At 69.6% G+C, this 57,029-nt stretch carries 50 protein-coding genes (2 of these 50 running past the window's edge); 21 read left to right on the top strand and 29 right to left on the bottom strand.

Annotation, left to right across the window (positions count from 1 at the left end; genetic code table 11):
- Positions 1 to 9, top strand: partial view of an MFS transporter gene (locus ACW14X_RS03000; RefSeq protein WP_350720521.1) — the end only. Its footprint begins 1,323 nt before the window's first position; 9 of the gene's 1,332 nt are visible here — the last part of the coding sequence; its start codon lies off the left edge, out of view; the stop codon is at positions 7 to 9.
- Between the two features lie 97 nt (positions 10 to 106).
- On the opposite strand, the gene ACW14X_RS02995 is transcribed toward ACW14X_RS03000, so the two are convergent.
- Complete coding sequence (locus ACW14X_RS02995) at positions 107 to 1,054, bottom strand: RNA polymerase sigma-70 factor (RefSeq protein WP_350836972.1); 948 nt, start codon at positions 1,052 to 1,054, stop codon at positions 107 to 109.
- A 147-nt stretch (positions 1,055 to 1,201) separates the two neighbouring features.
- On the opposite strand from ACW14X_RS02995, the gene ACW14X_RS02990 reads away from it, so the two are divergent.
- Positions 1,202 to 1,798, top strand: coding sequence for a GNAT family N-acetyltransferase (locus ACW14X_RS02990; RefSeq protein ID WP_457164658.1), 597 nt, complete (start codon positions 1,202 to 1,204; stop codon positions 1,796 to 1,798).
- A gap of 9 nt (positions 1,799 to 1,807) precedes the next feature.
- Here ACW14X_RS02990 and ACW14X_RS02985 read toward each other — a convergent pair whose 3' ends face one another.
- From ACW14X_RS02985 to ACW14X_RS02970, 4 genes are all read right to left on the bottom strand, one after another.
- The gene (locus tag ACW14X_RS02985) at positions 1,808 to 2,665 is read right to left on the bottom strand and encodes a phosphatidylinositol-specific phospholipase C/glycerophosphodiester phosphodiesterase family protein (protein ID WP_457164657.1); all 858 of its coding nucleotides are present in this window, start codon (positions 2,663 to 2,665) and stop codon (positions 1,808 to 1,810) included.
- Positions 2,666 to 2,782: 117 nt separating this feature from the next.
- Entirely contained in the window at positions 2,783 to 3,982 is a 1,200-nt protein-coding gene (locus ACW14X_RS02980; RefSeq protein WP_457164656.1) for an NAD(P)/FAD-dependent oxidoreductase, read from the bottom strand.
- Between the two features lie 98 nt (positions 3,983 to 4,080).
- Positions 4,081 to 6,030: a family 20 glycosylhydrolase gene (locus ACW14X_RS02975; protein WP_457164655.1), complete on the bottom strand. Its 1,950-nt coding sequence runs from the start codon at positions 6,028 to 6,030 to the stop codon at positions 4,081 to 4,083.
- A 213-nt stretch (positions 6,031 to 6,243) separates the two neighbouring features.
- Entirely contained in the window at positions 6,244 to 6,816 is a 573-nt protein-coding gene (locus tag ACW14X_RS02970) for a TetR/AcrR family transcriptional regulator (RefSeq protein WP_457164654.1), read from the bottom strand.
- 167 nt (positions 6,817 to 6,983) lie between these two features.
- Between ACW14X_RS02970 and ACW14X_RS02965 the strand changes: the two genes are divergently transcribed.
- From ACW14X_RS02965 to betT, 3 genes are all read left to right on the top strand, one after another.
- A complete protein-coding gene (locus ACW14X_RS02965) occupies positions 6,984 to 8,486 on the top strand; it encodes an aldehyde dehydrogenase family protein (protein WP_457164653.1) in 1,503 nt (500 codons plus the stop codon).
- A gap of 5 nt (positions 8,487 to 8,491) precedes the next feature.
- A complete protein-coding gene (betA, locus tag ACW14X_RS02960) occupies positions 8,492 to 10,228 on the top strand; it encodes a choline dehydrogenase (RefSeq protein WP_457164652.1) in 1,737 nt (578 codons plus the stop codon).
- A 71-nt stretch (positions 10,229 to 10,299) separates the two neighbouring features.
- Entirely contained in the window at positions 10,300 to 12,447 is a 2,148-nt protein-coding gene (gene betT / locus ACW14X_RS02955; RefSeq protein WP_457164651.1) for a choline BCCT transporter BetT, read from the top strand.
- Here betT and ACW14X_RS02950 read toward each other — a convergent pair.
- From ACW14X_RS02950 to ACW14X_RS02940, 3 genes are all read right to left on the bottom strand, one after another.
- Entirely contained in the window at positions 12,428 to 12,997 is a 570-nt protein-coding gene (locus tag ACW14X_RS02950; protein ID WP_160024038.1) for a Uma2 family endonuclease, read from the bottom strand. The genes betT and ACW14X_RS02950 overlap by 20 nt on opposite strands.
- A 673-nt stretch (positions 12,998 to 13,670) precedes the next feature.
- On the bottom strand, positions 13,671 to 14,945 hold the full coding sequence (locus ACW14X_RS02945) for a DUF222 domain-containing protein (protein ID WP_457164650.1): 1,275 nt from the start codon (positions 14,943 to 14,945) through the stop codon (positions 13,671 to 13,673).
- Positions 14,946 to 15,319: 374 nt separating this feature from the next.
- Entirely contained in the window at positions 15,320 to 15,715 is a 396-nt protein-coding gene (locus ACW14X_RS02940) for a hypothetical protein (RefSeq protein ID WP_160024036.1), read from the bottom strand.
- A 106-nt stretch (positions 15,716 to 15,821) separates the two neighbouring features.
- Here ACW14X_RS02940 and ACW14X_RS02935 point away from each other — a divergent pair, with 106 nt between their 5' ends.
- From ACW14X_RS02935 to ACW14X_RS02915, 5 genes are all read left to right on the top strand, one after another.
- Positions 15,822 to 17,021 carry a homogentisate 1,2-dioxygenase gene (locus ACW14X_RS02935; protein WP_160024034.1) on the top strand — a complete coding sequence of 400 codons (1,200 nt, stop codon included), beginning with the start codon at positions 15,822 to 15,824 and terminating at the stop codon, positions 17,019 to 17,021.
- Positions 17,018 to 18,208, top strand: coding sequence for a fumarylacetoacetase (fahA, locus tag ACW14X_RS02930; protein WP_457164649.1), 1,191 nt, complete (start codon positions 17,018 to 17,020; stop codon positions 18,206 to 18,208). The genes ACW14X_RS02935 and fahA overlap by 4 nt, the downstream gene beginning before the upstream one ends.
- Entirely contained in the window at positions 18,205 to 18,594 is a 390-nt protein-coding gene (locus ACW14X_RS02925) for an acyl-CoA thioesterase (RefSeq protein WP_160024031.1), read from the top strand. Before fahA ends, ACW14X_RS02925 begins: the two co-directional genes overlap by 4 nt.
- A gap of 52 nt (positions 18,595 to 18,646) precedes the next feature.
- Positions 18,647 to 19,168 (top strand): pyridoxamine 5'-phosphate oxidase family protein, encoded by a 522-nt coding sequence (locus tag ACW14X_RS02920; protein WP_457164648.1) that lies wholly within the window; start codon positions 18,647 to 18,649, stop codon positions 19,166 to 19,168.
- Between the two features lie 100 nt (positions 19,169 to 19,268).
- Positions 19,269 to 19,523, top strand: a complete 255-nt coding sequence (locus ACW14X_RS02915) for a hypothetical protein (RefSeq protein ID WP_457164647.1) — start codon at positions 19,269 to 19,271, stop codon at positions 19,521 to 19,523.
- Between the two features lie 119 nt (positions 19,524 to 19,642).
- On the opposite strand, the gene ACW14X_RS02910 is transcribed toward ACW14X_RS02915, so the two are convergent.
- The 3 genes from ACW14X_RS02910 to ACW14X_RS02900 are packed head-to-tail and all read right to left on the bottom strand — an operon-like array spanning position 19,643 to position 23,113.
- Complete coding sequence (locus tag ACW14X_RS02910) at positions 19,643 to 21,184, bottom strand: acyl-CoA synthetase (protein ID WP_457164646.1); 1,542 nt, start codon at positions 21,182 to 21,184, stop codon at positions 19,643 to 19,645.
- A gap of 10 nt (positions 21,185 to 21,194) precedes the next feature.
- Complete coding sequence (locus tag ACW14X_RS02905; protein ID WP_457164645.1) at positions 21,195 to 22,328, bottom strand: DUF5938 domain-containing protein; 1,134 nt, start codon at positions 22,326 to 22,328, stop codon at positions 21,195 to 21,197.
- 2 nt (positions 22,329 to 22,330) lie between these two features.
- Positions 22,331 to 23,113: an SDR family NAD(P)-dependent oxidoreductase gene (locus tag ACW14X_RS02900; RefSeq protein WP_457164644.1), complete on the bottom strand. Its 783-nt coding sequence runs from the start codon at positions 23,111 to 23,113 to the stop codon at positions 22,331 to 22,333.
- 139 nt (positions 23,114 to 23,252) lie between these two features.
- Between ACW14X_RS02900 and ACW14X_RS02895 the strand changes: the two genes are divergently transcribed.
- Positions 23,253 to 23,894: a TetR/AcrR family transcriptional regulator gene (locus ACW14X_RS02895; protein WP_457164643.1), complete on the top strand. Its 642-nt coding sequence runs from the start codon at positions 23,253 to 23,255 to the stop codon at positions 23,892 to 23,894.
- On the top strand, positions 23,891 to 24,142 hold the full coding sequence (locus tag ACW14X_RS02890) for a hypothetical protein (RefSeq protein WP_457164642.1): 252 nt from the start codon (positions 23,891 to 23,893) through the stop codon (positions 24,140 to 24,142). Before ACW14X_RS02895 ends, ACW14X_RS02890 begins: the two co-directional genes overlap by 4 nt.
- A 3-nt stretch (positions 24,143 to 24,145) precedes the next feature.
- On the opposite strand, the gene ACW14X_RS02885 is transcribed toward ACW14X_RS02890, so the two are convergent.
- A complete protein-coding gene (locus tag ACW14X_RS02885; RefSeq protein WP_457164641.1) occupies positions 24,146 to 25,012 on the bottom strand; it encodes a hypothetical protein in 867 nt (288 codons plus the stop codon).
- Between the two features lie 88 nt (positions 25,013 to 25,100).
- Here ACW14X_RS02885 and ACW14X_RS02880 point away from each other — a divergent pair, with 88 nt between their 5' ends.
- Entirely contained in the window at positions 25,101 to 25,625 is a 525-nt protein-coding gene (locus ACW14X_RS02880; protein WP_457164640.1) for a DoxX family protein, read from the top strand.
- Between the two features lie 51 nt (positions 25,626 to 25,676).
- Here the strand turns inward: ACW14X_RS02880 and nhaA are convergent, their stop codons facing one another.
- The 4 genes from nhaA to ACW14X_RS02860 form a co-directional block, all read right to left on the bottom strand.
- Positions 25,677 to 27,560 (bottom strand): Na+/H+ antiporter NhaA, encoded by a 1,884-nt coding sequence (nhaA, locus tag ACW14X_RS02875; RefSeq protein ID WP_457164639.1) that lies wholly within the window; start codon positions 27,558 to 27,560, stop codon positions 25,677 to 25,679.
- A 9-nt stretch (positions 27,561 to 27,569) separates the two neighbouring features.
- Positions 27,570 to 28,970, bottom strand: coding sequence for a mechanosensitive ion channel domain-containing protein (locus ACW14X_RS02870; RefSeq protein ID WP_457164638.1), 1,401 nt, complete (start codon positions 28,968 to 28,970; stop codon positions 27,570 to 27,572).
- Positions 28,967 to 31,024, bottom strand: a complete 2,058-nt coding sequence (locus tag ACW14X_RS02865) for an adenylate/guanylate cyclase domain-containing protein (RefSeq protein WP_160024007.1) — start codon at positions 31,022 to 31,024, stop codon at positions 28,967 to 28,969. The genes ACW14X_RS02870 and ACW14X_RS02865 overlap by 4 nt, the downstream gene beginning before the upstream one ends.
- Positions 31,025 to 31,449: 425 nt before the next feature.
- Positions 31,450 to 32,838 carry a PQQ-binding-like beta-propeller repeat protein gene (locus tag ACW14X_RS02860; RefSeq protein WP_160024006.1) on the bottom strand — a complete coding sequence of 463 codons (1,389 nt, stop codon included), beginning with the start codon at positions 32,836 to 32,838 and terminating at the stop codon, positions 31,450 to 31,452.
- A gap of 355 nt (positions 32,839 to 33,193) precedes the next feature.
- Here ACW14X_RS02860 and ACW14X_RS02855 point away from each other — a divergent pair, with 355 nt between their 5' ends.
- Entirely contained in the window at positions 33,194 to 33,907 is a 714-nt protein-coding gene (locus ACW14X_RS02855) for a TetR/AcrR family transcriptional regulator (protein WP_350837035.1), read from the top strand.
- 49 nt (positions 33,908 to 33,956) lie between these two features.
- Positions 33,957 to 34,373 carry a VOC family protein gene (locus tag ACW14X_RS02850; protein ID WP_160024004.1) on the top strand — a complete coding sequence of 139 codons (417 nt, stop codon included), beginning with the start codon at positions 33,957 to 33,959 and terminating at the stop codon, positions 34,371 to 34,373.
- On the opposite strand, the gene ACW14X_RS02845 is transcribed toward ACW14X_RS02850, so the two are convergent.
- The 3 genes from ACW14X_RS02845 to ACW14X_RS02835 form a co-directional block, all read right to left on the bottom strand.
- Positions 34,362 to 35,237: an NAD(P)-dependent oxidoreductase gene (locus ACW14X_RS02845; protein WP_457164637.1), complete on the bottom strand. Its 876-nt coding sequence runs from the start codon at positions 35,235 to 35,237 to the stop codon at positions 34,362 to 34,364. The genes ACW14X_RS02850 and ACW14X_RS02845 overlap by 12 nt on opposite strands.
- Positions 35,238 to 35,317: 80 nt before the next feature.
- A complete protein-coding gene (locus ACW14X_RS02840) occupies positions 35,318 to 36,136 on the bottom strand; it encodes a sulfurtransferase (RefSeq protein ID WP_160024002.1) in 819 nt (272 codons plus the stop codon).
- A gap of 24 nt (positions 36,137 to 36,160) precedes the next feature.
- On the bottom strand, positions 36,161 to 37,054 hold the full coding sequence (locus ACW14X_RS02835; RefSeq protein WP_457164636.1) for a LysR family transcriptional regulator: 894 nt from the start codon (positions 37,052 to 37,054) through the stop codon (positions 36,161 to 36,163).
- 95 nt (positions 37,055 to 37,149) lie between these two features.
- Between ACW14X_RS02835 and ACW14X_RS02830 the strand changes: the two genes are divergently transcribed.
- Entirely contained in the window at positions 37,150 to 37,845 is a 696-nt protein-coding gene (locus tag ACW14X_RS02830) for a type 1 glutamine amidotransferase domain-containing protein (RefSeq protein ID WP_457164635.1), read from the top strand.
- Positions 37,846 to 37,910: 65 nt separating this feature from the next.
- Here the strand turns inward: ACW14X_RS02830 and ACW14X_RS02825 are convergent, their stop codons facing one another.
- From ACW14X_RS02825 to ACW14X_RS02810, 4 genes are all read right to left on the bottom strand, one after another.
- The gene (locus tag ACW14X_RS02825; RefSeq protein WP_457164634.1) at positions 37,911 to 39,452 is read right to left on the bottom strand and encodes an AbgT family transporter; all 1,542 of its coding nucleotides are present in this window, start codon (positions 39,450 to 39,452) and stop codon (positions 37,911 to 37,913) included.
- A gap of 5 nt (positions 39,453 to 39,457) precedes the next feature.
- Complete coding sequence (locus tag ACW14X_RS02820) at positions 39,458 to 40,438, bottom strand: alpha/beta hydrolase family esterase (RefSeq protein ID WP_457164633.1); 981 nt, start codon at positions 40,436 to 40,438, stop codon at positions 39,458 to 39,460.
- A gap of 103 nt (positions 40,439 to 40,541) precedes the next feature.
- Positions 40,542 to 41,303, bottom strand: coding sequence for a creatininase family protein (locus ACW14X_RS02815; protein ID WP_457164632.1), 762 nt, complete (start codon positions 41,301 to 41,303; stop codon positions 40,542 to 40,544).
- Positions 41,300 to 41,989, bottom strand: coding sequence for a FadR/GntR family transcriptional regulator (locus ACW14X_RS02810; RefSeq protein ID WP_457164631.1), 690 nt, complete (start codon positions 41,987 to 41,989; stop codon positions 41,300 to 41,302). Before ACW14X_RS02810 ends, ACW14X_RS02815 begins: the two co-directional genes overlap by 4 nt.
- 89 nt (positions 41,990 to 42,078) lie before the next feature.
- On the opposite strand from ACW14X_RS02810, the gene ACW14X_RS02805 reads away from it, so the two are divergent.
- The 5 genes from ACW14X_RS02805 to ACW14X_RS02785 all read left to right on the top strand — a co-directional run bounded on the left by ACW14X_RS02805 (position 42,079) and on the right by ACW14X_RS02785 (position 48,131).
- On the top strand, positions 42,079 to 43,098 hold the full coding sequence (locus tag ACW14X_RS02805) for a LacI family DNA-binding transcriptional regulator (protein WP_457164630.1): 1,020 nt from the start codon (positions 42,079 to 42,081) through the stop codon (positions 43,096 to 43,098).
- 118 nt (positions 43,099 to 43,216) lie between these two features.
- A complete protein-coding gene (locus ACW14X_RS02800; protein ID WP_457164629.1) occupies positions 43,217 to 44,896 on the top strand; it encodes a glycoside hydrolase family 13 protein in 1,680 nt (559 codons plus the stop codon).
- Positions 44,897 to 44,926: 30 nt separating this feature from the next.
- Positions 44,927 to 46,294: an ABC transporter substrate-binding protein gene (locus ACW14X_RS02795; RefSeq protein ID WP_457164628.1), complete on the top strand. Its 1,368-nt coding sequence runs from the start codon at positions 44,927 to 44,929 to the stop codon at positions 46,292 to 46,294.
- A gap of 41 nt (positions 46,295 to 46,335) precedes the next feature.
- On the top strand, positions 46,336 to 47,262 hold the full coding sequence (locus ACW14X_RS02790; protein ID WP_457164627.1) for a carbohydrate ABC transporter permease: 927 nt from the start codon (positions 46,336 to 46,338) through the stop codon (positions 47,260 to 47,262).
- Positions 47,262 to 48,131, top strand: a complete 870-nt coding sequence (locus tag ACW14X_RS02785; protein WP_457164626.1) for a carbohydrate ABC transporter permease — start codon at positions 47,262 to 47,264, stop codon at positions 48,129 to 48,131. The genes ACW14X_RS02790 and ACW14X_RS02785 overlap by 1 nt, the downstream gene beginning before the upstream one ends.
- Before the next feature lie 25 nt (positions 48,132 to 48,156).
- Here the strand turns inward: ACW14X_RS02785 and ACW14X_RS02780 are convergent, their stop codons facing one another.
- The 6 genes from ACW14X_RS02780 to ACW14X_RS02755 form a co-directional block, all read right to left on the bottom strand.
- Positions 48,157 to 49,362 carry an MFS transporter gene (locus ACW14X_RS02780; RefSeq protein WP_457164625.1) on the bottom strand — a complete coding sequence of 402 codons (1,206 nt, stop codon included), beginning with the start codon at positions 49,360 to 49,362 and terminating at the stop codon, positions 48,157 to 48,159.
- A 9-nt stretch (positions 49,363 to 49,371) separates the two neighbouring features.
- A complete protein-coding gene (narI, locus tag ACW14X_RS02775) occupies positions 49,372 to 50,118 on the bottom strand; it encodes a respiratory nitrate reductase subunit gamma (RefSeq protein WP_457164624.1) in 747 nt (248 codons plus the stop codon).
- Positions 50,118 to 50,774, bottom strand: a complete 657-nt coding sequence (gene narJ, locus ACW14X_RS02770; RefSeq protein WP_350837108.1) for a nitrate reductase molybdenum cofactor assembly chaperone — start codon at positions 50,772 to 50,774, stop codon at positions 50,118 to 50,120. Before narJ ends, narI begins: the two co-directional genes overlap by 1 nt.
- Positions 50,771 to 52,435, bottom strand: coding sequence for a nitrate reductase subunit beta (gene narH / locus ACW14X_RS02765; protein ID WP_457164623.1), 1,665 nt, complete (start codon positions 52,433 to 52,435; stop codon positions 50,771 to 50,773). Before narH ends, narJ begins: the two co-directional genes overlap by 4 nt.
- 22 nt (positions 52,436 to 52,457) lie before the next feature.
- Entirely contained in the window at positions 52,458 to 56,081 is a 3,624-nt protein-coding gene (locus tag ACW14X_RS02760) for a nitrate reductase subunit alpha (protein WP_457164622.1), read from the bottom strand.
- A gap of 285 nt (positions 56,082 to 56,366) precedes the next feature.
- Positions 56,367 to 57,029: the 3' portion of an NAD(P)/FAD-dependent oxidoreductase gene (locus tag ACW14X_RS02755; RefSeq protein WP_457164621.1), read on the bottom strand. Its footprint extends 537 nt past the window's final position; the window shows 663 of its 1,200 coding nt (coding positions 538-1,200); its start codon lies beyond the right edge, outside the window; its stop codon occupies positions 56,367 to 56,369.

Here is a 57,029-nt window from a genome sequence, read left to right as displayed (position 1 = left end):
GCGGCCTGACACTGATCCCCGCCGAGTCGGCGCGTCATGACGCGCCGACTCGGCGGGTTTTCTGGTCAGGACGAGCCGACTCGGCGGGTTTGAGTCGGCGGGCGGGTCATCGCCCGCGGCGGTGGCGGTTGCGGCGGCGTACGACGTCCTTCAGGTCGGCGACCGGGCCCAGGTGACCCAGCTTCTCGGGGTTGGTGACCGACCGGATCCGCTGGATCTGGCCGTCGAGGATGTCGAGGGTCCAGGTGCCGAGGATGGCGCCGTCGGCGTCGTGCAGGATGGCGCCCGGCTCGCCGTTGAGCTCGCGCTGCTCCAGGCGGGCACCGATGGCGAGCAGCGGCGGCACGGCCGCGACCAGGATGCGCGCGGCCTTCTCCGCGCCGAACCGACCGCCGACGCCACCGGCGACACCGCCACCGTCGTTGACCGTCTCCACATCGGCCGCCAGCAGCGCCTGGAGCCGGTCGACGTCACCGTCGCGCAGTGCCTCGAAGAACCGGCTGGAGAGCTCGGCGCGCTTGCGCCGGTCGGCCTCGAACCGTGGCTTGCCCTCGTCCATGTGGCGCCGTGCCCGGGAGGCGAGTTGACGGCAGGCTGCCTCGGAACGGTCGACCGCGGTGGCGATGTCGGCGAAGCCGAAGTGGAAGACCTCGCGCAGCACGAAGACCGCCCGCTCTAGCGGGCTGAGCCGCTCGAGCAGCAGCAGCGCCGCCATCGACACCGAGTCGGCCAGCTCCGTCGCGCGTTCCGGGCTGGCGTAGAGGCCCGCATGCTCGTCGACGTGGGTGTCGGTCGGCAGCGGCTCGGGGAACCACGGCCCGACGTACGTCTCCCGCCGCACGCGCGCGGAGCGCAGCACGTCGAGGGAGATCCGGGTGACCACGGTCGACAGGTAGGCCTTGAGCGAGTCGGGCTCGGTCGAGGTCGCCTCCAGCCGGAGCCAGGTCTCTTGCACCGCGTCCTCCGCCTCGCTCACGCTGCCGAGGATCCGGTAGGCGATCGAGAACAGCAGTGGGCGCAGCTCCTCGAACTCGATCTCGGTCTCAGGTGTCATCAACAGATCCTCCTTGGTCCATCTTTGCCCCTAGGACGAGGCAGCGCCGGGGACTGTGACATGCAGCCCGGGCATGGCGCTGAATCGGGCCGTATGTCTGCCGTAAACGGTTCGACGCTGTGCCTGGAGCGCTGGAACGATGACGCCATGACCATCGGGGAAGTGTCGGGTTCCTGCACCGTGCGCCGGGTGCGCGCCGAGGAGTGGCGGAGCATCCGGGACCTGCGACTCGAAGCGCTGCGCGACCCGATCGCCCACCTCGCCTTCCTCGAGCGACTCGAGGATGCCCTCGCGCGGCCCGACAGCTATTGGCGAGATCAGGCGCAGAGGGCCGCCGCCGGCACCGCGGTGGGGAAGTTCGTCGCGGTCGACGAGCACGGCGAGCTCGCCGGGACGGTGACCGCGCTCATGACGGCGCCGGGCGAGCCCGACTACATCGGCGAGACGAGTCCCCTGCTGTGCGCCGCCATCGTGGGTGTCTACGTGCGACCGGCCCACCGCGGCGGTGGCGTCCTCCTTGCGCTTCTGTCGGAGACGGAGACGTGGCTACGCGACGTCGGCGTCGAGCAGGTGCGTCTCCACGTCAACGAGCACAACGTCCGCGCGCAAGGCGCCTACCGCAAGTGCGGGTACGTCGACACCGGTGTCCGGGTCGAGATGATCGACGGGGTCAATCACGAGATGGTTCGCGACCTTCGAGGCGGGCAGAGCGAACGCGGTCGCGACGTGCAGACCACGGCCTGATCGATTCGCCTAGCCGTTCGCGGTCAGGAAGGCGTCCAGATCCTCGAGGTCGTCGGTGTTGATGTGATCGACGCCGGCTGCGAGCAGCTCGGACCAGACCGCCTCACGCGCGGGGCCGTCGTTGTCCGGCGTCGCCCAGAAGCGCACCCGGTAGCCCTGGGCATGAGCGTGGTCAACGATCTCGTGGAGCTTGCGGCGCTCGGTCTCCGGCATCGGGCCGATGCCCTGCCAGGCGAAGACCTTGGTCCAGTTGTCGCTGACCAGCGGCATCAGCGAGGCCGGCATGCCGGAGTGGAGGTCGTTCATCCGGCCGTCGTAGAAGCTGAACCGCTCGGTCGCCCTCCGCATCGTCTCCAGCGGCCGGTCGCCACTGATGACCGCCTCGACCGGACCGTCCTTGACGATGCCGTTCTCATAGCGGGTGAAGAGCTCCTCGTAGTCTCCGAGCTCCTTCTCGATTGCAGCGTACGTCGCCTCGCCGGTGTTCTTGATGTCGATCAGGAGCTGGAAGGTGCCGTCGTAGCCGGGGTAGACGTCGCGTCCCTTGCCCTTGACGAGCTTCTTGAGCGGGGCGAGGTAGAGGCCTTCCAGCGTGCGCGCCGGGTCGAGATCCTCCGCGTCGTGCGCCACCAGGAGCTCGCCGTCGACCAGCCACACGTCGGCCTCGACGCTCGTGAAGCCGTGCTCCAGCGCGCCGAGCAGCGGACGCGCGTGCTCGTAGTCGTTGTGGGCATGCGCCTGCGCGTGCGGCGTACCGAGGTCGGCGGAGGGTCGCGCGGAGTCGGTCGAGCTCGCCGTGGCGGCGGTGGGGGAGAGGAACGCGGCCGCGGCGAGCACCGCGGTCAGCGACCGGACGAAGGTACGCATCAGGATCTCTTTCGGTGAGGGTGCCCCTCAACCTGGCCGAGCCACGTGATCCCGTGGCGACCGCCGTACGTCCCCTGCCTGAACTCCTTCCGAAGTGAGCCACCCCGACGGCGAGACTCACATGCTGGGCTCCCGGACCAGCGGCGTCACCGCTGCTGCCTGGACGCGTGCGGCGCGCGACCGATCCTTGAAGCCGATCGCGGATCCCGGGTGACGTGCCTCCATCCCCAGGGCCCAGATCGTGCTGCGGCAGACGAGCTCCTTCACCTTCGCCGCGGGCACGCCACGGAGGCGGGCACCCACGGCGGAGTCGTCGCGGCGGGCGAAGTTCACCAGGCCGAGACCGCGGCCGATGCTGATGCACTGACCCACGAAGCCGATGCTCACCGGCTTCGGCCTCGCGCCCGAGAGGCGCGCGAGCACCGTCTCGGCGGCCAGCGGCCCGAGCTGGTTGGCGGCCTGGCAGCTCATCCGGTACGCCATCCCCGACGGCGCCGCCGCGTCCCCGGTCGCGACGATCCGGTCGTCGTCGACGCTGGTCAGCGTCTCGTCGGTGACCAGCCGGCCGGCTTCGTCGGTGGACAGCCCGCTGCGGCGCGCCAGGTCCGGGGTGGTGAACCCGGCGGTCCAGATCGTCACCGAGCTGGTCAGCTCGCGGCCGTTGTCGAGGCGTACCCGGCCGTCCAGCACCTCCGACACCCGGGCGCCCTCGACGATGCCGACGCCGAGCCGCCGCAGAGCGCGCTCGGCATCGGCGCGGCCCTTCTCGTGCAGCCACGGACCGAGCCGGTCTCCGCAGATCAGAGCCACGTTCCGGCCTGCCTCGGCGAGCTCGGAGGAGACCTCGATGCCGGTCGGCCCGCCGCCGACGACGACCACCGGCGCGTCGGCCGGCGTCGCGTCGAGCACGGCCCGCAGTCGGGTCGACTCCTCGAAGGTGGCGATCCCGAAGGCGTGCTCCTCGGCCCCCGGCACCGACGTCGTACCGGTGCTGCCGACGGCGTAGACCAGATAGTCGTACCCCACCTCGCTCCCGTCCTCGAGAGCGACCGTCCGCGCTGCCGGCGAGATCGAGGACACGGTGCCGACGAGCAGCCGCACCCGCGGGCTGAGCACGTCGGCGTAGGCCACCACGGCGTCGTCGGACCCGGTGGCCAGCTGGTGGAGTCGGATCCGCTCCACGAAGTGGTCGCGCGGGTTGACGAGGGTGATCGTGACGTCGTCGCGCTTGGTGAGCCGGTTGGCGGCCATCACGCCGGCGTACCCACCGCCGACGACCACGACGCGTCTCCTGCTGATCGCTTCTTGGTTGCTCATACCCCAAGGACACCGGCCCCGCGAGGTTTGTGACACCGGGGGTGTGAAGCTGAGAGCGAGCCACAGGCCACTCTCAGCTTCACACCCCGTCGGCACGGTCAGGAGACCGTGATGGTGAACCTCGCCGTCGAGCCGTCGGAGGCGGTGATCGTGCCGTGATACGTCCCCGGGGAGTCGTACGCATGAGCAGCCGTCACCGCATAGACCCCGGCAGCGTGGAGCGAATCCCGGGATTGAGACGCGGCGAACCGTGCGGGGACCGGAGCCGATCCGTCCCCGAAGTCGACCGTCGCGGTGAGCGGTGCGGTCAGCGACGAGCCACCGGTGCTGTCCGCGTCGTCGACGTCATCGACGGTGACCGCGGTCCCGTCCGTCTTGGTCCCGGGGGCGACGAGCAGTCCGACCGACACCGATCCGACCGATCCAGCCGACACCGCAGCATCGGTTCCGGCCAGCTCCGTCGACCAGGCGATCTGCGGCCCGTCGTAGAAGTTGGTGCCGGCGGCAGCCAGTCGCGGACCGACCGAGGCGAGCCGCGCCGCGAAGTCAGACGGCGAGCGCAGCGACTCGGCGGTCCAGCCGGTCTCCCCGTGCGCGAGGACGCGTGGGAAGATCATGAACTCGGCCTGGTCGACGCCCCGGATCGTCTCGGACCACAGCGGCGCCTCGGTGCCGAGAATGTGCTCGTCCCCGACGCCCGCGATGACCTCCTGCGGGCTCCAGTCGTAGTAGTGCGCGACGTCGCAGTCGCCCGAGCACGCCCAGGACAGCCCGATCGGCGTCTTCGGGTGATACTTCATGTCGAGGTAGGACATGTTGCCCGGCGAGACGAGCAGCTTGGCGCCGTCCTCGGTGACGGCGCGCTTCGCGTGCTCGGTCGTGCCGGCCCAGTACTGAACACCATCACCGGCGCTGAGCCCGGACTCGGCGTACTCGTTCCACCCGATCGTCTTCTTCCCGAGCCCGTGGACGATCGCGAGCGCACGCTCGACGAACGCCACGTAGCCCTCGTGGCCATATCGCTGCGTCATCGCATGCGACTCGTCGCCGCCGACGTGCAGGAACTCGGACGGCGTGAGCGCAGCGAGCTGTGAGAAGACGTGCTCGATGAACATGTAGGTCGCCTCGGACGTCGGATCGAGGTAGGAGTAGCCGACGTCGATGGTCCCGTTGTGTGGCGCCACCGGTTCGTCCTCGGTCGCCGGGTGGCTCGACCCGGCGGTGTTGAGCTGCGGGATCGCGGCCAGGGCGGCATTCGTGTGGCCGGGGATGTCGATCTCGGGGATGATCTCGATCTCGCGCTCGGCGGCATACCGCACCAGCGATCGATAGTCGTCCTGGGTGTAGAACCCGGTGTGACCGTCGGCGCTCTGATACGGGTTGCCGAGCACCGCGGTCGCGCCCGAGACCCGGGTCAGCGCCGTGTAGTCGATGTCGTCACCGGGCGCTCGTCCGGAGTTGGTGATCTCGATCCGCCACCCCTGGTCGTCGGCCAGGTGCATGTGCAGCACCGAGATCTTGGCCGCTGAGGCGGCGTCGATGACTTGTTTGACCTCGTCGACCTCGAGGAAGGAGCGAGCGACGTCGAGCATGATCCCGCGATAGCCGAACCGTGGCGCGTCCAGGATCGAGACGGCTGGCACCGTCCAGTCGGTGTTCACCCGGACGGTCGACGAGGCAAACGCCGGCAGCAGCTGACGCAGCGTCTGGGTGCCGTTGAACAGCCCGTGGCGACTCGCCCCGGTGACCTTGACCCCGTGGGCCGTCGAGGAGATCTTGTACGCCTCCGGGTTGCCCTCGACCTCGCCGAACCCGGCCTGGGGATCGATCGTCAGGAAGACATCGCGACGAGTCGGCCTGCCGGCGACGACCGGGAGGTCGAAGCCGGTCGCCGGGCGCAGCTCGGCGGCCATGAGGTCACCGACCTCGTCGGCGTCAGCACCACGGACGACGATCCGGGACCGCTCGGTCAGAACGAAACCGGGCCCGCCCTTCGCGCTCACCTGGAGCGGCTTCGGCACCAGACCGGGCAGTGGTGTCTCCGCCATGCTCGGGCGCTCGGTCCGGGATCGAGCCGTGGCGGGTGACGTAGTCGACGCGGCGATGAGCATCGTGGCGAGGCCGACTGCCAACGCCGTTGTCATAATTTGGATGGTGCCTGAACGAATCATGCGCATGCCTCCAGCGATGGCGAACTCGGTCAACCATCGAGGGTAGCGGCGCTGGCGCCGCACGTCGCGGAAATCAGCGATCGCGGTGGATCACGCAAGTCCGGCGACGGCGTCCGCCAGGTCATCGACGGACCGGGCACGCTCCGGGAGGTGGCCGTCAGGACCCTGGCTGAGCTGGAACCCCATGAAGGCGGCGTCGATGACGTGGGCTGCCCGTTCGGCGACGGCGGGATCCACACCGGACTTCTCCAGGTGCGCGATGAGACCGGCCATCCACAGTGCGTTGGCCTCGCGGACCGCCGAGACGTACGGCTCCCTGCCGAAGAGACCGAGAGCGGCCGCCTCCACATAGATCCAGCTGCACCGGTCGCCCTCCATCACCGACCAGAGGTCATAGACAGCCGAACGCAGGTCCTTGGAAGCCTCGAGAGCGGCGACCCCGGCGACCGACCGCTCGTTGGATGTGCGGAGGACGTCGGCGACCAGCTGGTCCTTGGTGCCGAAGTGGTAGAGCAGGACCCGGTTGCTGGTGCCCAGCTCGGCCGCCAGTGGGCGCAGGCTCAGGCCGATCAGGCCGTGCTCGTGGACGTAGTCGGTCGCCAGCTCGGTCCAGGCAGCGCGGCGTTGTGGATCTTTCGCAGGCGCGGTCCCAGCGGTCGTCATGCGGCGACTGTAACAACTGCTGCAGGCATTTGTATCAGCTGCAACAAATTTGTACCACCTGCAACAATTTTGTCCTTCCAGCCCTTGACCTGGCCCTTCGCGTCGGCGCAGGATCATTTGCAATTCACCTGCGGTTGCCTGTTCGGCAACCCGACGCTGGAGGTTGCATGAGCCAGATCTACATCGACGGGCGCTGGTTGCCTGCGCAGTCGGGCGAGCAGCGGGAGATCCGCTGTCCGGCAGACGGTGCGGTCGTCGGAACCGTTGCGGAGGCTGGAGCGGACGACACCCGGGCCGCGATCGCCGCGGCGCGGAACGCCTTCGACAGCGGCGGGTGGCCGGCGACGCCTGCGCGGGAACGGGGTGACCTGCTGCTGAAGGTCGCCGACCTGCTCGAGCGCGACACCGCGATCATCGCCCGGGCGGAGTCGCTCGACACCGGGAAGCGGTTGGTGGAGAGCGAGTACGACGTCGCCGACGTGGTCTCGGTGTTCCGTCACTTCGGGCATGTCGCCGCCGAGGACGCCGGTCGCGTCATCGACACCGGGAACGCCGCCGTGAAGAGCCGGATCGTGCACGAGCCGGTCGGAGTCTGCGGCCTGATCACCCCGTGGAACTACCCGCTGCTTCAGGTGGCGTGGAAGGTCGCGCCGTGCCTGGCCGCGGGCAACACGTTCGTGCTGAAGCCCAGCGAGATCACGCCGCACAGTGCGATCCACCTGATGAAGGTGCTCGAGGAGGCCGGTCTCCCGGCGGGTGTCGGCAACCTGGTGCTCGGTGAGGGTCCGACCGCGGGCGCACCGCTGTCCGAGGACCCCCGCATCGACCTGGTCTCCTTCACCGGTGGCCTCGCCACCGGCAAGCGGCTGATGGCCAACGCCGCCGCGACGGTCAAGAAGGTCGCCCTCGAGCTCGGCGGCAAGAACCCCAACATCGTCTTCGCCGACTCCGACCGCGAAACCGCGCTCGACTTCGCGCTGACCGCCGTCTTCCTGCACTCCGGCCAGGTCTGCTCCGCCGGCGCGCGGCTGATCATCGAGGAGTCGATCAAGGACAGCTTCGTCGACGAGCTCGTCGCCCGGGCCGAGCAGATCCGTCTCGGCGGCCCCTTCGACGAGGGGGCCGAGACCGGCCCGCTGACCAGCAGCGCACACCGCGACAAGGTGGAGGCGTACGTCGCGAAGGGTCTCGCCGAGGGGGCCACCCTCCGCACCGGTGGCAAGCGCCCCGATGACCCCGCGCTCGCCGACGGCTTCTACTACCTGCCGACGATCCTCGACGACTGCACCACCGACATGTCCGTCACCCAGGACGAGTCCTTCGGGCCGGTCCTGACCGTGGAGACCTTCACCGACGAGGACGACGCCGTCCGCATCGCCAACGACTCCATCTACGGCCTCGCCGGCGCGGTGTGGACCTCCGACGCCGGACGTGCCGAGCGGGTCGCCGCGAAGCTCCGGATGGGCACGGTCTGGATCAACGACTACCACCCCTACGTCGCTCAGGCCGAGTGGGGCGGCTACAAGCAGTCCGGGATCGGGCGCGAGCTCGGCCAGGCCGGGCTGGAGGAGTACCGCGAGACCAAGCACATCTGGCACAACATCGATCCCAGCCCGCAGCACTGGTTCGCCCCGACCTCCCCGAACACCGGCACCGCCGAGGAGAAGTGAAGACGATGACCCAGACCTACGACTACGTGATCGTCGGTGGCGGCTCGGCCGGCTCCGCTCTCGCCAACCGGCTCAGCGCCGACCCGTCCACGAAGGTGCTGGTCCTCGAGGCCGGTCACAGCGACTTCAAGATCGACCCGTTCATCCACATGCCGGCCGCGCTGCCGTTCCCGATCGGCTCGAAGCTCTACGACTGGGGCTACGAGACCGACCCCGAGCCTCACCTGGGCGGCCGCAAGGTCTACCACGCTCGCGGCAAGGTGCTCGGCGGGTCGAGCTCGATCAACGGGATGATCTTCCAGCGCGGCAACCCGATGGACTACGAGCGCTGGGCGGCCGACCCCGGCATGGAGTCCTGGGACTACCGCCACTGCCTGCCCTACTTCAAGCGCATGGAGAGCCGCTTCCTCGAGGACGGCACCTCCGGCGCCGATCAGTGGCGCGGTGGCTCCGGGCCGCTCCACCTCGAGCGCGGTCCCGCCTCCAACCCGCTCTTCTCGGCCTTCTTCGAGGCCGCCCAGGAGGCCGGCTACCCGCTCACCGACGACGTCAACGGCTACCGCCAGGAGGGGTTCGCCCCCTTCGACCGCAACGTGAAGGACGGCCGCCGCTGGTCGGCCGCCCGCGCCTACCTGCACCCGGTGATGAGCCGCCCCAACCTCGACGTCGAGACCTTCGCGTACGCCACCAAGATCCGTTTCGACACCTCCGGTGACGTCCCGCGGGCGACCGGCGTGGACTACGTACGCGGCGTCGGCCGGGCGCGCCGGGAGCACACCGCCAACGCCGGCGAGGTGATCTGCTGCGGCGGCGCGATCAACACGCCCCAGCTGCTCCAGCTCTCCGGCGTGGGGGAGGAGTCGCTGCTGCGGCAGCACGGGATCGACGTCGTGCACAATCTTCCCGGCGTGGGGGAGAACCTCCAGGACCACCTCGAGGTCTACATCCAGTACGCCTCCAAGCAGCCCGTCTCGATCGCGCCCGGTCTGGTGTGGCACCAGCGGCCCAAGATCGCCTGGCAGTGGCTCTTCCAGAAGAAGGGCCTGGGCGCGACCAACCACTTCGAGGGCGGCGGGTTCGCGCGGTCCAACGAGGACGTGGACTGGCCCAACCTGATGTTCCACTTCCTGCCGATCGCGATCCGCTACGACGGCTCGATGGCGCCGGGCCAGGAGAAGGGCCAGCACGGTTACCAGGTGCACATCGGCCCGATGTACGCCGACACCCGTGGCCATGTGCGGATCAAGAGCGCCGACCCGATGCAGAAGCCGTCGATGCTCTTCAACTACCTCTCCACCCCGACGGACCGCAAGGAGTGGGTGGAGGCGGTCCGGGTGGCGCGCAACATCCTCAACCAGCCCGCCTTCGCGCCGTTCAACGCCGGCGAGATGTCCCCGGGGCCGAGCGTGGAGACCGACGAGGAGATCCTCGAGTGGGTCCGCAAGGACGCCGAGACCGCGCTGCACCCGTCCTGCACGGCCGCGATGGGGACCGGCGAGATGTCGGTGACCGACCCGACCTCGATGAAGGTGCACGGCACCGAGGGGCTGCGGGTCGTGGACGCGAGCGTCTTCCCGTACGTCACCAACGGCAACATCTACGCGCCCGTGATGATGGTCGCGGAGAAGGCGGCCGACCTGATCGCCGGCAACACCCCGCTGGCGCCCTCCGATGTGCCCTACTACCGCCACCGCGACGACTCGCCGCTGTGGCCGGCCGGGGACCCGCGCAACAAGTCCTGAAACCCGATCGTGACCCAAGCCGGCGCCGGGCGGACTAGCCTGCCGGGCACCCCAACCGGAGGAGACAGCTCATGCCGGAGACAATCGACCCGTCGCGTACGCCCTTAGGCGAACCCGCCGCAGACCCAGACGAGATCCCGACGACGAAGCCGGAGCTGAACAAGACCGTCTTCTTCGGCTCCGCCGGAGTGGTGGTCGCGTTCACGCTCTTCACACTGCTCGCGCCGGACACCGCGGGCGCCGCGATCGGACACGTCGTGGGGTGGATCTCGACGTACTTCGGCTGGTGGTACTTCGCGCTCGCCGCTGCGCTGATCGCGTTCGTGCTGTTCATCTGTCTGTCCCGCTACGGGCGGGTCCGGCTCGGCCCGGAGGAGTCCCGGCCGGAGTACTCGATGTTCACCTGGACGGCGATGCTCTTCGCGGCCGGGATCGGCGCCGACCTGATGTTCTACTCGGTCGCCGAGCCCGTCTCGCAGTACCTCACCCCGCCGACCGGCGAGGGCGGCACCATCGCCGCCGCCGAGCAGGCGGTGGGCTGGACGCTGTTCCACTACGGCCTGTCCGGCTGGGCGATGTACGCCGTCATGGGCATGGCGCTGGGCTACTTCTCCTTCCGCCACGGGCTGCCGCTCTCGATCCGTTCCGCGCTCTACCCGATCTTCGGCAAGCGGGTCCACGGGCGGCTCGGCGACGGCATCGACATGGCCGCGGTGCTCGGCACCATCTTCGGCATCGCCACCTCGCTCGGCATCTCGATCGCCCTGCTCAACGCGGGTCTCAACGTCCTCTTCGACATCCCCGAGGGCCGAGCCGCCCAGGTCGGACTGGTCGTGGTCGCGGTGCTGCTCGGCACCATCTCGGCGGTCTCCGGCGTCGACAAGGGCATCCGCCGGCTCTCCGAGCTCAACGTGCTGCTCTCCCTGGCGCTGATGCTCTACGTGCTCTTCTCCGACAACACCGCGTTCCTGCTCAACTCGCTGGTGATGAACCTCGGCGACTATCTCGTGCACCTGCCCGGGATGAGCTTCGACACGATGCCGTACGACACCGTCGAGAACCCGGACGTCGGCGTCTGGAAGAACCTGTGGACGCTCTTCTTCTGGGCCTGGTGGGTGGCCTGGTCGCCGTTCGTCGGACTGTTCCTGGCGCGGATCTCGCGCGGGCGGACGATCCGGCAGTTCCTGGTCGGCGTGATGATGATCCCGTTCGGCTTCATCCTGCTGTGGGTCTCGATCTTCGGCAACAGCGCGCTCGGCCGTATCCGCGGCGGCGACGCCGAGTTCGGTGAGCTGACCAGCGCCAACTACGCGCAGGGCTTCTACGCCTTCCTCGACAACTACCCGGGGGCGATCGCGCTGGTCGCGCTCGCCACCATGACCGGGTTCCTCTACTACGTCACCTCGGCCGACTCGGGCGCGCTGGTGATGGGCAACTTCACCTCGCGGCTGCCGCACCCGATGGCCGACTGCTCGATCCCGGTGCGGATCTTCTGGTCGGTGGCGATCGGCGCGCTGACCCTGGCGCTGATGTTCGCCGGCGGTGACGCGTGGCTGACGACCTTGACCAACGCGACGATCATCATGGGCCTGCCGTTCTCGGTCGTGCTCGCCCTGGTCGCCGTGGGACTCCACCGCTCGCTACGGCTGGAGTCGTTCAAGTCCGCGAGCGCCCGCTACTCGTTCCCGGGCGCGATCTCCTCGGCCCGCCTGGCCGGGGGAGGCGAGGGCGGCGTACGTCCTTCGCTCGCGCAGCGGTTGCGCCGCTCGGTCACCTATCCCACCGCCAGGGACACCGAGCGCTTCATCGGCACGGTCGCGAAGCCGGTCCTCGACGAGGTCGCCGCCGAGCTCTGCTCGCATGGCCTGACCTCGGTGGTGACCGAGACCAAGGCCGTACGCGGCGTCGCCGGCGTCCAGATCCACACCGATCTGGAGGACGCGCCTGCGTTCGTCTACAAGGTCACCCCGCTGCCGTGCCCCGCTCCGACCTTCGCTGTCGGCCGGGTCACCGGCGACGTCTACTTCCGCGCCGAGGTCCACCTCGCCGAGGGCACCCAGGGCTACGACGTCAACGGCTACTCACACGAGCAGCTGATGGGTGACGTCCTCGACCAGTACGAGCGCCACCTCTCCTACCTCCACCTCGTCCAGCAGGAGCAGCTGCCCGCCGAGGTGCCCGAGGTGCCGACGACTGACGTCAGCGGAGCAGGTCGGTGAGGTCGATCTTGATCGGGAACGGCACCGGGACGTCGAGCCGGTCACGGAAGATCCCGATCGGGACGTAGGCGTTGGTGAGGTCGTCGCGCTCGTAGACGTGGATCGCGGGCGCGCCGTCCTCGTTCTCGATGCGCCAGTAGTGGGTGATCCCCGCCTCGGCGTACTTCTGCGGCTTCACCGCCCGGTCGCGGTGCTCGGACTCCGGCGAGACCACCTCGACCACCAGGACGACAGAATCGGCATCGTAGAACGAGGCCTGGTCGGAGATCCGTGCCGTGCTCACCAGCACGTCCGGCTCCGGCCGGTTGCGCCTGTCGAGCACCACCGTCAGCTCCCGATCCACCTCGAACCCGTCGGGCGCCTGCGCCGTCAGCGCGTTGGTCAGGGCCGTGACGAGCCGACTGTGCCAGCGGCGCTGCGGTGACATATTGAAGACCAGGGCTCCGTCGATGAGTTCGGTATGACGCGGCGCCTCGACGAGCATGTCGAGGTCTTCGGAATACCAACCCTCCTCACGGGGAGGGTGCATCCAGTCGGGCAACGCGGTCATGCTTCGAGGATACCGCCTGTTTCTGGTGTCGGGGGTGGGGCTTTGCCGGTCGTGGTTTGGTCTCGGTTCGCCGCCGCCTAGGTGGCCGTGGTTTCGTTTCGGGGTTCGCCGCCGACCCTTGGTTCGATTGTTTCTCGATCGCGCACCGCGTCAAGGACGGGCTTCGCCCGCCGGCTTCGCCGGTCGCCTGCGGCGATCCTTGACCCGGTACGCGATCGAGAAAGACTTGGCCTGTATCGGGTCGGCGGCGAGGGTGTGGCGCAGCGGATTCAGTTGGGTGCGGGCTTGGGATCTTGGGCTGGTCGTGCGGGGGAGTCCTGGTGCCTCGGGGGTGCCTATGACAGGGGGCGTGACCTTGTGAGTGGTTCACAAGCGGGCCGTTGTTCTTGACAGGTCGGGTTCGGTGCCGGCGCGATCGCGAGCTCCCCACTGATCGGGAGAGTTCCCCATGGTCGTGGAGGTTTCCCATGCTCCGGAGTGTGGGGAATCTTCGCTGCAGTGGGGAAGTGTCCCCGCCGGTGGGGAGCGACGGGCGTGGAGTCGAGAAAGCTGACCGGAACGCTCATGCAGGCACCAGGACGGGCCGCTTCAGTGAGAGCTGAGACCGGTCGACGGTCGGGGTCGTCAGGCCCGACGGGCAGGACCCGGTGAACTGGATTCCGCACCCAGCTGATTAGGGGCGACGGGTGAACCTGATGGTGCCGTCGGGTAGTCGCTCATGGGTATAGCCGGGTGCGTGGGCAAGGCGGTGATGGTGGGGACACAACAAGGCCCCGTCCTTGAGATTGGTCTTGCCGCCGGCGGCCCAGGGTTCTAGATGGTGGGCATCGCACCACTCCGGTGGCATGTCACAGCCCTCGGCTTGGCAGCACTTGTGCTGGATCCGCATCGCTTTGCGCTGAATCGGCTGGAAGAACCTGCTGCCACGACCGGCATCGAGGACCTCGCTGTCACCGCCCAGCACCCAGGGGATGATGGTCGCGTTGCACGCCATCCGACGGGCCTCCGCCGCGCTGATGGTGGTGCCGTTGGTCTCGTCGTAGCCCAGGGTGGCGATGCCGAGGTCCTTGCGGAGCTCCTCGAGGGAGATGACCACGTTGACCACGGTGGCGTCGCCGCCGTGGCGGGGCAGCGCGGCCGGGTCGACGGTCTCGAGGAGCCTGGCGAAGCCTTGGCCCATGAGTCGTTCCCACGGCGGCAGCGGGGCGCCTTTGGCGACGAGTTGTTGTTTGCGGGGTTGGGCCCAGGCCTCGACCAGCCGCTTGAACCGCATCCCGATCGAGGTCGGGAGGACGCCGTCGAAGCCGATGGTGCCGTCGTGGTTGTCCCAGACCCGTAGCGCGGTCTTCTGCTGAGCGCGTTCTTCCTCGGCGAACAGGGCTTGGGCTTCGGCGTCCTCGAACCGGGCCGGGTCGATCTCGGCCAGGATCCGTCGTCCGACGATCCGGAGTTCGTTGGCGGTCAGACGGGTGGCGTAGTCAACGAGCAGCTTCTCGGCCAGGACCAGGTCCTCGGCACTGGCGACGGGGTCGGTCTCGATCTTGTCGAGGGCCTGGGTGATCACCCGGGCCTTGTCCTGGGACACCACACCCTCGGCCAGGCCGGCGGCCACGAGGTCGTACTTCGCGACCGCCGCCGCGAGTTTGATCTGGGAGCGCGCCACGGCTTTGTCGACGAGGAGGTCGGCGCGCATCCAGGCGGAGGCGTCTTTGGCGCCGGTCTCTTCGGCGATGTCGCCGGCCGTGGCGAGCACTCGGAGTTTGAGGGCGGCTTGTTGGGCTTGGAGTTTCTCCAGCCGTTCGAGCAGGTCTTTCTTCTGCCCGGTGCGCCAATAGGCCGGATCCCGGGTCAGCAGTCGATCGAGGGAGGATTCGATGGCGCTCAGTTCTGCGTCGATCGCGTCACCGGGGTTGGTGTCCCAGTGGTTGGTGTCGCGTTCAAGACTCATCGCCATCCCTCCCTTCAAAGAGGTGTTGTGATGGGTCTGATTCTACGCCTTCAACGCCTGGCTGACTATCTATTGTCCCTGGTCAACCACTGTTTTCGCGGTGAGCGAACGACCTCGATCTTGTGGATGGTAAGTGGCCCGAAGGGCCACCCTCCCGCCCCATCAACCTCACCCGTCCCAAGCAAGATTCCGCTGCGCCACACCCGGGCCGCCGCCCCGATAGCCAGCCAAGTTTTTCTCGACGGGCGCCGGTGTCAAGGACCGCGAAGCGGCCGGCGAAGCCGGCGGCCGCAGGCCGTCCTTGACTCCGGGGTTCGTCGAGAAGACCCTCAAAGCAAGGGTCGGCGGCCCACGCCAACCACGAAAAGACGGGCTCACCCGAAGTCGATGAGCCGCCCATCCTCATGCATGACACAACCCCGCCCAATCCAGGCGACCGCATGTTCCTTGTCCCCGACAGCGATGTGCGAATAGCTAGGCGGAACCCAGACGAGCTCATAGTCGACGTCACCCAGCGCCGCCTCGGTAGCCCGAACGGCATCGTCGGACGGGTCGAGAGTGCGTACGGCCTGTTCGACGGAGTCGAAGTATTTTCGGCCGGCCTCGGAGAGCTCCTTGGCGCACCAAGCGCACGTGCCCAGTGTCTCGATCTGCGCGGCGGTGGCCCTGATCGGGGCGTCGAGGCCGAGGAGCTGGGGGCAGGCCCGGACATGCAGGAGACGACCCGTCGCGTGTGCGACGAAGAGGGTCTCGGGGGTGTCGGAGGGCATCTCCGGATCCTAGGGGAGGGAGGTATGCCCCGGGAGGTACCTGGGACGAATTCAGGACGTTCGGCCCCCGTGATCGCTGTGGTCCAGGTCACGTACGATCCGGGGTATGGCGCATTACCAACAGCGCGGGCACATCCCGCCCAAGCGGCACACCCAACACCGCGACGGAGAAGGGAATCTCTACTACGAAGAGCTCATGGGCGAGGAAGGGTTCTCCTCGGACTCCTCCCTGCTCTACCACCGCCACATCCCCTCGGCGGTGAAGGACGTACGCATCTGGGAGCTGCCCGACCACGGCACCACCCCCAACCATCCGCTGCGCCCGATGCACCTCGGGCTGCACGACCTCTTCCCGGGGGAGGAGTGGAAGAGCGCCGATGCGATCACGGGCCGCCGGTTGGTGCTGGGCAACGGCGACGTCCGGCTCCACTACGCGGTGGCGGGGGAGACCTCGCCGCTCTACCGCAACGCGATCGGCGACGAGTGTGTCTACGTCGAGTCCGGGACAGGTGTCGTCGAGACGGTCTTCGGCGACCTGATGGTGGGAGAGGGCGACTACGTGGTGATCCCACGCGCCACCACCCACCGCTGGGTGCCCGTCGGCGACGCTCCGCTGCGGGTCTACGCGATCGAGGCGAACTCCCACATCGCCCCGCCGAAGCGCTACCTCTCCCGGTTCGGCCAGTTCCTCGAGCACGCCCCGTACTGCGAGCGGGACCTCCGGCTCCCGACCGACCCGCAGACGGTCGACGCGAGTGAGGCCGAGGTCTACATCAAGCACCGCGGCCCGGGCGCCGGCGGCATCGCCGGCTCGGTCCACGTCCTGCCGCACCACCCGTTCGACGTGGTCGGCTGGGACGGCTGTCTCTACCCGTACGTCTTCAACATCGCCGACTACATGCCGATCACCGGCAAGGTCCACCAGCCGCCGCCGGCCCACCAGGTCTTCGAGGGCAACAACTTCGTGATCTGCAACTTCGTGCCGCGCAAGGTGGACTACCACGAGCTCGCGGTGCCGGTGCCCTACTACCACTCCAACGTCGACTCCGACGAGGTCATGTTCTACGTCGGTGGCGACTACGAGGCCCGCAAGGGCTCCGGGATCGGCATCGGCTCGATCACACTCCACCCCGGCGGCCACGCCCACGGCCCGCAGCCCGGTGCGATGGAGCGCAGCCTGGGCGCGGAGTTCTTCGACGAGCTCGCCGTCATGGTCGACACCTTCCGACCCCTGGAGGTCGGCGAGGCCGGCGCCACGGTCGACGACGGCAAGTACGCCTGGACCTGGGCGGGAGGCCGCCAGTGACATCGTGGCTGGACATCAAGGACAGTCAGTTCGGCCTCGAGGCGCTTCCGTACGCCACCTTCCGCACCGCCGCGGACCCGGCGCCGCGGCTCGGGGCGCGGATCGGTGACCTGGTGCTCGACGTCGCCGCCGTCACGGGCGTCGGCGCAGGAGGCCTCGACGCGCTGCTCGCCGCGGGTCCGGCCGTCTGGAAGGACGTACGCGCCGAGCTGACCCGGCTGCTCAGCGACCCGGCGAGCGAGGACGGGGTGCGACCGCACCTGATCGCGATCGAGGACGCCGACCTGCTGCTGCCGTTCACGGTGGCCGACTACGTCGACTTCTACGCCTCCGAGCACCACGCGTCCAACGTTGGGAAGATGTTCCGCCCCGACTCCGAGCCGCTGACGCCCAACTGGAAGCACCTGCCGATCGGCTACCACGGCCGCTCCGGCACGGTGGTCGTCTCCGGCACCGACGTCGTCCGGCCGACCGGGCTGCGGAAGACCCCCGACGGGATCATCGACGGCCCCTCGATCCGGCTCGACATCGAGGCCGAGATGGGGTTCGTCGTCGGTGTCGGATCGGAGCAAGGCACTCCGGTGCCGCTGGCCGAAGCCGCCGACCACATCTTCGGGATCACGCTCCTCAACGACTGGTCCGCGCGCGACATCCAGGCCTGGGAGTACGTCCCGCTGGGTCCGTTCCTCGGCAAGTCGTTCGCCACCTCGATCTCGCCGTGGGTCCTTCCGCTCGCGGCACTCGAGGCGGCCCGGGTCCGGCCCCCGGAGCGAGACATTCCGCTGACCGGCTACCTGGACGACTCGGCGCTGGAGCCCTGGGCCCTCGACCTCGCCCTCGAGGTCCGGCTCAACGGTTCGCTGGTCGCCGAGCCGCCGTACGCCACCATGTACTGGACCGCCCCGCAGATGCTCGCGCACATGACCGCCAACGGCGCCTCGCTGCGCGTCGGCGACCTGTTCGCCAGCGGCACGATCAGCGGCCCGGAGCCGGGCCAGCGCGGCTCGTTCCTCGAGCTCAGCTGGTCGGGAGCTGAGCCGTTCAAGCTGGACGATGGGTCGGTGCGTACGTTCCTGGAGGACGGTGACGAGGTCACCATCACCGCCACCGCGCCAGCGCCGGGCGGCGGCCGGGTCGCGCTCGGCGAGGTCAGCGGGCGGATCCTGCCCGCGAAGGAGCGGCCGTGACGACGGTCTACGAGTTCACGCCCCGCTATTCCGAGGTGGACATGCAGGGGGTGATGTTCAACGGCTGGTACCTCGGCTACGTCGATGAGGCGATGACCCACTTCATCGACACCCGCGGGGTGCCGTACAGCCGCTGGCAGGAGCTGGGCGTCGACGTCCAGCTCGCCCACGCCGACCTGGACTGGAAGGCCGGCATCGGCTTCGGCGACCGAGTCCAGGTGCCGGTGCGCACCACTCGGATCGGCACCAAGAGCTTCACGCTCGAGTTCGAGTTCCGCCGGGGCGAGGACGTCACCTGCGCCGTGTCGGTCGTCTACGTGGTCGTCGCTGCCGACGGCTCGGGGTCGACCGCCATCCCGCCGGAGATCGTCACCGCGATCAGCTAGCCGCGCAAGAACGGTCAAGCGACCTCGGGGCCGTCGGTGTGAGACTCGTCGTGTGCACGAGACAGACGAAGAGATCGCCGACCTGCAACGCCTCCTGGACGCCTCGATCGGTCGCGCGAGCGGCCATCTGACCGGCATCGTCAACGACGAACAGCGCCTGAATGCCCGTCAGCTCGTCACCGAGCTGACGGGCATGAAGGTGCTCGTGCTGGCCACCGTGACCGCCCGCGGTGAGCCGCGGACGAGCTGCGTCGACGGCCACTTCGTACACGGTCGTTGGCTGTTCGGGACCTCTCCCACCGCCATCAAGGCCAAGCACATGCTCGCTCGCCCCGCCGTCAGCGCGACCCACGTCGACGGGGAGCGCATCGGCGTCTTCACTCACGGCACCGCGCACGTGGTCTCCGAGGGGCCGGAGTTCGACGAGCACAACGCCTACTTCACCGAGTTCTACGGCTCGGACCCGCAGACCTGGGAGGGTCCGGGTGTCGTCTACGCCACCATCGAGCCGAGCTGGATGGTGGCGTACGCCGCCGATCCGGCCGCCTTTCCGGAGCAAACGAACGCAGACTGACGGTACTGACAGAAAAGGGTGAGCGACGGGGGACATTTCTGACAGCGACGAGGCGGAGCGTGGTGGGTGTCCGACAGGAACACCTACCAAGGAGACCATCATGAAGCTCGTCCGAATCGCTGCCGCCGCCCCGCTCGCCGCTGCCCTGATCGCCGGCGGTGCGCTGGCGACCTCGGCATCGGCCTCGACCGCCGAGGGCGGCTGGGAGTACACCGGCCGCGACTTCTACTGGCAGGACGACTGTGCCGCCGCCGGTGCGGAGATGCTGGAGGACGGCGACATCACCGCATGGCGCTGCGACGGCTCCGAGTCGCCGTTCGACGACTACTCGCTGTTCGTGATCTGGGCGGGCTGAGGGCTTTACTGCCGAGTCGGCGCATCCGCCCCCTCTCGCTCGCTTCGCTTCGCGAGACACGGGGGCAGATGCGCCGACTCGGCACCACTAGACGGGGCAGGTGCGCCGACTCGGCGCCACTAGTTGCTCGTCAACTGCTTCTTGATCTCGGTCTTGAGCACCTTGCCGACCTTCGAGCGCGGCAGGTCCGGCCAGACCTCGATCTGCTTGGGGGTCTTGACCGCGCCGATCCGCTCCTTGACGTACGCCTTCAGGTCGCTGACATCGACCGAGGTGCCCGGCCTGGGCAGGATGACGGCGGTGACGCGCTCGCCCCACTTCTCGTCGGGCAGCCCGACCACCGCGCAGTCGGCGACGGCGGGGTGGGTCATCAGCGCCTGCTCGACCTCGGTGGAGTAGACGTTGAAACCGCCGGTGATCACCATGTCCTTGGCGCGGTCGACGATGTGCAGGAAGCCGTCCTCGTCGAGGAACCCGATGTCGCCGGTGTGGTGCCAGCCGTGCGCGCTCGCTTCGGCGGTCGCCTCGGGGTTGTCGAGGTAGCCACGCATGACCAGCGAGCTGCGTACGACGATCTCGCCACGCTCGCCGGAACCGAGCAGCGCGCCGCGCTCGCCCATGATCGAGACCGTCACCAGAGGCGAAGGCCGACCGGCCGAGGAGAGCCGCTCGGTCGCGATCGTCCCGTCCGAGTGGAAGTGGTCGGCGGGCGCCATGGTCGCGATCATCATCGGCGCCTCGGTCTGCCCGAACAGCTGCGCCATCACCGGGCCGATCCGGGTGAGCGCCTCCTCCAGACGCGTCGCCGACATCGGCGCCGCGCCGTACCAGAAGCAGCGCAGCGAGTCGAGGTCGGTCGACTTCAGCGCCGGGTGGTCCAGCACCAGGTAGATCAGTGTCGGTGGCAGGAACGTGTGGGTGACGTGGTGGTGCTCGATGTGCTCGAGGAACGCACCCACGTCCGGCGTACGCATCACCACGATCTTGCCGCCCAGGCACATCACCGGGAAGCAGAGCACCCCGGCGGCATGGGTGAGCGGGGCGAGCGCGAGATAGGTGGGACGTTCGGGCGCACCCGGCCACGGGTAGGCCATCAGCGTGATCGCCGACATCGTCTCCAGGTTGGTGCCGGTGAGCATGACGCCCTTGGGCCGTCCGGTCGTCCCGCCGGTGCCGACGACCATGGCCAGGTCGTCCTCGACCCCGACGGGCTCGAACACCTCGTCGGCAGAGCCGAGGAACTCGTCCCAGCCGATCGCCCAGTCATAGCTCGCGTCGAGGCAGACCAGGGTGGTCAGCTCCGGCAGATCTCCACGGATCTGGTCGACCAGGCCGGCGAAGGCCGACTGGAAGATCAGCACCGAGCAGCCGAAGAGGTCGAGGAGCTCCCGGTTCTCCGCCGCCTCGTTGCGCGGGTTGATCGGGCACCAGACGCCCCCCGCGCGACTGATCCCGAAGACGGAGGCGAAGGCGACCGGGTCGTTTGCCGAGAGGATCGCGACCTTCGCGCCCGGGGCGACGCCGCGGGCCCGGAGGCCCGCGGCGACGCGCACCGAGAGATCGACGACCTCGGCATACGACCAGGTGTCCTCGCCGCAGACGAGACAGGGTGCGTCGCCTCCCAGCGAGGCACCCTTGTCCAGATAGTCGACGAGCCGCATCGGGCCGCCCTCAGCCGCGCTGCCGGGTCACGACCGGCTCCGAGACCAGCCCGAAGGCCTGCAGCTGGCCGAGGAGCTCGCGGTGACCGAACGCCTGGCAGCCCGAGGCGAAGCCCACCCGGCGAGGCGGCTGCTGCAGCAGCGAGTAGGCGACGTACGCCTGCAGCAGCCCGGTCTGCTTGTAGTTCTGGTTGCCGTGGATGACGCAGTGCGCGCGCCCGAGCGGGCCGGAGGCGTGCACCGAGTCGAGCGACTTGTTCAGCCGGGGGTTCTCGCGCGGCGGCATCTGGTTCATCACCTGGGCCGCCGTGGCGGTCAGCGCCTCGTCGCGCTGCTCGGCGTCCATGTCCTTGGTCGCCTCCAGCGCAGCCGCCACGATCTGCGGGACCCCGTTCATCAGCGCGGCGTTGAAGACGCCGCCCTGGGCCTTGCAGCTGGCCACCTTCGGGTCGCGGCGGTACCAGACCGGGTGCGAGGTGCCGCCCCAAGGCAGCGAGAGCGCCAGCTCGTGCTGGCCCGGAACCACCAGCGGGACCAGCCCGGCGGTGGGATCGAACTCGACGTACGCGTTCTGCTCGAGGTAGTGAGCCTTCGAGGTCGCCGCGTTCACCAGGATCGTGCGGGTCGAGGCGATCGTGGGGGAGCCACCCCAGAAGACCGCGATGTCGAGGGTGTCGAGGCCGGGCTGCTCGAGGCAGATCTCGGCCGCGATCTCCCCGGTCGTGTACATCTGCGCGATGCCCGGCGCGAGCAGCAGGCCCTTCTCGGCGAAGCCCTCGCTGTAGGTCTCGTCGCAGGTGATCAGCCAGTCCTGCTCGCCGGTGGTGTCGGTGTAGTGGACGCCGGCGGCCAGCGCGGCCTCCACGACCTGGGGGCCGTACGACGAGAACGGGCCGACGGTGTTGAGCACGACCCGCGCCCCGGTGAGCAGCTCGGTGAGCGCCTCGACGGAGTGCTCGACCTCGGCGATCTCGTAGTCGGCGGTCTCGATGCCGGGCACGTTGGCGGCCATCGAGGCGACCAGCTTGTCCTTGGAGCGGCCGGCGGCCACGAACGGCACACCGAGCTCGCGCAGGTATTCGCACACCAGCCGGCCGGTGTAGCCGGAGGCGCCGTAGACGACGACAGGCTTGTTCTCGCTCATGGTCACATCCCCATTCCGCCGTCGACCGCGAGGCCGACTCCGTTGACGAAGGCCGCCTGGTCGGAGGCCAGGAAGACGACCGCGTTGGCCATGTCCTCGACGGTGCCGAGGCGTCCCGACGGGGTCAGCTCGACGACGCCGCCGACGGCCGCCTCCGGAGACTCGAAGAGACCGAGCTGGGCGACGTCGTTGGCCAGCCCGGCACCCATCTCGGTCGGGACCAGTCCGGGGTAGATGCAGTTGACGCGTACGCCGTAGCCGAGCTTGCCGCTCTCCATCGCCGCCACGCGGGTCAGCCGGTCGACGGCGCTCTTGGTGGCCGAGTAGACCGAGATGCCGGGGAAGGCGATGGTGGCCGCGACCGAGGCGACGTTGACGATCACGCCGCCCTTGCCTGCGGCGCCGTCGGGCCGCATCGTGCGCAGGCCGTGCTTGAGGCCGAGGGCGGTGCCGAGCACGTTGACCTCGAGCATCTTCTTCACGTCGTTCGGGTCGAGCTCGGTGACCAGGCTGGTGATCTCGACACCGGCGTTGTTGACCAGGATGTCGAGCCCGCCGAGCGCGTCGACCGCGGCGGCCGCGCCCGCCTCCCACGAGGCGTCGTCGGTGACGTCGAGGTGCACGAAGGTGCCGCCGATGGACTCGGCCACCTTGGCGCCCTGGTCGTCCTTCAGGTCAGCGACGGCCACCGTGGCGCCGGCCGCCGCGAGCGCTCGGGCCATTCCCTCGCCCAAGCCTTGGGCACCGCCGGTGACGAGTGCTGTGCGTCCACTCAGATCGGTCATCTGTGACTCCTTCGTCGCTGTGATCGGGCTCACAGACAATCGCGAATCTTGACGACTGTCAAGATTTCTCTTGACGATTGACCAGAAAATGGTCCGGACGGCATCGAACGACGCACGGGAGGGGGTATCGTTTCCGCCCATGACCCAGGTCGCCGCACCCAAGTCGCCTCGCCGCACGCCTGCCGACAAGCACGACGAACGCCGCAAGGCGCTCGCCGAGTCGGCGCTGCGTACGTTGGGGGAGCTGGGCTACGCCCGCGCCAGCCTGCGGGAGATCGCCAACAACTCCGAGTTCAGCCACGGCGTCGTGCATTACTACTTCAACGACAAGCTCGAGCTGATCGTCTACTGCGTGCGCTACTACAAGCAGACCTGCGTCCACCGCTACGACGGTGTCGTCGCCGAGGCGACCTCTCCCGATGACCTCGTCGTGCGGTTCGGCGACAAGCTGGTCGAGACGATCGTCGAGGAAGCGCCGATGCACCGGCTCTGGTACGACCTGCGCTCGCAGTCCATGTTCGAGGAGAGCCTGCGTGAGGCGGTCACCCAGATCGACCAGAGCCTGGAGGACATGATCGCGCGTGTCGTGAACCGCTACGCCGAGCTCGCCGGCACCGAGCCCGCGATCGCGGCGCCGGTCGCCTACGGGATGTTCGACGGCATCTTCCAGCAGGCGCTGCTGGGCTACCTCAACGGCCGCGACGGCGCCCTGGAGGACCTGCGGGCCCAGGTCGTCGGGCTGATGCCGATGCTGCTCAGCCAACCAGGAGCGATGCGATGACACCGATGATCGGCATGCCGGTCGGAGCCGAATGGTTGGTCTTGATCGGTGGTGTCGTCCTGCCGCTGATCGGTCTCGCGATCACCGTGTGGTGGCTGCTGATGCTGATCCAGGCCCTTCGGACTCCCGACAGTGTCTGGTCCGCGGCCGGCCAGAGCAAGATCCTCTACGTCCTGCTGATGATCTTCCTGGGCTGGCTGGGCGCGCTCCTCTACGTCTTCATCGCCCGGCCGGCGCTGCGCACCTGAGCCTCACACCACCATCGCGACGACCGCCGCCGCGGCGAGGATCGTCGCGGCCACGCGTACGTTCCCGATCGGCTCGCGCAGGATCAGCGCCGCCGAGAGCGCGACCCAGATCAGGCTCGAGCTGCGCACGGCGGCCACCAGCGAGACCGGGGCGTGCAGGGTGGCGTAGAGGCTGAGGACGTACGAGGTGGGGATCAGCACCGCGAGCACGGCCACGGTCCGCGCGTGGGCCCTGGCCTGGCGCAGCCCCTCGGCGTACTTCCCGTGGACGATCACGCTCCACAGCACCACCTGGATCACCGTGCCGACGGCGTAGTAGGCGATCGGGTCGAGGCCGCGCTCGACGACCACCCAGCCGTCGTAGGTCGTGTAGCCAGCGATCGAGACGGCGATGCAGGCCGACCACAGCAGCGGCTTCGCCTGCAGCGATCCTCGCGTGCGGACGGTCTCGAACAGCAGCGCCCCGACCGCCGCCGCCATCAGGAGTACGCCACCCCACTGCGCCCAGCTCAGCCACTGTCCGAGCACCACCATGCCGGTGAGGGCCACCACGACCGGGGCCAGTCCGCGGGAGAGCGGGTAGATCTGGCTGACGTCGAAGTCCTGGTAGGCGACCTGGACCAGGCCCATGGTCAGCGCATGCATCGCGGTGCTGCCGAGCGAGAGCAGGAGGAGCTCCCACGTCACCGCGATGCCGTGCCCGCGCACGATCATCACCACCGCGGTGACAGTGACGACCAGACAACTCTCCACGATCGCCACCGCCCACAGCGCCGGCCTCCCCGCCGGCGCGATGGTCTTCGAAGCCGTGTTCCAGGCAGCGTGGGCGATCGCCGAGCCCAGGGCGAGAACGACTCCGAGCAGCAGCATTCGGGTGAGCCTACGGCGTCGCTGCACGCATCATGACCGGACTCCTCCTAGGGTGGGCCACTCCAACCCCACGACACCGAGGACTGTGATGGACCCCGTCGACCTGGCTCTGATGCTTCTCCGGCTCGCGGTGGGCGGCACGATGATCGCCCACGGCGTCAACCACTGGCGCGGAGGCGGCAAGATCGCCGGCACCGCGGGCTGGTTCGAGAGCCTCGGCCTGCGCCACGGCACCCTGCAGGCGTGGGCCAGCGTGGTGACCGAGATCGGTGCCGGCGTGCTGCTGATCCTGGGTCTGATCACCCCGTTGGCCGCTGCCGGCGTCGTGGGCGTGATGCTCGTCGCCGCGTTGCTCGCCCACCGGCCCAACGGGTTCTTCGTCTTCAAGGAGGGCTGGGAGTACGTCATGATCCTGGCCGTCGTCGCGGTCGTCCTCGGCGTCACCGGTCCCGGCACGATCTCGCTCGACTCGGCCCTCGACATCGTCTACGACGGCTGGGTCGGCGGCGCGGTCGCGCTCGGTGTGGGCGTGCTCGGCACCGCCCTCCTCCTCGCCGCGTTCTGGCGCCCACAGCGTCAGGAACCGGCCGCTGAAGCCACCGACGAGGCGTGACCCTCCCGCCGAGTCGGCGCGTCATGACGCGCCGACTCGGCGAAGGAATGGTCAGCGGCGCGAGCGGACCCCGAGCCGTGCGGTCTCTCCGGTCGCGGAGCGCTCCAGTTCGGCGATGAGGGTGCGTGCGTCGTAGCGGCCCTCGTGGCGGTGTGACCCGACGAAGAACGTCGGGGTGCCGCGGGCGCCGCTGGCGTTGGCCGAGGCCATGTCCTCGCGAACATGCTCGGCCAGCGCCGGATCCTCCAGGTCGCGAAGGAACTGCTCGACATCCAGCCCGAGGACACCGGCGTAGCCGGCCAGGTCATGGTGCTCGAGCTCGTTCTGGTGCTCGAAGAGGTGCTTGTGCATCTCCCAGAACTTGCCCTGCCGGGCGGCGGCCTCGGCGGCGACCGCGGCCAGCTCGGCATGCGGGTGCTGGGTGAGGGGCAGGTGGCGTACGACATAGCGGATCCGGGGCCCGAAGTAGTCCCGGACCTCGTTGGCGGTGCCGGTGGCACGGGCGCAGAAGGGGCACTCGTAGTCGAGGTACTCGACGAGGGTGACCTCGGCGTCCTCGGCGCCGTAGATGTGGTCGCGCTCCGGGTCGACCGGGGGAGAGAGCAGCTTCGGCAGGGCCGCGTCGCGCTGCCCGAGGAAACGCGCGGCGAGCTGGAAGATCACCCAGCCGAGCGCGGAGGCGATCACGACGGCGAGCAGCACGCCGACGACCGCGTCGCGCTGGAGCGTCTCGGAGTCGAAGGCGAGGGTGGTGATCAGCAGCGCGACGGTGAAGCCGATCCCGGACAGTGCCGCGCCGCCGAGAACATGGCCGCCACCGACGCCCTGAGGCAGTCGGCCGAGCCGCAGCCGCGTGGCCACGAGCGCGCCGCCGCCGATCCCGAGCGTCTTGCCCAGGACCAGACCGGCCACGATTCCCCAGGTCACCGGCGAGCTCAGCGCCTCGCCGAGCACCCCGTTGCGCAGGTCGACGCCCGCGTTGGCGAGCGCGAAGACCGGCACGATGAGATAGCTCGTCGGTACGTGCAGCGTCTCCTGGAGCCGCTCGTTCACCGAGATCGTGCGGGTCAGCTCGTCGCGGGTCTCGCGCTGCAGCGTGGGCAGCGGCGACTGCCGGAAAGCACGGAACCGCGAGGTCGCGACCTCCATCTGGGCCCGGGTCGGCTCCGCCGCCGGCACCAGGAGGCCGGCCAGCATCCCCGCGATCGAGGCGTGCAGCCCGGCACCGAGCGTGGCCACCCAGGCGATCAGGACGAGAAGTACGTAGGGCCCGGCCCGCCACACCTTGACCCGGTCGAGCACGAAGATCCCGACCAGGGCCAGCCCGGCGACGACCAGCGGACCGACCTCGAGATTCTCGGTGTAGGCGACCCCGATCACGCTGACCGCGACGATGTCGTCGATGACGGTCAGCGTGAGCAGGAAGATGCGCAGCTGGGTCGAGACCGCCGGCCCGACCAGCGCCAGCATGCCGAGCAGGAACGCGGTGTCGGTGCCGATCACGATGCCCCACCCGCGTGCCGCCTCACCGGAGGGGTTCAGCAGCAGGTAGATCAGTGCCGGCAGCAGGAGACCGCCGGCGCCGGCGATCAGTGGCACCACCATGCGGCGGCGGTCGGTGAGCTCGCCGACGGCGAGCTCGCGGCGAACCTCCAGGCCGACGACGAAGAAGAAGACCACCATCAGGCCGTCGTTGACCCAGTGGTGCAGGTCCATCGACAGGCCGACGTCGCCGAACCGGACCGAGAACACCGTCTCCCACAGGTGCTCGTAGCCGTGCGACCACGGCGAGTTGGCCCAGGCCAGCGCCAGCAGCGAGGCGATCACCAGCAGTGCGGCGCTCGTCGACTCCAGATGCATGAAATGCCGCAGCCTGGTGCCGAGCTGCCCGGTCAGGTCCTCGTCACGCCGGCACCGCGTCTGCTGTTTCCCCACGGGAAGATCCTAGGCGCGCTGACCCTCCGGTGCGCGCCGTGTCTCGGCGACGGCGCTGAGCCGCCGGGCGACACCGTGCTTGGCGAGGACGAGCTGGTCGATCACCGCGAGCGGCAGCTCGAGGACCTCTGTCAGGGTGACCGCGGTCGCGGTCAAGGTGCCGGCCTCCCGCTGCAGCGCCTCAGCGGTGACGACCTGGCCCCGGTCGAGACGCGCCACGACCACGGCGCCGTCGCCGGACGAGTCGGCGGGGGCGGTCACCTCGACCACACCACTGGCCACGAACCCGTACGTGGTGGGCACCCGTCCCGGGCGGACGATGGGCTCGCCCGCGCCGAAGGTGTTCACGCGGCACTGCGGAGCCAGCGCCTCGATCTCCTCGTCGGTGAGCTCGAGCGTGGTCGAGACAGACCGGAGCGCCTCCTCCACGTCGGCCGTGGGGCGCGGCTCCGCCGCGACGCCGTCGAGGGTGAGGCCGGCGCGACGGGCCGCGTACCAGAGCCGGGTGCGCAGGGTGGAGCTCGCGGCATCGGCTTCGGAGGCGGTGGCCAGCGGAAGGGTCACGTCGTAGGTGCCGCCACCGGTGGCGCGCACCGTCGCTACGGTGCCCGGCCGCAGCGACGGCAGTGCGGCGGCGGTCGCGGTCACGGTCTCGACGACCTCGTGCGGCGGGTCGGTCGGCCCGAAGGCCAGGGTGAGCGTGTGGTCGTGTGCGCGGGTGGGGCGGCTGTCGTTGGTGAAGGAGGCGGCGGCCAGGGAGGCGTTGGGGATGACCTGCACCCCGCTGCCGGTGTCGAGGTGCGTGGAGCGCCAGTTCATCTCCACGACCCGGCCCCTGACGCCGGCGACGTCGAGGGTGTCGCCGAGGCGGAAGGGCTGCTCGAAGAGAAGCAGCAGTCCGGAGACGACGCTGCCGATCGCGTTCTGCAGCGCCAGGCCGATGACGATCGATCCGACGCCGAGCGTGGCCCACAGCCCGCCGACGTCGAAGCCCCACACCATCGAGGCGACGATCGCGGCCCCGGCCACCACCAGGATGAGCCGGGCCAGGTCCACGAAGATCCCCGGCAGCCGCTCCCGCCAGCTGCCGCGGTCGGCGTTGCCGAAGAGCAGAGCGTTGAGGGCACCGAGCGCGATGCTCACCGCCAGGACGCCGACGATCGTCGCCACGATGCGCACGCCGTTGTTGTCGGCCGGCAGGTTGCTGACCTGGGTGAGCAGCACCAGCAGACCGGCCCCGGGCAGCAACCACAGCCGCAGTCCGTTGACGGGCGCGGCGAGAGCGCTGTCGCGGCGCACCAGCCGTAGATGGACCTCGGAGAGGACGAGGAGGACGATCGGGAGCCCGACGATGAGCGCCATTGCCCACCCGAACCACGAGGTCCCCCCGGTCTCGACGATGTGCGTCACGACAGCACCACCCGCCACACCGGCTTGTCGTCGATCGTCCCGACCTGCTCGAAGTCGTACGCCGAGGCGAGCTGCTCCTTGACCTCGTCGGTCACGTAGATACCGGCCTCGCCGACGACGGTCCGTACCCGGTAGGCGAGGTCGACGGCCTCGCCCCACAGGTTGTAGACCATGTCGCCCTGGCCGACGAGACCACCGCGTACGTCACCGGTGTGGACGCCGGCCCGCAGCACCAGGTCGGCGTCGTAGGTGATGTTGAACCGCTCGACCATCCGGGCCACGTCGACGGCGAAGTCGGCGACCCGACGGACGTGGTCGACGCGCTGGACGATGAGGCCGCTGCTGCCGATGTAGCCGGTGCCGACGCTGCGTACCTTCTCGATGCCGGCTCGATGCGCGGCCCCGTCGAAACCGTCGGAGAGCTCCTTCAACATCGCCAGCGACTCGTCGGACGGCCGCTTGCCGGCGAACGCGTCGAAGCCCTCGATCTCGGTGTAGACCACCGAGGCGTTCTGGTGCTCGGCCGCGATGGTGGTCTCCCCGAGCTGGTAGCGGTCGGCCACAGCCGCCGGCATCAGGGAGCGCAGGATGTGGGAGTTCTCGGCCTGCTGGGCGTCGACGATCTGCTGCTTGGCGGCCAGGCTCGAGCTCAGGTCGTTGAACGCGGTGGCCAGATCGCCGAACTCGTCTCGGGACCCGGCATCGACCTGGGCGCCGAGATCACCCCCTGCCACCCTGCGTACGCCGCTCATCAGCCGTCCGACCGGCCGGGTGAAGACCCGCGCCAGCAGGATGGAGAGCGCGCAGACCAGCAGGATGACGGCCGCCGTCGCGATGAGTACGTTGCGGGCGAAGTCCTGCACGGGCTCGAGCGCCTCATCGGTGTCCATGGTCGCGACCAGTGACCAGTCCAATTGCTCGACGTCGAGTGGCTCGTACGCCGCCAGCACCTCGTGTCCGCCGTAGTCGGTCATCTCGCTGACGCCCTTGCTGCCGTCCTTGGCGACCGCGGCGATGTCCGGGCCTGCGGAGAGAAGGCCGACGGCGAGTTCCATCCGGAGCATCTTGTCGAGGCTCTCCTCGCTCTGGCCGTTGTCGCGCATCTCCGCGGCGAAGGCCTTCGGGTCCGCGAGCAGGTCGCGGGAGTTGCTGCGCAGGAGGCCGTCGGTGCCGACGAGGTAGGTCTCGCCGGTCCGGCCGAGGCCGTTGACCTCCTCCGCCCCGCCCTCACCCGTGGTGAGCATGGTGATGGCGTTGGACGAGACCTCATAGACCAGCACGCCGGACAGCTCAGCGCCGGTGCCGATCGGTGAGGCCAGGAACATCCGCGGTCGGCCGAACGCCGGCTGATAGCTCTCGTAGTCGGAGATCGCCACGTAGTCACGGTTGTTGGACCGCAGCGCCTCGCGCCACACCGACTCGAGGGCGCCGTCGCGGAGCTCTCCGGTGTCGACATCGCTGCCGAGATCGGTGCTCTTGTCGGCGGAGTAGACGATGCGGCCGTCGGGGTCGATCATCATCACGTCATCGAGCCCGAGCGAGTCGCGTGCCGCTCGCCAGTAGGGGTTCCACTTCTTGTTCGCCGCGGTCCATGCCGAGCCGTCACCGGCGTCGTCGACATCGGAGATGGGCCGCCTCGTGCCGGTCTCTGTCGTCGCGTCGACCGTGTAGCGCGCCTGCAGGTAGACGCGTGCGGGCGAGGTCGGGATGAATGCCTCGGCATCGATCTCGCCGCCGACGTTCTCCTGCAGATTGGGTGCGTAGTAGTCGTTGTAGTAGGTGGTCAGCGCCGCGGTGTCGGCGGGGTTCACCTTGCCCTGCGCGAGCTGGTTGTAGCCCGCGCTGAAGTCGGCCATCGACTCGGGTCCGACCCCCTGGCTGTCGAGGACCACGGCGCCGGAGACGTTGTTGATCATCGCCGCAACCCGGGAGGCACGCTCGTCGAGCACGTCCTGGAGCCTGCTGCGGGCGGCGTCCGCGAGGGCCTGCGTACCGCTGCGGTAGCCGAAGTAGCCGACCACGATCGAGGAGAGCACACTGGTCAGGACCAGCATCAGCAACAGCTTCGACTGGATGCTTCCGAAGCCTCCGCGCCGGCCCCGGGCCCGTGTCGCCAGGGTTTCTTTCGGTCCGCCGGTCCCGCCATCTCCGCCGAGTGCGGATCCGGCTGGGTCTGTTGCTGCCGTCGTTTGGGTCGTGGCCTCTTTCGCGTGGCCGACCCGCCGGACGATCGCTTCACTCTGCCCCATGCGCTCTTCCCCCTGCTGCTGGTGCGCACCCGTGGCAGGAAGTTCCCGAGACGGGTGCTCCAGGCACCGTGAGATTTCACTTGTCTGTGTGGGGGAGGTGACATCACGACGACACGACAGGCTGTGTCATCCGTGCGAGCGTACATGCGACCGGAGTCAAGGCGCAGCGATCCGAATCAGACAGTGGCATCAGGGCCTGCTGCGAAGCGTCCGGCCGGGACCTGCGGTTCTCAGCGTCGAACGGCGACCAGGCCGGCGAGCGTTCCCTGGAGCAGGGTGCCGTCGGGGAGGATCGTGCCGACCATCTGCAGGGTGTTGGCCAGCGGCCCGAGGCCGAGGAAGGTCTCGGTGAGGATCTCGCCGTCGGCCGGGTCGATCCGGGCCAAGCGCCAGGTCAGCCCGCTGCCACGGCGGGTGACGGTGTAGAGGACGTCCTCACCGCGGGAGAGCCGGGGCACCGCGGCCGAGGGCACCTCGTTGCGCCAGACCGACGTGCAGGTGCCGGAGCGCTCGTCGACGTCGATGCGCTCCATGCCTCCGGCGAAGTCGGCCGTCGCCGGGACGGACTCGCCGGCGTCCTCGGTCGCCTGTGCGGGGTAGGGATAGCCGTAGGTGCTGGCGATGTAGACCGAGTTGCCCCAGGCCACCGGGGAGTTCTCGGTGCCGCTGCTCTCGTCGGTGAGGATCGGGAGCCGGCAGACCTCCCGCCCGTCGCGCGCCCGGTAGACGAGGAGGTTCTCGCGCGGGGCGGCGTTGTCGGTGATCACCACGAACTCTGCGCCCGTGCGCTTGCCGAAGAACGTCGGCGTCGACCCGCTGCCGTGGCTGAGCTGTCCGGGCTTGCGGGCCTCTCCTCGGTCATAGGGCTGCCGCCAGACGGTCCGCACGCCGTCGCCGTCGGCGCGCAGGAGGTACGTCGCGTGGTCGCTGGTCACCGCGACTCCACCGGGGGTGCTGGAGATGGAGTTGGCGACCTTCTCGTCGCCGGCACCGAGGCTCGTGGTGACGACGTCGCCGTCGGGCGTGACGTACCCGGCGCGGCCCTGGGCGGTCGCGAACCAGACGTTGGCGTCGTAGCCCGGTCCGACGGTGGTGACCGCGTCGCCCGCCGGCAGGGTCAGCGGCACCTCGCGCTCCACGTCGATCGACCAGCGGAGGCCGGAGCGGGAGTGCGCGAGCCAGAGCAGGGAACCGGATCCGTCGACGGTGACGAGTCGCGACTCGTCGTCGACGTAGGCGTAGACGCCGCCGAGGAGCGAGCCGGCCGAGAGATGGCGTCGGGCGACCGGGAGCAGCGTGGTGGGGTCGAGCAGATAGAGGCTGGGTGCCCGGTCGACGTACTCGGTGCACAGCGCCTGCACCATGCCGTCGGCTCCGCTGAGGATCGTCGGGCACACCGCGGGCAGTGGCACCGGTTTTGCGGGGGAGGGATCGGCTCCGGGTCCCTCGAACGGCGTCGTGTCGGACGCTCCGGCGTCGCCGTGCATGTTCCAGGTGCCGTCCGGGCCGGCGTACGGGTTCGGCGGCATGGCCGCGCCGGCCGCTGGGCCGACTGCCGGGCCGGCGATGAGGACGACGAGGGCCACCAGGACGGTGACGGGCGCGGTCCGGCGGATCATGGGGAGGATCTAAGCACGAGTAAGTCGAGCGGGTCGGTCGGAGATCATGTGGCGGTCGCCACAGGCGTTACACGAATGTCCAACAGATGCGTGACCTGTCACCCACATCGTCGTTAGCCCATCTGACGGCGGGTAACAGCCGGATGACAGCGCCGAACCAAGTGGCGCGACCCGGTGCTCAGCCGTACATGGGGGCTTCCGGTGTATGCGTCCGGGTACCGACCGGCGCAAACACACACATCGTGGACATAGCCCGATCGAACTATGTTCAATAGGTCTTAAGGCTCATATTTTGTAGAGGATAAAGTCCTTTCAAGTCTTCCTTGAAAGTCTGGATGGGAGTTAGATGGGCAACATGACAACTAGGCGTTCTCGGCCCGGCCGCCCTAGGCATGTTCCCGACTCAGGTACGACCTCACCGCGCGACCAGATCCTGGATGCCGCATCGCGGCTGTTCGTCTCCCAGGGTTTCGCGGCGACGTCTACCCGCGAGATCGCCGACATGGTCGGCATCCGCCAGGCGTCCCTCTACTACCACTTCGCGGGGAAGGACGAGATCCTCGGCGAGCTGCTCCGCCGGTCGGTGCGACCGACCACGGACAAGGTAGAGAAGATCCTCGACCAGGTGCCGCCGCTCGACTACGAGACCGCGCTCTACCTGCTGGTCCTCGTCGACGTACGCACCCTCGCCGACGTGCCGCACAACGTCGGCATGCTCTACCAGCTCCCCGACGTGGCCAAGTGCGAGGTCTACGACGAGTTCCGCAACGAGCACGCGGAGCTGGCCGGCCACTACGCACACCTGGCCGGCGAGATCGCCTCGAAGACGGTGCGCTCGACGGTCAGCCGCAAGCAGCTGGGCGACCTGCTCATCCAGCAGGTCGAGGGCGTGATCAACATGCGCACCGAGGACCCGAACCGTCGGATCCCGTGCCGCGAGGCTTGGGCGATCGCCGCCACCTGCCTGCGGATCTGCGACGTGCCGCAGGAGAAGATCGACGCCGCGGCGCCCATCGCCATCGAGCTGCTCCCGCAGTTCATCGACGAGAAGGTCGTCGAGCCGGCCTGAGGCGCATAACCCGGTGGACTCGGGTGCGTGCGTAGGTTTCGATGTGGGCATGACCCTCTTCGTCTCGCACACCACCATCGACTGCCACGACGCGTACGCGCTCTCGGAGTGGTGGAAGGCTCTGCTCGGCTACGTCGACGTGGAGGGTGACCCGAACCTCCCCGGTCACGAGGAGTGCATGATCCTCGATCCGGAGACCGGCCACCGGCTGCTCTTCATCGAGGTGCCGGACGAGGAGCTGCCCGCCAAGCGGATCCATCTCGATCTGCGCCCGCGCACCGGCACCCGCGACGAGGAGGTCGAGCGGCTCCTCGAGCTCGGCGCGACCCAGATCGCCGACCACCGCGGGAAGTACGGCCCTGGGACCGGCTGGGTCATCTTCGCCGATCCCGAGGGCAACCAGCTCTGCGTGCTGCGCTCCGAGGCGGAGGTCGCCGCGCAGGAGGCGCAGGCCTCAGGGGCGTAGCAGCTCATACATGCTGGAGAACCCCTGATCGCCGTGACCCTGGGCGATCCGGCGGTCCATCAGCGACTTCACCTCGCGCATCCGGACCGCCTCGACGCCGGTCGACTCCCGGTGCCCGATCAGGTCGTCCATCAGGGCCGCCTGGACGTCGAGCGACCCGAGGTCGGGGCCGTACGTCTTGCTCTTGATCGCTCCGGCCATCATCCTCAGCAGGCCGGCGTAGCCGTTCAACGACCCGGCGAGCCGCTCGGTGAACGCCTCCAGGTCCATGCCCTCCCTCTCCACCAGGTCGAGGGTGTGCAGGAAGCCGATCAGGAACTCGTAGCCCATCGCAACCTGGGCGTTGAACTCCACGGCCGCGAACCCGGCGTCGGGTCCGTGGTAGAGGACCGTGCCGAGCTCCCGCAGGGCCGGCTCGGCGGTCTCGTAAGCGCCGCGGTCACCGCTGAAGGCCAGCGACACCCTGGGCGTGCCGACATCAGGCGGGTCTCCCATGACCTTGCCGTCCACATAGACCGCCCCGTGCTCGATGGCCCAGGTCTCGTTGGCCCGGGCCTGGGCGGGGGAGCCACTGGTCAGGCTGACCAGGGTGTGGCCGGCGGCCGCGTCGCCGACGGACTCCAGGACGTCGTCGACCGCGGTGTTGTCCAGCAGGCTGAGGATCGTCAGCGGGCTGGCCGCCACCGCCTTCGCCGCCGTGGAGGCGACGGCGGCTCCCGCGTCGGCGAGCGCCTCGGCCTTGTCGGCGGTCCTGTTCCAGACCGTGGTCCGGTAGCCGCGTTCGAGGTAGGCGCGGGCGACTGCCGATCCCATGTTGCCCATCCCGATCACGGTCACCGCGGGTCGGTCGTTGCGTTCCGTCATGGTCCAGCTCCATCTCTCTCGTGGTGGATCACCATCGTCAAAGATGAAGTTGACTTGAGGTCAAGGAGATTGCTGTCGGGCTAGCCGGTCTCCACCGGGAGGTCGTGGTTGCTCCACTGGCTCCACGAGCCGGGGTAGAGCGCGGCGTCGTAACCGGCGATCGCCAGCGCGGCGACCTCGTGGGCGGCGGTGACACCGGAGCCGCAGTAGGCGGTCACCGGGGAGCCGGCCTCGACCCCGAGCTCGGCGAAGCGGGCCCGGAGCTCCTCGACCGGCAGGAACCGGCCGTCAGCTCCGAGGTTCTCGGCGGTCGGCGCAGAGACCGCGCCGGGGATGTGGCCGGACTTGGGGTCGACGGGCTCGACCTCGCCGCGGTAGCGCTCGGCCGCGCGGGCGTCGAGCAGAAGACCCTCGTACGCCTCGACCTGCTCGAACGGCAGCACCGGCAGGTGGCCTGGGGTGAGTGTCACCGTGCCGGGCTCGGGCACGACGTCGTCGGTGGCCAGCGGATGTCCGGCGGAGGTCCAGGCGCCGAGGGCGCCGTCCAGGAGGCGTACGTCGGCGACGCCCGCCCAGCGCAGCAGCCACCAGGCGCGAGCGGCGGAGGTGTTGCCGACGGCGTCGTAGGCGACCACGGTGTCACCCTCGGAGATGCCCCACCGGCGGGCGGCGGCCTGCAGGTCCGCGAGCTCGGGGAGAGGGTGGCGGCCGTCGGTGGGCTCGCCGTGGCGGGCCAGCTCGGTGTCGAGGTCGACGTAGACGGCGCCGGGGATGTGGCCCTCGAGGTAGGACTGGTGTCCGGGCGGGCCGCCGAGCTGCCAGCGTACGTCGAGGAGGACCGGGGGCTGGTCCGAGGCGAGCGCGGTCGCGAGCTCGTCGGCGTCGATGAGTACGTTCACGGGTGAAGTCTTTCAGGAAAGCGGTCAGGTGCTCGCCCAACCGGCGGCTTCGGCGCTCAGGTGTCGGCAGACGTGGCCGACGGCCGGTGGTGCGCTGGCGCCGGTGACGAGCCAGAGGGTGTTGAGCGGCCCGAGCCTGGGTTCGTGGAGGCGTACGACCGTGCCGTCGGCGAGTGCTCCGTCGACCAGGTAGCGGGGCAGCACGGAGGCGCCGATGCCGGCGACGACGGCGCGGAGGATGCCGCGCAGGTCGGGCAGGACGAGCGCGGTGCGGTTGGCGGGGCGCTCGTCGAACTCGGTGAGCCAGTAGCGCCGGATGATCGGCAGGTCGGGGGAGTAGGCCGCCAGCGGTACGGCCGCGAGCGCGCGCACCGGGTCCTGTGCCAGCTCGGCGGGATCGACCTGTCTTGCGATCGCCGGCGCCGCGACCAGGAGGAACTCCTCGTCGACCAGTGCCGCCGACCGCAGCCGCTCGTCGCCGGGGCGTACGGAGGAGACGACGAGGTCCAGGCGCTCCTCGGCCAGATCGTCGAGGAGTTCTTGCGCGAGTCCGGTGTTCACCGAGACGTCGAGGCCGTCGCGGACGAGCGGGGCGAGGGCCGGCACGATCCGGGTGGCCATCACGTCCGCGGCGCCGCCGATCCGGATGCTCCCCGGGCCGATCGCAGGCTCGGTGCCGACGGCACCGCGCAGCTGGTCGACCAGTGGCGTGATCCGGGCGGCGAGCGCGTCGGCGCGTCCGGTAGGCACCAGCCCGCTGCGGGAGCGCTCGAACAGGACCGCGCCGAGATCCTGCTCGAGCTTGCGGATCCGGGCGGTCACCGCGGGCTGGGAGAGATCGAGGCGACGGGCCGCGGCGCTGATCGAGCGCTCCCGGTAGGCGTGCGCGAACGCTTCCCAGAGATCGAGCGAGGTCATAGAAATCATTATGACCTTACGACGGTGTTCGGGACTGAAGCGGGCGAGGGTCGTCGTTACGTCATCACCGAACCGAACAAGAAGGAAGAAACCTCATGACTCGCGTACTGATGGTCGTCTCCGCGGCCGACACCCTCGTCCTCGCCGACGGCACCGAGCACCCGACCGGCTTCTGGGCCGAGGAGGTCGCCGCCTCCCACGAGACGCTCGCCGCAGCCGGCGTCGAGATCGACATCGCCACCCCCGGCGGCAGGGCGCCGACGGTCGACGCGCTCTCGCTCAGCGAGCAGGGCAGCGTCCAGCCCGAGGACGCCGAGCGGTTCCGCGCCTACCTCGACACTCTCGAGAAGCAGCTCGCGCACCCGCTCGATCTCGCCGACGTCGACCCGGCGGCGTACGACGCCGTCTACATCCCCGGCGGCCACGCCCCGATGACGGACCTGGTCGAGGACCCCTCGCTTGCCGCGCTCCTGACCGCCACCGACTCCGCCGGCCGACCGGTCGTCGCGCTCTGCCACGGCGTCGCCGGTCTCCTCGCCGCGACCGGCGAGGGAGGCTGGCTCTTCCGCGGCCGCCGGATGACCGGCTTCACCGACACCGAGGAGCAGCAGGGCGGCTACGGCGACAGCATCCCGTTCTCGGTCGAGCAGCGGATGCGTACGGCCGGCGGCATCGTCGAGACCGGCGAGCCGTGGAGCGACACCGTGATCGTCGACGGCACCCTGATCACCGGGCAGAACCCGCAGTCCAGCGTCTCGACCGCGAAGGCGCTGCTGGAGCGGCTCGCCTGATCCACTCCCGAAGGCGTGACCGGGGCCGGCGACCTCGACAGGTCGCCGGGCCCCGTCGCAGCGGATCAGCGGACCGGAGCGCCCGGGCCGAGCGGGATGCCGAGGGCCCACCAGAGGAAGAACAGGGCGGTCCAGGCGAGGCTCATCGCGATGGCGAGTGGGAGCGTGTACGAGGCGAGGGTGCCGATGCCGGCGTCCTTGCGGTAGCGCTGCAGGAAGCCCAGGGCCATCACGAAGTACGGGCTCATCGGGGTGATCGCGGTGGAGCCGGAGTCGGCGATCCGGAAGAGCGCCTGGGTGGTCTCCGGCGGCACCGAGAGCAGCATCAGCATCGGCACCAGGACGGGCGCGGCGATGGACCACATCGCCGAGCCGCTGGTGACCATGATGTTGACGATGCTGAGCAGCGCCAGGACGAGGAGGAAGACCACCCACACCGGGATGTTGCTGGTCTCCAGGGCCTCGGCGGAGTTGACCGCGAGCACGTCGCCGAGGTTGGACCACTCGAAGTACGCCAGGAACTGGGCGATCGCGAAGAACAGCACCAGCACCGGGGCCATCTGCTTGATCCCCTGGCCCATCAGCGCCGGCACGTCGCCGGCCTTGGTGATCGAACCGGACAGCGTGCCGTACACGGTGCCGGCGAGGCCGAAGAGCACCGCGACGATCGCGGCGATGCCGGTGAGGAACGGCGACTCGGTCAGCGACCCGTCCTCGCCGCGCAGGGGAGAGCCCGGCGGGATCACGACGGCGGCGACGACCACGATCGCGACCAGCAGGCTCAGCAGGGACCAGCGCAGCGCCCGGCGCTCACGGCCGTCGAGCTCGAGCGTGCCGAAGTCGCCGTCGTCGGCGTCCTCGTCGGCGTCGAGGTCGGGTCGCTTGGAGAGGACGAGCTTGGTCATCAGGGTGATCACCGCGGCCAGCAGCACCGAGGACGCGATGTTGAAGAACCAGTTGCTGACGGGGGAGACGTACGCGCTCTCGTCGACGATCTGGGCCGCGGCGGTGGTGATGCCGGCGAAGATCGCGTCGTTGGGAGTGGGGATCGGGCTGGCGTCGTACCCGCTGGCGATCGCGGTGTAGGCGACCACGATCCCGAGGATCGGAGAGCGCCCCACTGCCCGGAAGGCGAGGCCGCCGAGCGGCACCAGGATGATGTACGCGGCGGCCGAGGCCACGTGGGCGACGGTTCCGGTGAACGCGACGGCGAAGACCACCCAGCCGACGGGCACCCGGGAGATGCCGGTCTTCATCGCGGCGGTGAGGAATCCGGTGCGCTCGGCGACGGCGACACCCATGATGACCACGACGATGGTCGCCATCGGCGGGAACTCGGCGAAGTTGGAGACCATCGTGGAGACCGCCATCGCCAGGCCCTCTCCGCTGAGCAGGCTCTGTACGACGACCTCCTCCCCGTCGCCGGGGGAGATGACCGAGACGCCGGCGGCCGCGCAGATCGCACTGATCACGGCGAGGATTGCGGCGAGGATCCAGAAGAGCCAGAACGGGTGCGGCAGGGCGTTGCCGACGCGCTCGATCACGCCCATGGCGCGGATGATCCACGGCAGCCTGTCGCTGCCGGTGGGTGTGGTGGTGTTGGTCATGGGGGTCACCCTTCGCTGGTGAGGCGGTGGCGGGAGAAGAAGTCCCAGATCACCGTCGCGGACTCGATGGTGTGGGTGACGTGGCCGCCACCTGAGTAGATGTCGCCGCCGGGCCAGACGTGGCCGCCGCCTGCGACGGCGACGTGCTGGACCTCGGCGCCCTGGTCGCACCCGGTCCACCGAGTGGTCTCGACGTCGCGGTTGGTGCGCGTGGCGGAGGCGGTGCAGCCGTTGTGGTCGGCCCAGCCCTGGACCCACTCCGGGATCGCGGGCAGGTCACGGTCGGCGTCGCCCGCGTAGGGGATGGTCGCGTCGGCGACGCCGTGGATCTCCAGGATCGGCGTCGGCGGTGCCTCGGCGCAGTCGGTCCGGGTGCCCGGGTAGAGGGCGGGCGCGACCGGGGCGACGGCGGCGAACGTGTCCGGCAGCCGGCAGGCGAGCAGGGCGGCCAGACCGGCGCCGTTGGACTTCCCGGTGGCGTAGACGCGGGTCGTGTCGATGCAGTGGTCGGCCTCGATCGCGGCGAGCAGGTCGGAGGTGAAGGTGACGTCGTCGACGCCGGGAGCCTCGTACGGTGCGCCCTGCCAGGCCTTGCGATAGCCCGACCCGGAGCCGATGGCGCCGTCGGGGTAGGCGACGACGGCGGGGAGGTCGGAGAGCTCGGAATAGCCCTCGACCTCGACGCCGGTGCTTCCGCGGCCGTGATAGGCGACGATCAGCGGCCAGTCCGCGCGCCGCTCGTAGCCCTCGGGCAGGCGGAGCACGTAGCTGCGCTCGAGGTCGCCGCTGGTCAGCTCGTACTTCTGGCTGCTGTCGGACTCCTGGTCCGTGGGCTTGGCACAGGGCGCCGGAGTGCTCTCGCCGGCTGCTCGGCCTTGACCGGAGACGTGGGTGAGGGCGGAGGTGGCGGTCGGTACCAGGGACAGCGCGGCCACGGCCGCGACCGCGACGGCCGGGGCCAGGAGGCGGGATCGTCGTGGGGACATGGGTGCTCCTTCGGGGCTGATCGATGCGTTTTCGGGTGTGCTGGATCGCCCGGCGACGCGGTGTGCGTCCCGGTCGGGTCCCGAGCTGGAGGGGGCGGGTGGCCTAGGTGTCGAGCCACTCCTTGATGAAGGCGACGATGCGATCGGTGGCCTCGGCGAGGATGGCGCGGCCGTCCTCGGCGGTGGCGCGACGGGGGTCGCCGAGCACGCCGCTGGGGGAGAGGCGGTCGTAGGGGAGGGCCACGGCCGGGTGGTTCACCGAGCGGGCCAGGCGGGCGAAGGGGTCGAGCTGGTCGGGCGAGGTGGTGCCCGGGACGAGCTGGTCGCGGCGTACGAGGTGGGGGGCGATGTGCAGCATCTGGGCGGTCTCGGCCTCGCCGCTGTGACCGGACACCGCAGTGAGGTCCATGCCGGACATGGTGTCCTTCGCCAGCGCGGTCACCGGCGCCCAGGCGAGCTCCAGGTCTGGCCGGTCGCGCAGCAGCTCCTGGGCCAGGGTGCCGAGGGTGGCGTTGTTGCCGCCGTGCCCGGTCACCACGAGGAACCGGCGCCAGCCGTGGCCGGCCAGCGACTCGACGTACTCGCGTACGACGGCGGCGAACAGCGCCGGACGCAGGCTCACCGTGCCGGCGAAGGCCTGATGGTGGGGCGAGACGCCGACAGGTACGCCCGGGCCGATGACGACCTTGCCGGGCAGGGCCTCGGCGACCGCGTCGGCGACGGCCTCGGCGCGGATCTGGTCGGTTGCCAGAGGCAGTCCGGCGCCGTGCTGCTCGAACGCGCCCACGGGGATCACCACGACCGTCCTGCTCGCGGCGGCGGTCGCGGCCTCGAGGGTGGTCATCTCGGCGAGCTTCGCGGTCATCGGGTCTGCTCCGGGCCGAGGGTGGACGCGATCGCCTCGCGGATGGCGAGCAGGTGCTCGCGGGTGAGGGCGGCCGCGGCGTCGGGGTCGCCGTCGCGTACGGCCTCGACGATCCGGAGGTGGTCGGCGTGGTCACGGTCGCGGTCGGTGTAGCGGTGCCGGATCTCGATCTGGTCGCGGGCCCTCACCTGCAGCAGCGCCTCGATCGTCTCGCGCAGCAGCAGGTTGCCCGAGGCGCCGGCGAGCGCGACGTGGAAGTGCAGCTCGGGCCGCTCGTCGGCGTACTGCGGCTTGAGCGAGTTGTCGGCCGAGAGCGTCAGTGCAGCCAGGTCGTCGTCGGTGCGCGCCGCGGCCGCGGCCGCCGCGACCGGCGGCTCGAGCACGATCCTGGCGTCGAGCAGCTCGAGGACCGACTCGCTGCGCGACTCCGAGACATGCGGGTTGACCAGCAGGCGCCGGTTCACCCCGCCGCTCACGTAGGTGCCCGACCCGTGCCGGAAGCGGATCACGTCGGTTGCCTCGAGACGGCGCAGCGCCTCCCGGATCGTCGGTGTGGTCACCTCGAACCGTTTGGCCAGCTCGCGCGAGGAGGCCAGGGCGTCGCCCGGCTCCAGGCCCGCGGCCTCGATCATGGCGACGATGCCGTCGGCGATGCGTTCAGAGAGCGATGGTGTGTTGCTGGTCACAGAAAGTGACTAAATCACTTATTGAATTGCGCGTCAAGGATGCCATCGCTTGCAGACAGCTTGCGTAAAGCAGTTATATTCTTGCGTTCATGAGTAGACGTCTTGCTGACGCAGCCGCCCGCGCCAAGGTCTCCGAGGCGACCGTGAGCCGGGTGCTCAACGGCAAGCCGGGGGTCTCGGAGGCGACCCGCGAGCGGGTGCTGACCGCGCTCGACGTGCTCGGCTACGAGCGGCCGGTGAAGCTTCGCGGCGAGCGCGCCAGGCTGGTGGGGCTGGTCCTGCCCGAGCTGCAGAACCCGATCTTCCCGGCGCTCGCGGAGGTCCTCGGCGCACACCTCGCCCAGCAGGGGCTGACCCCGGTGCTGTGCACGCAGACAGCCGGTGGCGTGACCGAGTCGGAGTACGTCGACCTGCTCCTCGAGCAGCAGGTGGCCGGCGTCGTCTTCGCCGGCGGCGCCTACGCACAGCGGGACGCGGACCATGCCCACTACGACCGTCTCGCCGGCCGCAACCTTCCTGTCGTGCTCATCAACGCGGCCATCGACGATCTGCCTTTTCCGCGGGTGGTCTGCGACGACGCCGATGCGATGGAGCAGGCGGCCGAGCACCTGATCTCGCTCGGGCACGAGCGGATCGGCCTGGTCCTGGGCCCGCGCGACCACGTTCCCTCCGAGCGCAAGCTGGCCGCCTTCCGCACCGTCTGCGACCGGACCGGTGTGCCGTTCGACGAGGATCTGGTCGTACGCAGCCTCTACTCGCTCCAGAGCGGGCAGGCCTCCGCGGCGCGGCTGGTCGAGCAGGGTGCGACCGGCATCGTGTGCGCCAGCGACCCGCTCGCTCTGGGGGCGGTGAGGGCGGTCCGCCGGGCCCGGCTCTCGACACCCGCTGACGTGTCGGTGATCGGTTTCGACGACTCGGCGTTCATGGCGTTCGCCGACCCGCCGCTCACCACGATCCGGCAGCCGATCGAGGCGATGGGCAGGGCGGCCGTCGACTTCCTGGTGAGCCAGATCGACGGCACGCTCGGGCCGGTCGACGAGCTGCTCTTCGAGGGCGAGCTGGTCGTCCGGCGCTCGACCGGACCCGCAAGCCAGCGCGCAAAGTCCTGAAATTAATTACGCTCTGTCAAGTTCTTGCGCACTTTCATCGGCTGGCTTTACGGTCGCTGCACGCCGTCAAGGTGACGGCGGTCACATGAACATGTGAGTTGCTGAGAACGGAGTGCCCGTGACCGCCACGGAACCTCGACGGAGCGAGCCGGCACCGGTGGCGCCCCCGGTCTTCACCGAGCGCCCCGCCGACTGGTGGCGCTCCGCGGCGATCTACCAGATCTACCCGCGCAGCTTCGCCGACGCCAACGGCGACGGCACCGGTGACCTGGCCGGCGTACGGGCGCGTCTGACGTATCTGCGCGACCTCGGGGTGGACGCGATCTGGTTCACGCCGTGGTTTCCGTCGCCGATGGCCGACGGGGGCTACGACGTCGCCGACTACCGCGCGATCGACCCGATCTTCGGCGACCTCGCCGAGGCGGAGGCGCTGATCCAGGACGCCGTCGAGCTCGGCATCCGCACGATCATCGACATCGTCCCCAACCACGTCTCCGACCAGCACCGATGGTTCCGGGCCGCGGTCGCCGCCGGGCCCGGTGCACCCGAACGGGAGCGGTTCTGGTTCCGAGACGGCCGCGGAACCGATGGCGAGCTGCCGCCCAACGACTGGACCTCGGAGTTCGGCGGCACGCCATGGACGCGGCTGACTACGCCCGACGGCGTCCCCGAGCAGTGGTACCTGCACCTCTTCTCCGCCGAGCAGCCCGACCTCAACTGGCAGCACGAGGACGTACGCCGCGAGCACGAGGAGATCCTGCGGTTCTGGTTCGACCGAGCGGTCGCCGGGATCCGGATCGACTCCGCGGCCCTGCTCGCCAAGGACCCGGCCCTCCCCGACGTCCCCGCCGACCCGCGACCGGGCGAGCACCCGTACATCGACCGCGAGGAGCTCCAGGAGATCTACCGCGGCTGGCGCCGGATCGCGCAGGAGTACGGCACCGACCGGGCTCTGATCGGCGAGGTCTGGCTCCCCGACACCGCCAGGTTCATCCGCTACCTGCGCCCCGACGTCCTGCACGCGGCGTTCAACTTCGACTTCATGACCGCGCCGTGGGACGCCGAGGCGCTGCGTACCTCCATCGAGACGACGCTGCGCGTGCACGGCGAGGCCGATGCGCCCGCCACCTGGGTGCTCTCCAACCACGACGTGACCCGGCCGGTGACCCGCTACGGCCGTGCGGACACCGCGTTCTCGTTCGAGACCAAGCGCTTCAGCACCCCGACCGACCGGGCCCTCGGCGAACGGCGGGCCCGGGCGGCGGCGATGCTGGCGATGGGGCTGCCCGGGGCGTACTACCTCTACCAGGGCGAGGAGCTGGGCCTGGACGAGGCCGACATCCCGCCGGACCGGATCCAGGACCCGATGCACTTCCGCAGCGGCGGTGTCGACCCCGGTCGGGACGGCTGCCGGGTGCCCCTGCCGTGGAGCGGGGACCGGCCGCCGTACGGCTTCAGCCCACCGGGCGTGAAGACCTGGCTGCCACAGCCCGAGGGCTGGGCGCGGCTGACGGCGCAGGCCCAGTCGGCCGACCCCCGGTCGATGCTGTCGCTGCACCGGATGGCGCTGCTGATCAGGCGTACGCACCCCGACCTGGTCACCGGCGACTTCAGCTGGATCGACACCGACCCCGGGATCCTCGCCTTCCGCCGCGGCACGCACTTCGCGTGCGTGGTCAACCTGACCGACACGCCCGTGGAGCTGCCGAGCAGCGACCACGTCTGGCTGGCCAGCTCGCCGCTCGAGGCGGGCCGGCTCGTTCCCGATGCCGCGGTCTGGCTGCGGCCCACGACCTGAGACCCCACCACAACATCCAGGAGACAGACCATGAGAACCACTCGGTTGCGCAGCGTCGCGCTCGCCGCGGTCGCGGCTGTCGTGCTCGGCTCGCTCACCGCTTGCGGTGAGACGTCGGACGACGGCGACGGCGTCACGATCACCGTCGAGGGCTGGCGCCCCGGCGACAAGCAGGCCACGATCGACGCCGTCAAGGCGCAGGCGGCGGCCTTCAACAAGGAGCATCCCGACATCACCGTGAAGCCGGTGGAGTGGCAGTGGAACGCGCAGACGTTCCCCGCCCAGCTCGCCGGCGGGACGCTGCCGATCTCGTTCCGGGTGCCGTTCACCGACACCAAGGGCCTCGTCGAGCGCAAGCAGGTCGCCGACGTCGACGCCGAGGTCCGCGAGCTGCCCTACTTCGACAAGCTCAACCCGACGGTGCTGGCCGCGGCGCAGGGCACCGACGGGAAGGTCTACGGGCTTCCCTCCGACGTCTACGCCAATGCGCTCCACTACAACCGCGACCTGTTCACGAAGGCCGGCCTCGACCCCGACAAGCCGCCGACCACGTGGGAGGAGCTGCGCGCGGCCGCCAAGCAGATCCACGACAAGACCGGTGCCACCGGGTACGCCGAGATGACCAGCTCCAACACCGGTGGCTGGATCCTCACGACCCTGACCTACGCCCTCGGCGGCCGGATGGAGACGCAGGACGGTGACACGTTCACCGCGACCGTCGACAACCCGCAGACCGAGGAGGCGCTGCAGCTGCTGCACGACATGCGCTGGACCGACAAGTCGTTCTCCGGCAACACCTCCTACGACTGGAACAGCATCAACCAGGCGTTCGCGGCGGGGAAGGTCGCGATGTACATCAGCGGATCCGACGTCTACAACTCGCTTGTCACGACCTCGGCGATCGACCCGGAGACGTACGGGCTCACCGCGGTCCCGATGGGCGACTCGGCCGACGCCGGTGCGCTCGGCGGAGGCTCGGTCAACGTGGTCAGCGCCAAGGCGACCGAGGCGGAGGCCGAGGCGGCCGTCGCATGGGCGGACTTCTTCCGGGTCCGAAAGTACACCGACGAGTCCGCGGCCGTCGCCGACGCGAAGACCCAGACCGCGGCCGAGCAGCCCGTGGGGACGCCGACCTTCCCGATCTTCGACGAGGCGTCGTACACCACCTACCAGGGCTGGGTGAAGGAGTACGTCAACGTGCCGTTGGAGCAGATGACCGGCTACACCTCGAGGATGTTCGACCTCACGCTGGTCGCCGAGCCGCCCGCGCAGACGCAGGCCGTGTACGGCGCGCTCGACCCGGTCGTGCAGAAGGTGCTCAGCGACGAGAACGCCGACATCCCCGCGCTGCTGAAGGATGCCGACGCCTCCGTGCAGCAGATCCTGGACAAGGGCTGAGCGTGGTCGCTGACATGTCCCGGGTGGGTGGGCCGGCCCTCGTGAGAGGGCCGGCTCGCCGGCGTACGTCCTTCGTCTCCGTGGTCGCGAGCTGGTGGCGCGGCAGCGCGGCGACCCTGGTCTTCCTGCTGCCGATGCTGCTCGTCTTCGGGCTGTTCTCGTGGTGGCCGATCGCCCGGACCGTGGTGATGAGCCTGCAGGAGACCAACCTCGTCGGGCCCGCGGAGTGGGTGGGCCTGGACAACTTCCGCACGGTGCTCGCCGACCCGCTGCTGCCGGTGGCGCTGCGCAACACGGCGGTCTTCGCGGCGATCGCGTTCGTCTTCGGCTATCCGATCCCGCTGGTCATGGCGGTGGTGTTCAGCTCGCTGCGGAAGCTGCGTGGCCTCTACGCCTGCCTGGCGTACCTGCCGGTCGTGGTGCCGCCCGCGGTGGCGGTGCTGCTGTGGAAGACCTTCTACGACGCCGGGTCCGGGGGAGTGTTCAACACGACCCTGGGCTGGATCGGGCTCGGGCCGGTGCCGTGGCTGGAGTCGGCCGACTGGGTGCTGCCCTCGCTGGTGATGGAGGCGACCTGGGCTGCGGCCGGCGGCATGGTGATCATCTACCTCGCGGCGCTGACCACGGTGCCGCAGGAGCTCTACGACGCCGCCTCGGCCGACGGAGCGGGAGTGCTCGGCAAGGTCTGGCACGTCACCCTCCCGCACCTGCGCCCGGTGCTGCTGATCACCTTGATCCTGCAGATCATCGGCACCGCCCAGGTCTTCCTGGAGCCCTACCTCTTCACCGGCGGCGGGCCTTCGCACGCCTCGTTGACACTGCTGCTCCTGATCTACGAGTACGCCTTCGGCAGCACCACCGGCGGCGGCGACTACGGCCCGGCGACCGCGCTGAGCCTGATGATGGCGGTCGGGCTGGCGCTGCTGTCGTGGGCCTACTTCCGGCTGACTCGCGGATGGAGCGACTGATGAGCTTCGTCTCCTCCCTCGACCAGCGGCGTAGGTCGGTGCGCTGGGGTCTTCGCGGCGTACAGCTGGCGACGCTCGCGGCGTTGGTGGTGGTCTGCCTCGGGCCGCTGCTGTGGCTGGCGAAGTCGGCGGTCACGCCCACCCAGGACACGCTGCGCTCGCCGATCTCGCTGTGGCCGAACGGACCGGACCTCTCGATCCTGTCGCAGGCCTGGACCGAGCTCGGCCTGTCGGCCTACCTGGTCAACACGGTGGTCATCGCCGCCGGTTCCTGGGCCGTCCAGGTGGTGGTCGCCACGACCGCGGGCTACGCGCTCTCGGTGCTGCGGCCGCGGCTCGGGCGGATCCTCTACGGAGCCGTGCTCGCCACCATGTTCGTGCCGGTCGTGCTGCTGCTCGTGCCGCTCTACCTCACCGTGCTGAGCCTGCCGGTCGTGCACTGGTCGCTGGTCGGGACGTACGCCGGAGCCTTCCTGCCGGCCGGCGCCTCGGCGTTCAACGTGGTGATCATGAAGCGGTTCTTCGACAGTCTGCCCCGCGAGATCCTGGACGCCGCGCGGATCGACGGCGCCGGGGCGTACCGGCTCTTCTGGTCGGTGGTCCTGCCGATGTCGCGACCGGTGCTCGGGGTGGTGTCGGTCTTCGCCGTGCTCGTCGCGTGGAAGGACTTCATCTGGCCACTGATCGTGCTGCCCGACCCGGTCAAGCAGCCGATCGCGGTCAGGCTGCCGTCCATCGCGCCGACCACCGACCTCTCGGTCCTGCTGGCCGCGATGGCGATCTCCGCTGCGCTGCCGATCCTCTTCTTTCTCGCCTTCCAGCGGCTCTTCCTGCGCAGCGAGGGGTTGGAAGGAGCGGTGAAGGGATAGCGGCGGCGCGGACCAGGTCGCGAGGTCACCTGGCGCCCGGAACCCGTCGGTCCGGCGAGTCCTCGGCGGCGTCCCGGTTTCGGATGCCGAGGACGGCGTAGGTCCCCGCCACCGCGGCGACGACGACCAGGAGCAGCAGGCCGATGGTGTACGAGTGGGAGGCCTCGTCGTAGGTGGCGCCGAGAACGAGCGGGGGGAAGAAGCCGCCCAGGCCACCGGCAGCGCCGACGATGCCGGTGACGGAGCCGACGCGAGCAGGTGGAGCGAGCTGGGCGACCCAGGTGAAGACGGCGCCGGCGCCGAGACCGAGGCACGCGGCCATCAGCACGAAGACGATGCCGGCCGGGATCTCGAGCGGAGGCTGGAGCGCCATCGCGACCGCGAGGACGGCAGCGCCGCCCAAGGCGACGGCGGTGACGAGCTTGGGTCCGAGGCGGTCGGAGAGGATGCCACCCAGCGGGCGGCAGACGACCGCGGCGACCGCGAAGCCGGCGGTGCGGGTGCCGGCGGCGGTCAGGTCGAAGGCGTACACGTCCTTGAGGAAGGTGGGCAGGTAGGTCGAGAACGCGACGAAGCCACCGAAGGCGACCGCGTACAGGAACGACATCTGCCAGGTGACCGGCAGCTTCGCCGCGGCGACCAGCTTGGGGACGACCGGGTCGTGGTTGGGACGCCCCGAGGGTGCGTCACGCAGGGTGAACCAGACCAGCACAGCCGATGCGACCAGGGCAGCGGTGACGATCACGTGCGTGCCGACGTACCCGAACCAGGAGACGAACCGTGGGGTGAAGAAGGCCGACAGGGCCGTGCCGCCCATCCCGGCACCGAAGACACCCGTGGCGAAGCCGCGCCGCGACTTCTCGTACCAGGCGTTCGCGAAGGGAATGCCCACCGCGAAGGTCGTGCCGGCGATGCCGAGGAAGAACCCGAAGACCAGAAGCAGCACGTACGAGTCCAACGACCCCGCCAGCGCGACCAGCATCACGAACGGCGCCGCGGCCAGCATCAGCACCGGGAACATCACGCGGGCGCCGTATCGGTCTGCGAGGGCACCGGCGAGGATCCGGCCCACCGAGCCGACCAGCACCGGCGTGGCCACGAGCACCGACTTCTGGGTGGCCGAGAGCCCCAGCGACTCGGTGTAGGTCACCCCGAGCGGGGCGATCATGTTCCAGGCCCAGAACGAGATGGTGAAGGCCCAGGTGGCCAGGAGCAGGTTCTTCAGCTGCATCGGGACTCCTCAACGGTGCCGGTCGGAGGTGCCGACCGGTGACCAGCCGGGCCGGTCGGGACGGCTGCGTGGGGTGGGCGCCTCATCGCGGCTGCGGTAGACGATGTAGGGCCGGAACAGGTAGTGCAGCGGCGCGGTGAACGCGTGCACCAGCCTGGTGAACGGCCACATGGTGAAGAGCAGGAGCCCCACCAGTACGTGGACGTGGAACTGCACCGGCGCGGCCGCCATCGCCGCCACGTCGGGCTGGAGGATGAACAGCGAGCGGAACCACACCGACACCGTCTCGCGGTAGTCGTGGGCATCGTGTCCCGCGCCGATGCTCACCAGCGTGGTCCACAGTCCGAACACGATCGCGGCCACCAGCACGACGTACATCACCTTGTCGTTGGTGGTGGTGGCCATGAAGACCGGACCCGTCGTACGCCGCCGGTAGACGAGCAGCAGGATGCCGGCGAGCGTGCAGACCCCCGCGATCGCTCCCCAGAGCAGCGCGTTGACGTGATAGACGCCCTCGGAGATCCCGACCGCCTCGGTCCACGACTTCGGGATCAGCAGGCCCGCGACGTGTCCGACGATGACGACCAGGATGCCGAAGTGGAACAGCGGCGACCCGATCCGCAGCAGCCGCGACTCGTAGAGCTGGGACGAGCGGGTCGTCCAGCCGAACCGGTCATAGCGGTAGCGCCAGATCGTCCCCGCGACCAGGATCGCGACGGAGAGATAGGGGAGTACGCCCCACAACGCGGTATCCACTAGCGGGCCCCCATCATCGTGGCTGGGCTCGTTCCTGGGCTCGTCGGGAAGGGCAGATCGATGCCGACCGACTCCCGCGGAGGCTCGGCCCGGGCCATGGCCAGAGCCTCGCGGCGGTCCTTCGCCGACGGCCCCGGAAGGGTCGCGCACACCGCGGCGAGGACATCGGCGTACGCCGAGCCGCGCTCGGTCAGGGAGAGCCGGATGAGCTCCAGCGCTGAGCGGTTCTCGATCATGAGCTCCCGTCCGCCGGCCGGATCGGCGAGCGCGGCGTACTCCAGCACCATCGGGAGATGGTCGGGCAGCTCGCCGCCGGTGTTGACGAGCCAGTCGCCCTTGGCCGACCCCTCTCGTAGCCGGGCCTTGAACGCGGCCAGCGACTCACCGCGACGCCGGGTGTCGCCGTCGCGCCAGTAGGAGAGGTGCAGGGTCTGGTGGCGGCGCAGGTCGAAGAGCTCGACGTAGACGTGCTGCAGCGCATGCGGGTCCTGTTTCGCGAGGGTGTCGACGAAGCCGCGCAGCAGTCGCACCGGCTCCGATGAGGGCTGCTCGGCGAGTGCGCTGCGCAGCAGCGGGAGCTTCGCGATCAGCTCCTCGTCGGGGTAGCCCAGGCACCAGGCGGCGACCTGGTGCACCACCCGCCAGTCGCGTCTCATGCCTCCTCCTTCGTCGGCGGGAACAGACCGTCAGGACGACCGTGGCCGTCCCAATTGAGGAGGTTGACGCGGCCGCGGAGAGTGCTGTCGGACGCGGGGGCATCGGAGGTCTGGCGCTGTTGCAGCGCGTGGAAGGTCTCCACAGAGACCGGGGTCAGCGGGCCGGAGGCTTCGCCGAGCGGCCCCGATTCGTACATCCCCGGGCCGTCGTCGTAGTCGAGCGAGCAGGCCATCTCCTCCAGCTCGTGGGCGCGCTCGGCGTGGGCGGTCGGGATCACGTAGCGCTCGGCGTACTTGGCGATACCGAGGAGGCGGTACATCTCATAGACCTCCTCCTCGCTCATGCCCACCGACGCAGGGATCGACTCGGCCGGCTCGCGACCGAGGGTGACCTCCCGCATGTACGCCCGCATCGCCGCTAGCCTGCGGAGCACCCCGGTCACCACCTCGGTGTCGCCGGCCGTGAACAGCTCGGCCAGATACTCCACCGGGATCCGCAGCGCCTCGATCGCGCCGAAGAGGGTGCCGGCGGCCTCGGCGTCGTGGCCCTGGTCACGCAGCAGGTCGACGACGGGGGAGAGCGGCGGGACGTACCAGACCATCGGCATCGTCCGGTACTCCGGGTGCAGCGGCAGCGCGACCTGGTAGTCCTTGATCAGCCGGTAGGTCGGGGAACGGCGCGCCGCGTCGAGCCAGTCCTCCGGTATCCCTTGCTCCCGGGCAGCCTTCAGCACCGACGGGTCATGGGGGTCGAGGATCACGTCGAGCTGAGCGGCGTAGAGCTCCTGCTCGTCCTCGGTCGAAGCGGCCGCGGTGACGGCGTCGGCGTCATAGAGGACCAGTCCCAGGTAGCGCAGCCGGCCGACGCAGGTCTCGGAGCAGACGGTCGGCAGCCCGACCTCGATCCGTGGGTAGCACATCGTGCACTTCTCGGCCTTGCCGGACTTGTGGTTGAAGTAGATCTTCTTGTACGGGCAGCCGGTGATGCACTGGCGCCAGCCGCGGCAGCGATCCTGGTCGACGAGCACGATGCCGTCCTCGGCGCGCTTGTAGATCGCCCCTGACGGGCAGGAGGCCATGCACGAGGGGTTGAGGCAGTGCTCGCAGATCCGGGGCAGGTAGAACATGAAGGTCTGCTCGAGCTCGGCCTTGACCTGCGCGTTCGATTCGGCCCGGAGCTTGGCGACGATCGGGTCCTTCTCGAGGTGCTCCGCGGAGCCACCGAGGTTGTCGTCCCAGTTGGCCGACCAGGTGATCTTGGTGTCGTCACCGGTGATCAGGGACTTCGGCCGGGCGACCGGGAAGTCGTCGCCGAGCGGCGCGTCGATCAAGGTCGCGTAGTCGTAGGTCCATGGCTCGTAGTAGTCGCCCAGCTCGGGCTGCACGGGTGAGGAGAAGATGGTGAGCAGCTTCTTGATCCGGCCGCCGGCCTTGAGCTCGAGCCGGCCGCGGCGGGTGAGGGTCCACCCGCCGCGCCAGCGCTCCTGGTCCTCGTAGCGGCGCGGGTAGCCCTGACCGGGCCGGGTCTCGACGTTGTTGAACCAGACGTACTCGGTGCCGGCGCGGTTGGTCCAGGCCTGCTTGCAGGTCACCGAGCAGGTGTGGCAGCCGATGCACTTGTCGAGGTTCATCACCATCGTCATCTGGGCCATCGGTCTCATCGGGTCGCTCCGCTCCGGGGCATCAGTAGGTCACTTCCTGCGATCGTCTGCGGATGGTCGAGACCAGGTCGCGCTGGTTGCCGGTCGGGCCGAGGTAGTTGAACGTGTAGGAGAGCTGGGCGTAGCCGCCGATCAGATGGGTCGGCTTGACCAGCAGCCGGGTCACGGAGTTGTGGATGCCGCCACGTCTCCCGGTCGCCTCCGAGAGGGGTACGTCGATGGTGCGCTCCTGGGCGTGGTGGACGTAGACGACCCCCTCGGGCATCCGGTGGGAGACGATCGCGCGCCCGACCAGCACCCCGTTGGCGTTGGTGGCCTCCACCCAGTCGTTGTCGCGGACGTCGATGGCATCGGCGTCCTGCGGGGACATCCACACCGTCGGGCCGCCGCGGGAGAGGGAGAGCATCAGCAGGTTGTCCTGGTACTCGGAATGGATCGACCACTTCGAGTGCGGCGTCAGATACCTCACCGTGACCTGGGCGGACCCGTCCGCGCCGAGCCGGGGCTCGCCGAAGAGACGGTGCATGTCGAGCGGTGGCCGGTAGATCGGCAGCCCCTCGCCGAGATCGGTGATCCAGTCGTGGTCGAGATAGAAGTGCATCCGGCCGGTCAGGGTGTGGAAGGGCTTGAGCCGCTCGATGTTGACCGTGAACGGTGCGTACCGGCGCCCGCCGGTCTCCGAGCCCGACCACTCCGGGCTGGTGATCACGGGCACCGGCGCCGACTGTGTCATCGCGAAGGTGATCCGCTTCTCCTCCGAGCCCTCGGCCAGGTCGGTGAGCCGCTTGCCGACGCGGGTCTCCAGATCGCGGAAGCCCTGCACCGCGAGCTCACCGTTGGTGGTGCCGGACAGCAGCAGGATCGCCTCGGCCATCCGCTCGTCGGTATCGATCGCCGGTCGCCCGGCCGCCGGCCCGCTCGGCATCACGCCGTGCTGCCGAGCCAGTCTTCGGGTCTGCTCGGCCACCCGATAGGTCACGTTCTTCACCGTGAAGCCGAGCGTGTCGGCCAGCGGCCCGACGCTGGCCAGCTTGTCGGCGATGGCGGTGTAGTCACGCTCCACCACCTGGAACAGGGGCGTGGTGGCGTACGGGTCGAGCGGGGTCTCGCCCGGGGTGTCGTGCTGCAACGGCACGCTGACCAGGTCCTTCCGGACCCCGAGATGCTTCTTCGCGAGGTCGGAGAGCTTCCGGGCCAGGCCGTGGAAGAGCTCGAAGTCGGTGCGCGCCTCCCAGGGCGGGTCGATCGCCGGGGAGAAGGCGTGCACGAAGGGGTGCATGTCGGTCGAGGAGAGATCGTGCTTCTCGTACCAGGTGGCCGCCGGGAAGACGACGTCGGAGAGCAGCGTCGTCGACGTCATCCGGAAGTCGGCGCTGACCAGCAGGTCCAGCTTCCCCTCCGGCGCCTCCTCGTGCCACGCGATCGTCTCCGGTCGCGGCGTCTCGGGTGACTCGGCGCCGAGCACGTTGTGGTGCGTGCCGAGCAGCGTACGCAGGAAGTACTCGTTGCCCTTCGCGGAGGATCCGAGCAGGTTCGATCGCCAGAGCATGAGCGTGCGCGGCCACGCGGTGGGGGCGTCGATGTCGTCGATCGCGGCTCGGAGGTCGCCCGAGGCCAGGGCGGCGTTGACGTGGGCCGGGATCTCCTCGGGTGAGGAGACCGCCGCGGCCACCTCATCGGCGACATCGAGCGAGTTGCGGTCGAACTGCGGGTAGAACGGCATCCAGCCGCGCTTGGCGGACTGGGCGATCACGTCGGCGGTGTGCCCGTGAAGATGACCCTTGGCAAGGGGCGTGGCGAGGGAGTCGGCCGAATAGCCGTCGGTGCGCCACTGGCCGGTGTGCATGTACCAGAACGAGGTGCCGGTCATCGTGCGCGGCGGTCGCGACCAGTCCAGCCCGTTGGCCAAAGAGATCCAGCCGGTGATCGGCCGGCACTTCTCCTGGCCGACGTAGTGCGCCCAGCCGCCGCCGTTGCGGCCCATCGCGCCGGTCAGGATCAGTAGCGCCAGGATCGAGCGGTAGGTCGTGTCGCCGTGGAACCACTGGCAGATCCCGGCGCCCATGATGATCATCGACCTGCCCTGCGACTGCGCCGAGTTGGTGGCCAGCTCGCGGGCGATGCGCGCGCACTTCTCGGCGGGCACCGAGGTGACCTCCTCGGCCCACGCCGGTGTGTAGGGCACGCTCGCGTCGTCGTAGCCGCTCGGCCACTCGCCCGGCAGTCCCGCCCTGGCCACGCCGTACTGGGCGAGCATGAGGTCGAAGACCGTGGTGACCAGGTGGTCGCCGACCCGGCGGGCAGGTACGCCGCGGCGCATCACCTCGCCGGAGCCGTCGGGCTGCGTGAAGGCGGGCAGGAGCACCTCGACCGGCTCGTCGCCGATCATCGTGAGCCGCGGGGTGATGCCGTCGAGATCGAGGTTCCATCTGCCCACACCGGAGTCGGCGTAGCGGAACCCCATCGATCCGTTCGGCACGACCGGCTCGCCGGTGGTGTCCATCACCACCGTCTTCCATCTCGCCTCGGGTGCATCGTCGCCGAGGTCGGTCGCGGTGAGGAACCGGCCCGGGACGTACGCCCCGTCGTGCTCCTCCAGACGCACCAGGTGCGGCAGGTCGGTGTAGGTCCGCACGTAGGACTCGAAGAACGGGGTGGTCCCGTCGACGAAGAACTCCTTCAGGATGACGTGGCCCATCGCCATCGCGAGTGCACCGTCGGTGCCCGCGTGCGGGCGGAGCCACTCGTCGGCGAACTTGGTGTTGTCGGCGTAGTCGGGGCTGACCGAGACCACCTTGGTGCCGCGGTAGCGCACCTCGGCCATCCAGTGGGCGTCGGGCGTGCGGGTCACGGGAACGTTGGAGCCCCACATCATCAAGTACGTCGCGTCCCACCAGTCACCGGACTCGGGCACGTCGGTCTGGTCCCCGAACACCTGCGGGCTGGCCACGGGAAGGTCGGCGTACCAGTCGTAGAAGCTCGTCATCACCCCGCCGATCAGCTGGGTGTAGCGCGTGCCGACGCAGTGGGAGACCATCGACATCGCCGGGATCGGGGAGAAGCCGATGTTGCGGTCGGGCCCGTGGGCCTTGATCGTGTGCACCTGCGCGGCGGCGACCATCTCGGTCGCCTCCTTCCAGCCGACCCGCACGAAGCCGCCCTTGCCGCGGGCGCGCTGGTAGCTGCGTCGCTTCTCCGGGTCGGCCTGGATCGAGGCCCAGGCGTCGACCGGGTCCTTCCCCTCGGCCCGCGCCTGGCGGTAGAGGTCGACCAGCACGCCGCGGGCGTAGGGATAGCGCACTCGCGTGGGGGAGTAGGTGTACCAGGAGAACGCGGCGCCCCGGGGGCAGCCGCGGGGCTCGTACTCAGGCCGGTCCGGCCCGACGCTCGGATAGTCGGTCTCCTGGGTCTCCCAGGTGATGATGCCGTCCTTGACGTACACCTTCCACGAGCACGAGCCCGTGCAGTTGACTCCGTGGGTGGACCTGACCACCTTGTCGTGGCTCCACCGGTCCCGGTAGAACACGTCGCCCTGACGGCCGCCGCGACGGAAGACGGCCCGCCCGTCCTCGCTCTCCTCCCATCGGGTGAAGAACCGTCCTGCCTTGAGCAGGGCCTGCGACGCCGTACCCGCGATGTCGGTCACCTCTTTACCTTGCGACCGTCGGCATCGTCAGGACAAGGACTTTCGGCCCGAAACCGGTCCCTTTCGGTTGAGGCGCTCTCGTGGCGGTGTCGCCGAACATCGACTCGTACGCGACCGCTGCTGGCATCTGGCTCACGTCCTTCCACCGGCCGCGCCCTTCGCCTCTGCCAGTGGCACCACCCTTCATTCGTACGCCTGCGCGCCGGCAGTGGCTCACGTCCCTCACCGGAGGACCTTGGTCCGATGCCGTCGCCAGCCGGAGGACGCTCGCCTGCGCTGCTCGACCTACTCTCGAGCGGGCACGATGCCTCCGGCCAACGCGGTGCGAGGCTCGATCCGGGAAAGAGCCTGGCCGGTCAGAACGCGGCGGAGCCGGGCGATCGGCCCTGGGCTGTCGATGCCGACCGCGCCCACCTCGATGCCGTCTCGCCGATACACGATGAACCCGGGCTCGCGCTCCTGCTCGTCGGCGGCCGTGGTCTCGCCGACGACCTGGATCCGGTGCCCGTGCCAGGCCGACCAGGCGAACGGGACGGAGGTGAAGAGCTCGCCGGCTCCGGTGGCGTTCGCGCCGGCCACCCGACCCTGCTCGCCGGCGGCGGTCCAGTGCTCGCTGCGCTCGCCGTCGACGCACGCCACGTCGCCCGCGGCCCAGACCTCGGGTGCGCTGGTGGCGAGGCTGCGGTCGCAGAGAACCCCGCCTGAGCGTGGATCCAGGGCGACGTTGCTGCCGGCGAGCCACGCCGTCGCCGGGCGTGCGCCGATCCCCAGGACCACGGCGTCGGCCGTCAAGGTCTCGCCGGTGCTCAGCTCGACCTCGTCGACACCACGCTCGGAGGTGCGTACGCCGGACACGGTCGTCCTGGTCAGCAGCCTGACGCCGGCGTCGGCATGCAGCCCCATCAACCGCGCGGCCGCGAGCGGCCCGACCGCACGCTCCAGCGGACG

The organism is Nocardioides sp. YJ-D4 (assembly GCF_054031495.1).
This window is presented reverse-complemented; position numbering and strand designations above follow the sequence as displayed.

Coding starts and splice junctions, on each gene's coding strand:
- ACW14X_RS02995 (WP_350836972.1), bottom strand. CDS start 1,054: ATGACACCTGAGACCGAGATCGAGTTCGAGGAGCTGCGCCCACTGCTG.
- ACW14X_RS02990 (WP_457164658.1), top strand. CDS start 1,202: ATGACCATCGGGGAAGTGTCGGGTTCCTGCACCGTGCGCCGGGTGCGC.
- ACW14X_RS02985 (WP_457164657.1), bottom strand. CDS start 2,665: ATGCGTACCTTCGTCCGGTCGCTGACCGCGGTGCTCGCCGCGGCCGCG.
- ACW14X_RS02980 (WP_457164656.1), bottom strand. CDS start 3,982: ATGAGCAACCAAGAAGCGATCAGCAGGAGACGCGTCGTGGTCGTCGGC.
- ACW14X_RS02975 (WP_457164655.1), bottom strand. CDS start 6,030: ATGGCGGAGACACCACTGCCCGGTCTGGTGCCGAAGCCGCTCCAGGTG.
- ACW14X_RS02970 (WP_457164654.1), bottom strand. CDS start 6,816: ATGACGACCGCTGGGACCGCGCCTGCGAAAGATCCACAACGCCGCGCT.
- ACW14X_RS02965 (WP_457164653.1), top strand. CDS start 6,984: ATGAGCCAGATCTACATCGACGGGCGCTGGTTGCCTGCGCAGTCGGGC.
- betA (WP_457164652.1), top strand. CDS start 8,492: ATGACCCAGACCTACGACTACGTGATCGTCGGTGGCGGCTCGGCCGGC.
- betT (WP_457164651.1), top strand. CDS start 10,300: ATGCCGGAGACAATCGACCCGTCGCGTACGCCCTTAGGCGAACCCGCC.
- ACW14X_RS02950 (WP_160024038.1), bottom strand. CDS start 12,997: ATGACCGCGTTGCCCGACTGGATGCACCCTCCCCGTGAGGAGGGTTGG.
- ACW14X_RS02945 (WP_457164650.1), bottom strand. CDS start 14,945: ATGAGTCTTGAACGCGACACCAACCACTGGGACACCAACCCCGGTGAC.
- ACW14X_RS02940 (WP_160024036.1), bottom strand. CDS start 15,715: ATGCCCTCCGACACCCCCGAGACCCTCTTCGTCGCACACGCGACGGGT.
- ACW14X_RS02935 (WP_160024034.1), top strand. CDS start 15,822: ATGGCGCATTACCAACAGCGCGGGCACATCCCGCCCAAGCGGCACACC.
- ACW14X_RS02915 (WP_457164647.1), top strand. CDS start 19,269: ATGAAGCTCGTCCGAATCGCTGCCGCCGCCCCGCTCGCCGCTGCCCTG.
- ACW14X_RS02910 (WP_457164646.1), bottom strand. CDS start 21,184: ATGCGGCTCGTCGACTATCTGGACAAGGGTGCCTCGCTGGGAGGCGAC.
- ACW14X_RS02905 (WP_457164645.1), bottom strand. CDS start 22,328: ATGAGCGAGAACAAGCCTGTCGTCGTCTACGGCGCCTCCGGCTACACC.
- ACW14X_RS02900 (WP_457164644.1), bottom strand. CDS start 23,113: ATGACCGATCTGAGTGGACGCACAGCACTCGTCACCGGCGGTGCCCAA.
- ACW14X_RS02895 (WP_457164643.1), top strand. CDS start 23,253: ATGACCCAGGTCGCCGCACCCAAGTCGCCTCGCCGCACGCCTGCCGAC.
- ACW14X_RS02890 (WP_457164642.1), top strand. CDS start 23,891: ATGACACCGATGATCGGCATGCCGGTCGGAGCCGAATGGTTGGTCTTG.
- ACW14X_RS02885 (WP_457164641.1), bottom strand. CDS start 25,012: ATGCTGCTGCTCGGAGTCGTTCTCGCCCTGGGCTCGGCGATCGCCCAC.
- ACW14X_RS02880 (WP_457164640.1), top strand. CDS start 25,101: ATGGACCCCGTCGACCTGGCTCTGATGCTTCTCCGGCTCGCGGTGGGC.
- ACW14X_RS02865 (WP_160024007.1), bottom strand. CDS start 31,024: ATGCTGGTCCTGACCAGTGTGCTCTCCTCGATCGTGGTCGGCTACTTC.
- ACW14X_RS02860 (WP_160024006.1), bottom strand. CDS start 32,838: ATGATCCGCCGGACCGCGCCCGTCACCGTCCTGGTGGCCCTCGTCGTC.
- ACW14X_RS02855 (WP_350837035.1), top strand. CDS start 33,194: ATGACAACTAGGCGTTCTCGGCCCGGCCGCCCTAGGCATGTTCCCGAC.
- ACW14X_RS02850 (WP_160024004.1), top strand. CDS start 33,957: ATGACCCTCTTCGTCTCGCACACCACCATCGACTGCCACGACGCGTAC.
- ACW14X_RS02845 (WP_457164637.1), bottom strand. CDS start 35,237: ATGACGGAACGCAACGACCGACCCGCGGTGACCGTGATCGGGATGGGC.
- ACW14X_RS02835 (WP_457164636.1), bottom strand. CDS start 37,054: ATGACCTCGCTCGATCTCTGGGAAGCGTTCGCGCACGCCTACCGGGAG.
- ACW14X_RS02830 (WP_457164635.1), top strand. CDS start 37,150: ATGACTCGCGTACTGATGGTCGTCTCCGCGGCCGACACCCTCGTCCTC.
- ACW14X_RS02825 (WP_457164634.1), bottom strand. CDS start 39,452: ATGACCAACACCACCACACCCACCGGCAGCGACAGGCTGCCGTGGATC.
- ACW14X_RS02820 (WP_457164633.1), bottom strand. CDS start 40,438: ATGTCCCCACGACGATCCCGCCTCCTGGCCCCGGCCGTCGCGGTCGCG.
- ACW14X_RS02815 (WP_457164632.1), bottom strand. CDS start 41,303: ATGACCGCGAAGCTCGCCGAGATGACCACCCTCGAGGCCGCGACCGCC.
- ACW14X_RS02805 (WP_457164630.1), top strand. CDS start 42,079: ATGAGTAGACGTCTTGCTGACGCAGCCGCCCGCGCCAAGGTCTCCGAG.
- ACW14X_RS02795 (WP_457164628.1), top strand. CDS start 44,927: ATGAGAACCACTCGGTTGCGCAGCGTCGCGCTCGCCGCGGTCGCGGCT.
- ACW14X_RS02785 (WP_457164626.1), top strand. CDS start 47,262: ATGAGCTTCGTCTCCTCCCTCGACCAGCGGCGTAGGTCGGTGCGCTGG.
- ACW14X_RS02780 (WP_457164625.1), bottom strand. CDS start 49,362: ATGCAGCTGAAGAACCTGCTCCTGGCCACCTGGGCCTTCACCATCTCG.
- narJ (WP_350837108.1), bottom strand. CDS start 50,774: ATGAGACGCGACTGGCGGGTGGTGCACCAGGTCGCCGCCTGGTGCCTG.
- narH (WP_457164623.1), bottom strand. CDS start 52,435: ATGAGACCGATGGCCCAGATGACGATGGTGATGAACCTCGACAAGTGC.